We start from the raw sequence: 56,991 nt of genomic DNA, 5'->3' as shown, positions 1-56,991 counted from the left end.
CCAAATCCCGGGAACGACGTGCCAAGTCCGATGTTCAGTTCGTAATAGTCGGCGGGTACCTTCGCCGTGGCAATGTAGTAGCGGATGACGGCGGCCCGGACTTCATGCTGGTCTGCTTGATCCCACTTCGCCACAGCTGCGGGGATCTGGGTTAGCCCTTGGTCTGCGGCCCATGATTCGGTGGCCCGGCCGGGCTCGTAGTCGCAACCGTCGATGTCCTTTAGCTGGGCCAGCAGCGCGTCTACCTTGGCGTCGTGGGCTTCAGCGGCCTTACGGGCTGCAGCGGCCTGCTTGTCCTCTTCGCGGGCCTCGGCTTCGAGGGCTTCCCGCTGTGCGGTGTGCAGCTTGCGGCGGGCCTCTTCTGCTGCTTGGTCGTAGGCGCGGGCCTTGCGTTCCTGTGACTGGACTTGCAGGGTGATGCGTTCGGCGGCGGACTCGTCGGCCAGGATCGCTGCGCCGGCTTCGGAGTCGATGCGTGACGCTTCGGCGCGTGCTGCTGCCGCCTTGGCTTCCCAGTCGGTTACAACTGCTGCCGCCTTGGTGACTGCGGTCTGTGCTGATTCAATGCTCTTGCTGAATAGTGCCATGTTGATTGCTCCTCTGCTTCTACTTCTTGCCGCGGGTGTAAACGCGGGTCAGGATGTCGGCTTGGCGTGCAACGGATTCGAGCCGTTCTGATTCGTAGTGGTACTTCTTGGCTGCCGCTTCGTAGGCTTCATCTGCCATGGCCCTGGCTTCGGCCTCAGCGACGTAAAAGCCGGTATCCGGGTTGGCCTTCAGAATGGCCGTGCGCAGTCCTTCTATGGCGGTTTCTTCGGTCTGCTTGGCTGCCCAAAGCGCGATGCTCTCGGTGCCATCCTTGCGCAGCGGCAGTGCACCTTCTACAACGCGGGGCGCCGGCTCCCGGCCAAAGACACGGGCGATGGCGTTACGCTCTGCCATTTCCACGGCGTCGGGTTCACCACTGACTGCCTTCTTGATGGCTTCGTTGGCCGCCTTCTCGGTCTTGCTGGGCCTGCCCTCCAGGGCGGCGATGATGTCTTCGTTAGTTGTCACTTCTGCGTGTCCTTCCAGATGACCGGCACTGCCAGCCGCTTGAAAAAGTGGTTTGTGATGGCTAGGGCCATGCCCTCGGCCCTTGCGTTCAGCTTGCGGAACGTGCGCTTGGGTATCCACCATGGGCGGGGGTGGCCTTGCGTGAAGCTGTCGAGCATCAGCCGCGTGTAGCTCTTCATGTCAAAGCGGACTAGCAGCAGTTCACAGTTCAGGCAGACGTAGTAGGTCCGGCCGTTGTCGCCGATAATCGCTGTGTCGCTGGCTGTGCCGTCGTCCGGGCACATTGCGCATGGATCGCCGATGGCTTCGGATACCAGGCCGCCTGTCACGAGTGGGCCTAGCAGCGGGTGCATCCGCTCCCGTATTGCTTCCAGCTTGTTCAACTCGTGCCCTTCGATTCTGTTTGTGTGGCGCCGGCCCCTGATTTCCACTTCAGAGGCCGGCGCCGTTACCCGGCTGGGGTTTTCTTCAGGAGGAGAACACCCTTCCAAGACCTAGTTTCACAGTGCGCCCGGTTCTCGTCCTTCCGCGTTTCCGCGGTGCGGTATCAGGCTGCCTGTTTGGCTAACAGGTAGTCCTCCACACTTTCCCGTGACACGAGCCAGCAGCCGCGGTACTGCTTCGAGCCTTCAAGGTCGCCGGCTGTGAGCAGCTGCCTTACCCGCCTGTCACTGCAGCGCAACAGTTCGGCGGCGTCAGCAACTGACAGGCTGCTCTCAGACGGTCCAGAATCGGGCATGACGGGTTCCTGCTGCTCGGGCCTGTTTGCGGCGTTCCCTGTCTTCTCCCGCTGGTCGTGGTCCCATGCTGCGGCGGCGGCGCGGATGGCGTCATAGGTGGCCAGCGCTTCCGCCCTGGCTTCAGCCGTCAGAGTGCCCATCATTGCCTCTGCTTTGGCATTCTGCAGGATTCTGGAGATAACCCATGCCCCGCGGCCCGGCGTGATGAAATAGCCGGGCGTCGGCCTCGTGCGGTAGCTCATGCCATCACCGGCCCCTGTGAGAGCTTCATGAATTCGTCTCGGGCAATCTGGTCCTTGATCGCGTGCTGCTCCGGGGTGAGGTTCAGGCGGGCGTAGATACTCCGGATGACTCCAGCAACAAGCATTGCCTGTCCTTCAGCTATCTGTATCTGCCGCTCGGCAATACCGGCCTTGAGTGCCCGCGTGGAATAGTCGGCCAGCTGGTCCTCAGCTTCCCTCAGGAGCGTCCACCACACAGAGGGGCTGGCCTTCTCCGTGTGGAGGTCTACCGGCCCCTCGGGTCCAGTGCCTGCCCTGTGCTCGGTGCGGCCCCATGCCAGGTCATCCGCTGGCAAGTCCCGGACCTGAGCCCTCAGCCATTGCACTTCCCCGTACTTCCACGAGATGAGCCGTAGCAGCGCCTGCGCGGGGTCTATGTCCTCAGGTTCTCCCAGTGCCGACAGTTCCCGCCGTGCTGCCTCCAGTTCCCGGTTACGCTCTGCCGCCGCTATCACCTGTCCGGCGCCGCCGCCATGGATCTTGCAGACGGTCCCGCCGATGATCGCCGCCCGCTTGCATCGCTCCCCTGACTGCTTCGCTTTGCTGGTGCATCGCCTTGAGTCGTCCATGAGGTCATCGCCTGCCGCTCTGGTCCATGAGTTCCCCGCGCTTGCCGTCGAGTATCTGAATGGTTGCGAGTCCTCGGGAGACTAGGCGGCGTGCCATGGTTTCGGGTGTGTCGGGCTTGCTTGCGGCTTCTAGCGGTTCGATGTCGGGGCGGTGCCGGCTCTTGGGGTTGTTGGTCCATTTACGCGGCATGGTTGGACTCCTGGCGTGCGGGGTGGTTGGGGCATTCTGCCTGGTGTGAGTATTCGGTGTAGCTCGTGGCGTGGCCGCTGGTGCGGACGGGTACGCATAGCTCGCATTTGCTGGGGGCGGTGTAGGTCATCGGTTGTCCTTCTGTGTGCTGGGAGAGTGTCACTTGATCCATCCCCTTGCTCGTTTTTGTTCGTCGGTCATCCGTTCCCCAAAGTGCCAATAGCCGCGGTCGTCTTGCCAGAATGGCTTGGTGCCGTCTGTGGCTACTTCGGCGGCGGGGTTCAGGCAGCGGCGGGTGTTCTCGCTGTGCGATCCGACGCGGTGCGATTCAAAGGCTGCGAGGCCGCTGAAGGTTTCACAGCATTCGCCGCAGTGGCCGTGTTGTGTGCCGCCTGGGAACGTTTTCCCGCATTTGGGGTGGTGCGGGTTCATCGTTTGACCGTCCCTAGCTGTTTGGTGTCGAGTTTTGCGGGCCTTGCAGCGTCGGAATGGGTGGAAGTGCCACTGATGGTTTTTTCGTGCTTCTGTGCCCGTTTTTTCCAGTGGGCGTGCTGTGATGCGTGGTAGCGGAGGTCTTCGCGTAGGCGGGCTATCACTTCGTCTGTGCTGAGGGGAACTGATACGGGCTTGGATCCTGCCCCGTAGCTGTGCTTGTTCATGAGCAGGGTTCCAGTCCTTCTGGTTCGTATTCGGCTCTGAGGGTGGATAGCTGGGCTTCTGCGAGTAGTGCCCTGCCTTGCCAGTGGCGGGCGGTTGCCTGTTCCGCGGTGGCTTTGGCCCGGTAGTGTTCGGCCATCAATTCGAGTTCGGTTCTGCTGAACTTGGTGTCTGCGATGGTTTGGCCGGGGTTCCATGTTTTGGGTTCGGTGCTCATGGCTGGTGCTCCAGGGTGCGGTTTTGGGCGATGGGGCAGTGGTCCTGGTGCCAGCGCAGTATTTCCGTGTCGTCGGGGGCTGGCATGTACTGGGAGTCACAGCGCCGGCATGGTGGCAGCGCGTTCTTGAATATGTGCGTTGGCTTGTTCACTCGGTGGGCTCCGGTTCTTCGAGAATGCTGCTGGTGTCGATGGCGAGGGCTTGCATTGCCCGTTTTGTGCCTGTGGCCACGGGTGCTTGACGGTTGCGCTCTTCCGCTTCAAACTGTCGGGCGAGCTCTAGCCCCACCATGGCCCGTTTGGTTCCTGTGGCCATGGGTACGCCTTCGATCGCTGCGTACTTCTGAATGAGTGCGGCGCCGGCTTCAAGCTTTCGTTCCGCTGCCGTTGGGTAGCGGGTGGCTGCCCGTGCTGCGAGCTGGCGGCCTTGCTCTATGCGTCGGTCCGATGACGTCGTGAATTGATGCTTTGGCATGTTGTGCTCGAATCCGGCCATGGCGTGATAGCCGGCGAGCATCCGCTCGGTGGCCTTGTTCGGTATCGGCCCTGTGAGCCAGTGCGGCCCGTCCATGAAGATGATTGCGGGGGTCCGCTTCTCCTGGTCGTTGGCCACGGCGATGGCTGCCGCGCATAACTCAGGGAACTCGTGGTCGTCCCTGTGCTTGTACAGCAGTGTCATCAGAGACTTGATTTCCCATGCAGGCCGGATTTCGTGCAGCAGGTGGGCTAGCAGCACGGCTTGAGACTCTGTGACGCTCATGATGCCTCCCGCATGTTCTTCTCGTATTCCGCTTGCAGTTCAACAAGTCGGATGGCCTGCCGTGCCCGGTTCTCTTCGAGGGTCAGTTCTTCGGGATCATCAATAGGAATTTCTTCATCAAGCAAAGGCGCTTCGTCTGGATCCGCGGCAGGTGAGTCAACAGACTTGCTTGCTTGTGTTCCTATTTGTTGTTCCTCTAGTTGTTCCTTGTGTTGTTCCTGAGTGTTGTTCCTTGGGGTACACCTAGCTGTCTCAGGTTCAGGACCGTAGCTGTCCCACGTTGGGACCGTAGGTGTCTCAGGTGGTGGGACACTGACTGTCTCAGGTGGTGGGACAGTAGGTGTCTCACGTCTAGGCGCTCTTTCGACCTTGGACCAACTGATTTCCTTACCCTTACCTGCGGGCTTGAACGTGTGGTCAGGATCCAGGGTTACCGCGTACTCGGCGCGCACTCCGGGGCGGGCCTGTCCGCTCGAAACTAGAGCGCCGGCCTTGCATAGTGCGCTCAGGACTCGAACGGCGGTACGCCTTGCAGTCTCGGGCTTGTCTTCCGTTGTCTGCCCTACAGCCTTGGCCAGTGATTCCCAGCCGCCCCAGTACACGGGCGGCGTGTCTCCATCCATGCTGACGTTGGCCATATACGCGAGGCCACGGGCGTTGCGGTGGTCCAGGTGGTTCCAGTGCTCAAATACCTTGGCGACGTTGCTAGCTCCCATTCAGCCGCCCTCTGCTTCCATCTCCCGCCATAGCGCGTGGAGCTCATCGTTGTAGATCACGCCGTCATCGTCGGCCAGCTTGAGCACGTACAGGGCTGCCATCTTCACGCCGTCGTCTAGCGTGTTGTCCGCCATTATGTTGCGGGCGATTGCACGTTTCCGCCTGTACCTCGAGCGGTGATTGTTACTCGGCTTGGCCATGCTCCATCACCTCGGCTCCTGCTGCGACGGGCACGAGCTGGCACAGAATGATGGTTGCCAGATTCCCTGCCGCGGTGGCCCTGTCTACGGCCCGCTGAGCGCCTGGCAGGTTCCAATAAGCGTGGCGGCGGGTGCGGCCCTCCGGTGTCGTCACTACGGCTACAAACGTGCCGCTGACAGCTATTACCGCTTCCGCGTGCCTGTCCGATGCATGAGCTATACTCAAAGAGTTGATTTGCTCTGGGATTACCGCCTTGGCCTTATGGTCTGGGCGGTTTTCTTTTGTCTGGATCACGCTGCCTCACCGCTCCTGAGTAGCCCGGCTACGCGGTGAACCTGTGCCGGCGTGAGGGGTGGCCATCCGTCTACGATCTTCCGGACGTGCTCGGCCAGCGTCGTATCTGTCTTGGGAGTGCTCGCGTTACTATTCAACTGAACCTCCGGCTAGCTCTGTGCTGGTTGGTTGTTCGCTCGGACGGGTAGCGGAGAAGTTTGGCGACTGGATCCGCTGCCCGTCTTTATTTGTGTCTGGTCTGTGTCTCATGCAGCCTGCCCTGCTTCTACTGGCGCGGCCTGGATGAGTCCCGCCAGGTAATCGCGCTGGGCCCTGGTGAGCGGCGGAGAGTCGTTGACTAGCCGGCCGATCTGCTCGGCCATCTTCGCCGCCGCATAGTCCCGCTTCAGCTCTCCCAGCTCTTCCGGTGTCACTCCACTGTCGCGGCGGTGAGCTCTCGCAAGCCGCGCTCGGAATTGGCGGATATCGCTTGTCCGTTCAGCCATCGTTGCCACAATCCTTTCGTTCTGTCTTTCCGGGGGTTATCTCTAACGACAGACACAAACGTATCGGCGTCGGCTCGCATTTAGAACGGGTGGATAACGTTGTCCACAGGCTCATCGCGGGAACACACAGGCTACGGAAAGTAATGCACAGGCCCTTTGTTGTGGTCTTTGTCACACAATGGCCTGCAATAGGCGCGGCTACGTCGTTTTTAGCCCGTTTAGGGGCGTTTTACGCGGCTTCAGGGTGCACCGAGGGGGCCACTTATCATCAATTTCTCTATCCACAGGCCAGAGGTATGAAAACGGTGCAGAACGGGCAATGGGGACGACTGCTGGATGGCGTGAAGAGGTCCTGAGCCTGTCTCAAATACGGTGGTTCAGTGAGGCAGCGCGACAGCTCTACCGTTCCGCTTGATGGCGTGGGCGGTTCTGTCTCATAAACGGTCGCATTATCGGAACTGCCAAACGGCGGGATTATGCGACTAGGGGCGCTTGCGCGGCTCTACCTTCACCTGGTCAGGGGCGAACTTCACGCCGGTCCCGCTCGGCAGGATCGTAACCGTTGCCAGCTCGCGGATGATTTCGCGTTTCCTGTTCACGCTGGCGGCCTGCCATGCCTCAGCGGCGCCGGCTCCGGTCATGCCGTCAAGAACGCTGCTCGGCTGTAGCTTGGCTACGTTCGCCTCGGCAGTGGCCAGCTGTGCCCCTAGCCGCTCATTGATGCGTGCGAACTGGCGGCCCGTCATGGCGCCGTCTGCGAACTCATCCGCCGCCGTGTCCATCCGGGCTAGCACCGCGTCACGCGCTCCCGTGGCGGCCCTCAGTGCGTCGGGAGTCTCTGACACATGTTCCATTACGTCGCTACGGGAAAGGATCTCTACGATGACGGCCTCTACCATGGCGTCTACCGGCTCCATCATCCGGGTCACCTTCGTGCAGCCTGGGCAGACATAGGCGGGCTTGCGTGCGGCCCTGCCGTCCCTTGCCTTCTGAATGTTCGGCCGCATGCGTGTCGGCTCGCTGCATCGGCCACAGAGGGCGATACCTGATAGCAGGTACTTGGGTTCGATCCCGCGGGAGTGGCGGCGGCCGGGTGCGGTGAGCACGGCTAGCGCCTGGTCGTAGGTGTCTTGGCTGATGATGGGATCCCAGTCGCCCTTACCGATGATCTGCCCTTGGTAGGTGCGGTGTCCGGCGTAGCGCGGCTTGCGAAGCATGTTCCCTACAACGTTGCCCTGAAACGGGTTCCCGCGACTTGTCCTGAATCCGCGTTCGTTCAGGTGCTTGGCAAGGTAGCGGAGGGTGTCGCCGGCAATGGCCATGGCGTAGAGCTCCCGGATTGCTTGGGCCTCTGCGGGTTCGAGTACGTCACGGGTTCCGGCGTCTCTGCCCTGCTCATCGGTGACACGTTCACGCCGGTAACCGAATGGCACCATGCCATGGGATTTCCCGCCTTGCGCGTTCTCCTGAAACTTGCGCTTGAGGCGGCGTGAAAGCTGCTCTACCTCATGGCGGGCCACTGAGCCCTTGATACGCGCTGTGAGGCGGCCCTGTGGTGTTGCTAGGTCCACTTCCCCGCCGATGGATGCTAGGGCCAGGTGGTGACAGTCTGCCAGGTCAATGAACCGTTCGAGCTCGGCCGGCGTGCGGGTGAGTCGGTCAACATCCCAGACTATTACCGCGTCAACCGCGCCCGTCTCGATAGCGTGCAGCAGCCGCTCATAGGCTGGCCTCTTCTTTACCCGCGTGGCCGACACGTCGTTATCGGTGAATACCTCACCTAGAGCCCATCCGCGGCGTGCTGCCTCTGCCGTACAGTCGTCTATCTGGCGGGCAACACCTAACGCTGTCCCTACGTCATCGCGGGATATGCGGGCATAGATACCACAGGACTGCACTGTTTGAGCCATCTGCCCAGTCTATCCCGTGCAACCCTTATCGAGACTTGACGGGAGAATTGATCCAGATTTCCTCAACCGTGGGATCATCCAGCAACGGCTGCAGTGCGCCGAACCCCGCGACTGCATCGAAGACATACTTCCTGGCAAAGTCGAGGTGCCCCAGCGGCGGCAGCGTCCCCAACAGGGACCGCTCGTCATAATCATTGACCGCGGCCTCCACCAGTTGGCGCACTTCCCCGCCCTGGTGTGCCGGGTCGATGCCCCTGCGGCGGATGAGCTCGCGCACCTCATCTTCGACAATGCGGATAGCGTCCATCCGTATCCCCCTGGCGCACAGCGCCGTCCTGACGCCGGAACTTTTTGAGACTGGATCCGCCGTCGGTGTACGTTTTCTCTCCCGAGAGTAGGTGAAACGTTTGCAGCAAGCTAGGTCTGTGACGCGGCTTGTGGATAAACAACTAGTCTTAGTGCCAGTATGAATAGCATTCTGAAGGTCCTCGGGCCGCTGTTGAAAACGCTGCCCGAGGGCAGCCGCCGATTCCTGTCCGGCTACGCCGTTGCTTCCGCAGCCCTGGCGCTGCTGGACATCGTGGCCCTGGGGCTGGTGGCCGCACTGCTCCCGGGACTGGTCAGCGGGCAGCCGATGGTGTGGCCGGTTCTGGGCGACATCACGGAAAAAGGCCTGGTCCTGCCGCTGCTGGTCTTCATCTGCCTGCTGATTGTCCTCAAGGGCATTCTCGCGGTGCTGCTGCTGCGTTTCGCCACCAAGCGGTTCGCCCGCCACGAAGTCGCCATCGGAGACCGCCTCTTCGCGGCCTACCTTGCCTCGCCCTGGGAGAAACGCCTGGGCCGCAACTCCGCTGAAATCGTCCGCTCCGTTGATGTGGGCGTGGGCATCACGGTCTCGGGCGTGCTGATGCCGGCCATGACGCTCTTCGGCGAGTTGGGCACGATGGTGGCTGTCGTCGTCGTACTTTTTATTGCCCAGCCGCTGATCGCTATTGTCACCATGTTGTATCTGGGACTGGTGGCGCTGCTGCTGGCCAAGGTGATTTCGCCCCGGGCGGTGGCGATCGGACGCCAGAACCGCGAGTGGTCCAACCGGACGGCCAAAACCCTCTACGAGGCACTGGGCGCGCTGAAAGAAATCACCCTCGCGGACCGCGGACCGGAGGTGCAGGAGCAGGTCCACGGCACCCGGACCAAGTCGGCCATGGCCCGGGCCGGCGCCATCCAGATTTCGCAGATTCCCCGCTATGTTTTGGAGACCGCCCTGGTGGTCGGCTTCGCCCTGGTCGGCGGTGTTGGCCTGCTTGTCGGCGGTCCCGCCGGAGCCGTGAGCGCCATCGGGCTGTTCGCCATCGCCGGATTCCGGTTGATCCCTTCGCTGACCCGGATGCAGGCCGTGCAGTCCTCGGTCAACACCAGCGCATCCTTTGCCCGCCAGGTCATCGAGGACATCCGCGAGGGTGACGAGGAAATGGCGCGCCAGAGCAAGGAACGGCCGCAGCACGACCTCGCCGATGCACCGGCGGATATTGTGCTCAACGATGTCTCCTTCAGCTATCCGGGTGCCCAGGCTCCTGCGCTGGACCGGATCAGCATCCGGATTCCCGCCGGCAGCCATGTGGCCTTTGTGGGGTCTTCCGGTGCCGGAAAATCAACCATGGTGGATATTCTGCTCGGGCTGCTGGAGCCAACCGCGGGCCACATCGAAGTGGGCGGCGAGCGGCTCGAATTCGTGCTGACTTCCTGGCGCAAGCGGATCGGTTATGTGCCCCAGGAAGTCTCCCTCTTCGACGCCTCCGTTGCCCAGAACGTGGCTCTGGCCTGGGACGAATCCAAGGTTGACCGGGAACGGGTCGAAACCGCGCTGCGCCGGGCGCAGTTGCTGGACACCTTGCTGGCCCGCGACGGCGGCATCGATGCGGTAGTCGGCGAGCGCGGCATGGCCCTTTCCGGCGGCCAGCGGCAGCGGCTGGGCATCGCCAGGGCACTCTACGACAACCCGCAGGTACTCGTCATGGATGAGGCCACTTCTGCGCTGGATACGGCCACAGAGGCCGCGGTGACCAAGGCGATCAACGAACTCCACGGCAACGTCACGGTCATCACCGTGGCCCATCGCTTGGCCACCATCCGGCACGCCGACATCGTTTTCTTCATGCGCGACGGCGAGGTGGCCGCCTACGGGGCCTTTGACGACGTCGTTGCCCGGGTCCCGGATTTCGCCGAGCAGGCGGCGCTGGCCGGCCTCACACCGCAGGAACTGGCGGCCGACGAACGTTTGGAGACCTAACGGCCGGCCATAACTTCGCGGTATACCCCGGCGAGTTGCCGCACGGCTTGGTGGGGTGAGTGGTTCGTGGTGATCCAGCCCCGGCCGTCCAACGCGGTGGAGACGGCCGGCGGATCTGCGAGCGCGGTCAGCACGTGGGCGATGAGGCCATCGACGGTATCGGCCTGCAGCACGGGTGACGGTCCGGGGTAATAGCCGGCGCCGAGTTGCATCACCACGGGGACGCCGATGGCCACGGCCTGCAGCTCGCTCATGGCCAGGATTCCGGCGCTCTGGCCGACCACAGCGTGCGCCCCGGCCAGCCAGCGCAGGTAGTCCGGTTTGGCCATTTTCGGTGCCAGCTGTACGCCCAAAGCAGCAGCTCTGCCTGCCTCGGTGCCCCAGTCCAGTCCCATGACTTCCGTTCCGGGTACGACGGCGGCGAGCAGTGTGCGCGCGAGTTCCAGTTGCGCCTGGCCTCCTTTCGAGCCGTCCCAGCGGGATGCGAAAACCACGCGCGGCCGGCCGGCCGGGACCCAATCCGGAAGTTCCTCCATGTCCACCGGGTTCGGCAGGTACCGTGCGCCGGGATGCGCCGCCTGGGCGTGCTCGGCCAGATCGGGAGTGGAGTACAGGACCGCCGCGGCATGGTCCGCGCCCCACTGGATCGCCGGCCTGCGGGCCGCCTCGTAATACTGTGTCCGGATGTCGGTGCCATGGAAGTGCAACACAAAGGGCTTGTACGGGCGGGACCGCACCACTCCTACGCGGGAGCCGGAGTGGACGTGGAGCAGATCGGCCTTCAGAATCCCCGCCGCCCGGCCAGTCTGCCAGGAAAGACCGGCCAGCAATCGCCGGGCTCTTCCTGCGGCGCTAGCTGGGGTGTCCGTATCCGCAGGCGGCGTGCGGTTGAACTGCCGCCAGGGATACCCGTCCATCCTGCCGTACTTGACCAAGGTGCGGCCGACATCGGCGGCATCGTAGAGATGCAGGACCTTCGGGCCTGCTTCCGGATCTGCTCCGGACCCGGTTGCGCGGGGAGCTGTCCTTGAACCCGGCACGTATCAGGCCTCCGCCGGTTCCAGGAGGGCCGCGATCGCCCTTTCCCAGGCCCTGTTCTGGTGCTCGGAGGACAGCTCGTCGGCGGCCTTGTCCGCGTTGGCCTTCCACTGATCGATCTGTTCACGGGTCAGCGACTGCAGCACCGCCCGCAGGCCTTCCGCGGTGAAATCCTCGGTCACCGCGCCGAGGCCGTGCCGTTCGAGCAGCGTCTGCATGGCCGGCGACGGACCGATAATGAGAGCCGTCCGGGCTTGGACGGCCTCGAAAAACTTGTTCGGCAAGGCCTGGGCCAGATTGAAATTGGTCGGCGGAATGACAGAGATGGACACGTCGTACTCGCTGATGGTCTTGACGAGTTCGGTGTAAGGCACCGGATCGCGGAACCGGACGTTTGGCCGCGGCTCTGCCTGGCTGCGCAGCTGGTCCACGTACTCCGGTTCGTTGGGCATGACGATCAGGTCGAGTTCCAGATCCTCAGGCACTCCGTCCATGGCCGCGATGATGTCTTCGATCCGGCGGTAGCGCTGGCCGGCCGAACTGTAGATGAGACGGATCTTCTCCCCGGTCGGACGCGGTTCCAGCTCGGCATAGGGCGCCGCGTTGGTGACCACGCCGACGTCGACGCCGAAGTCCTTCTGGTACTGCTCGGCGATACCTTCCGAGACCGTGGTCACGGAGCTGACCGCGGGCAGGTAGGTCCGGCACAGCCAACGGACATAGGGGGCCACCAGGACCCGCCACGCCGGCTTGTTGAAGTGCTCCTTGGGGGCAAATTCGTGCAGGTCCGCGTGCACGCCGCGCATGGGTTCCAGGCTCAGTGCCAGCGGCACTGTGTTCGCATCGTTGGCCAGGACGGCGTCGAAGTGCTGTCCGCGTAGCATCCGCGAGGCCTCCGCCACCGCTGCGATGTTCCAGTACACCTGGCGGTACCGCCGTGCGGCCAGCCGTTTCGGATCACGCGGCCAGCTGGGCAGGACACGGTCCAGTTCGAAGTGTCCGGCTACCCCGTCCGGTGCCGGGCCGAACCCGCAGGTGAGTACCTGGTACTTGTCCCGGAACAGGTTAATCTGCTTCAGCACGCGCGGATCGCTGCGCAGGGGCGAGAGGGACAGGATCAGCAGTCTGCTTGCAGAGCGGTTCATGCAGCATCCTTTCGGCGTTGCGGGCTGGACTCGCGGCGCCGGGCAGCCGGCGGCAGGGCGGAAAGCACGGTGTCGGTGCCGGCGGCCAGCAGCGAGTTCAGGTTGCTCCGCAGGGGTGCCTCAACGCGGAAATTATCCTGCCAACGCAGCGTCAGGCTGCGCCGGAGCGCATTGGCCGCCTCCCGCCGTCGTAATGATTCCTTGACGGCTTCGGCGCTGCCGGCGTCGCGCAGTTCCAGCAGCAGCCGTTCATCGGGCGCACTGAGCACCTTCGGCGCGGCCGGAGCCAATCCGGTCACCAGTTCAATGACGTGGTTTAGCTCCCGGCGGTCCGCTGCCGGCCAGCTGAAGTCCGATCCCCGCCGCACTGCGGCGCTGATGACATGGCCGCGCAGGATTTTGACCGCGACGGCGGCGCGCTTTCGCTCGGGCAGCGCGGCGAACCACGTTCCCGCTACGAGTGAACGCACATCGCGGAACTGCTCTGCCAAGGGCAGCACGGCCGAAGTCACCCGTTCCGCCACGTCGTTCCCGACCTCGTACGCCGGCCCCTGCGCCGGGTAGGCGATCCGTTCGCCCGAGAACCACAGCTTGAGCCCGAATTCCAGGTCCTCGCCGGTCCGCAGTCCGGGAGTCAGGGCCAGTCCGTGTTTGGCAAGCAGGTCCCGGCGGAACAGCCCCAGCGGAGCGGTCCGGTAGGCCAGACGGTCCCGCACGGGAGCCACCAGCATCCCGCGGAGTACGCGTGCCCGCGGGGTCAGGATCCGCCGTCCGCCTCGGAGCCGCAGCGGCGCCATAACGACGGCGGCACCGGCACCTTCCGCGGTGGCCAGCCAGGCGTCCACCGCTCCGACTTCCAACGTGTCGTCGGAGCCCATGATCCCCACGAATCGGGCTACTGCGTGTTCGAGCCCGTAGTTGAACGGTCCGGCCGGCGAACGGATTCCGTCCGCCAGGGCCAGGACCCGGACCTGCTCGGCGGGCAGCCCGGCAAGCGCGTCGTGGAGGGGCGCGGGATCGATATTGTGGCACACAACAGTGGCCAGGACACGGCCAGGGGTTGCCGCGGCCAAGACGGACTCCACCGCGCGGCGGAGCGGGCGGTCGGAACTGTGGACCGCAATGATCAGCTCGGCCGCCGGCGCCTGCCGGTCAGTCATGCCCGCGGCCTTCCCCGGCTGCGGCGTCCGGACGCGGCGCCTCGTCGAGGGCAATCCGACGGGCCAGCTTGGTGATCCGGGCTTCCAACTGGCGCGTTCGGTGGTAGGAGCTGGCCATGAAGATCAGGAAACACACAATCAGCCCGTACAGCACCAGGTCTGTCCCGCGGCCGATGCCGAGGAGATTGGCCACGCGCGTGAGCAAGCCCGGGAAGAACACGGACAAAGCCGCAACACCGGCGAAAAGCACCAGCAGAATGCGCCGTACGGCCTGATGCCGGGCATTGCCTGCGCCGCGCATCAAGGCCAGTGCGCCGATGATGACGGCCAGGACCAGGACAATTTGGACAACTATGATCATTGGTTCACCTGAAGAAGAGATCCGCGAGGATGTTGACGCCGTTCAGCAGCGACTGCCCTTTGGCCTTGGAGTATTCCGTATAGACGATCTTGACCGGATGCTCCACCAACACGGGTTTCAACTCGGCCAGCTGGTGGATCAGTTCGGAAGCGTGCGCCATCCGGTTCTGCGTCAGCTGGATCTTCGCCGCGATCGGGGCCGAGATCGCCCGGAGGCCGTTGTGTGCGTCCGTAAGCCGCAGCCCGGTGGAGAAACGGGACTGCATTGCGGCCGTGCGCAACACCAGCCGCTTAAGCCGGGAGACGTCGGCAGTTCCTTCGAGAAAGCGCGACCCGAGCACCACTTCCGCCTCGCCCGAACGGATCCGCGCCAGCATGGCGGCGGCATCTTCGACCCGGTGCTGGCCGTCGGCGTCGAAGGTGACAATGGCGTCCAGCTGCGGGTCCTGGAGGGCGAATTCGATCCCCGTTTGCAAGGCCGCTCCCTGCCCCAGATTAACGGGGTGTTCAACCACGACGGCGCCTGCGGAGCGTGCGATGGCCGCGGAACCGTCCGAACTGCCGTCATCGACACAGACCACGTACGGAAATTCTTCGAGCAGTCCGGAAACCACCGAACCGACAACGGTAGCCTCGTTATACATCGGCACGACTACCCAGCAACGACTCACCTGCCTAGTATTCCACAACAGGCATAGGACGGCGCGCAGCCTCAGCAGCCGCTCAACCGAGCTCGCGCACCTGCCGATAATGGGCGTCCAACTCTTTGCTGCTGCCGGCGAGGCTGCGATGTTCGACGACGAAATTCCGGGCAGCGCGCCGCATGGCCAGATACTCTCCGCTGCCGAGCTGAAGCAGTTGCAGCAGCCGGCTCTGGAGCTGGGAGAAGTCCGCTTCGCTGGCGAGCAGGCCGGTGGTGCCGTCGTCGAGCATTTCCGGAATCCCGCCGCTGCGGTACGCGAGCACCGGCGTTCCGCAGGCTTGTGCTTCCAACAGCACCAGGCCAGCCGCCTCCCGCGCTCCGCCGGCCTCCTGGCTGGGCGCCACCAGAATGTGCGCCTGCTGCATCCAGCCGCGGATGGCTTCCCGGTCCAGCCGGCCGAGAAAATCAATGTGCGGGTGGCTGGCGGCCTGCTCCTCGACGGCGTCCCGCAAGGGTCCGTCTCCGATCACAACCAGCCGGTGATGGGCCTTCCGCCAGACGGCGAGCGAGGCATCGATAAGATCCCTAGTGCCCTTCTGGGTGTTCAAGGTCCCCACGAAGAGCACCACGGGGGTGCCCTCGCTGTCATGACTGCCCGGGACAAAGTAGTCCGTGTCGACGCCCTGGTAGTGCACCTCGATCTTGTCCGCGTCCAGTCCGAGCGCCGTGGCACGGCCCGCCAGATAGTTGCTGACGGCCAGAATCCGCTTGCTTTGGGAAGCGGCTGCCAGCACATTGCGGTGGTGCCACTTGGCCATGAATGTATCGGCCGGGTTCCCGAGCGAGACCACATCGGAACCGTGCAGGGTAGTCACCAGCGGAGTGCCTTGGCGGGATGCCTGCACCGCTGGCTGGGACCAAGTACCGAAGTGCTGGTGGATCAGATCCGGTTTGAAGCGCCGAATGGCCAGGGTCATGGCGGGCATGAACGCGGGCATGACCAATTCACGACGGCGGAAACCCAGCAGCTGGCCGGGTACAAAATCGGTCACGGGCACGGTAACGGATCTGTCGGTGATCTCGGCGACCAGGGTAAAGAGGTGGAAATCGTGGCTGGCCTTGAGCTGTTCGGCGTGGGCCGTGGCGAAGTACGTCGGCGGTATGCGCAAGGTGCTCTTGGTAATCGCGATCTTCACGTGGCTTCCTGACCCGGCTGTTGGCTGGAGCGGCGGCCGTGGCCGCGTCTGTCACAGCCATAGTAGCCCGGCAACACGGACCGGCTGCAGACCCGGCGGCAGGTAGGCTGGTCACGGTCCGGATACGGTCCGGGCAGGCACCGGGCCCACGTGTGCCGCTTCCCAGCACTGAGGTAAGGAATGACGGTGCCCCAACAGATACTTTGTATCTCCTTCTCCGACATCGAGGCCGATTCACGCGTCTTGCGCCAAGTGGCCTTGCTCGCGGAGGCCGGCGAGGTCACCACGCTCTCCTACGGCAACTGCCCGCCAGGCTCCACCACGCACTTGGAAATCGATTCCGCCCTGCCCTCTCTCCCGCAGACCCTGTCCGGCGTTCTGCGGCTGGGACTCCGCCGACACGCATCGGTGGAACTGGCGGCCCCCGCAGTCAAACAGGCGCTCGCCCTGGTCCGCGGCCGGACCTTCGACCTGATCGTGGCCAACGAGGCCCGTGCCCTGCCGCTGGCCCACGCGATCGCCGGCGGCACCCCGGTATGGGGCGACATGCACGAGTGGGCCCCGGAAGAGCGCGCTCATGTGCTGCCGTGGCGGTTGCTGGTCAAGCCCTACATGTGGGCAATCTGCGCCAAATACCTGCCACGTACGACGGCGGTGACGGCCGTTAACGCTTCGATCGCGGCCTTGTATGCGGAACAGTTCGGCATTGATACCGAGGTGGTCCGCAACGCCGGCCCGTACCGGGATTTGGAGCCATCGGTGCCGGTCGCCGGCAAAATCCGCTTGGTCCACAGCGGCGCAGCAATTCCGGGCCGGAACCTGGAGGGCACCATCGAAGCCTTCCGGGCCCTGGACGATCGCTTCAGCTTGGATCTGTATCTGGTCAAGGCGCGCGACGGCGGACGGTACTGGCAGCAGCTCAAGGAGCTGGCGGCAGGAGACCACCGCATCACCTTCCACGACGCTGTCGCACCCGACGAACTGCCGGCCACGCTGAATAAGTACGACGTCGGCGTCTTCAGCCTCCCGCCGCGCACCACCAACCACAGGCTCATGCTCCCGAACAAGTTCTTCGACTTCGTCCAGGCCCGCCTGGCCCTAGTGTTCAGCCCCTCCCCCGAAACCGCCCGGCTGATGCACCAGTATGATCTGGGTGCCGTGACCGAGGACTTCAGCACCGAATCCCTGTCCCGCACCCTGGCCGCGCTCACCGCCGAGGAAGTGGAACGCTACAAGGCGAATGTGCACCGGGCCGCGCAAGCCCTCAGTTCTGCGGAGGACGAGGCGGTCACCCGCGGTCTGCTGACCCGCCTACTGGGCTAACGATTCTTCTTCCCGGGCAAGCCCGTTCAATGCCGGTCCCGTCCGGCTGCGGAGGCAACAGCATCAGCCGCGCGGGTCCCCACGCTGCGCAGTGAGTAATTCTGCTCAACCCAGCTCGACAACCGGCGGCGTTCGTCCGGGTCCGCGGGCTGCTCCAACACTTCGCTCATGGCAGCTGCCACGGCTCCTGAGTCCCAGTCGACGCTGTGTCCCAGCGAATTCTCCGCGACGATCGCGCGCAGCGGGCCCACGCCGGAGTAGATGACCGGTGCCCCGCAGGCCAGGCTGGCAAAGGCCTTGGTGGCGAACGCGAAGTCATAGCCCCGTGCCGGCCGGACGGAAGCCAGCCCGGCTGCTGCCCGGCTCATCGCTGCAGCTATCTCCTCGCCGCCGGCCACGCCCATGAAGCGGATGCGGTTCCCGGCCGGAGCTGCCCTGCGTTTGAGCTCTTCAAGCTCCACGCCCTGCCCGTACATCAGCAACCGGGCTGCCGGATGGCTATCCAGAATCTTCAGGAAGCCGTCCACGAAAACGCCGGCGCCCTGGATCTCTGACATGGTGCCCGCGTAAACGAATGTTGCCGGACCGGCCGTCACTTCCTGCCGCTCCGTGGTCTGCAGTGCAAAGGTATCGGTATCGATTCCCGTGCCGACTTCGGTCACGGCGGCACGGCCGTCCGTCAGTTCCCGAACGGCATCGCTGACACCGGACGAGACGCTCAGCACTCCCGCTGCCCCGGAAAGCACCCATCTCTCCACGGCGCGCAGCACTTTGACCACAACCGGGTTCACACCGATCCCTGCAGCCGCATTCGAGCTGACGTCTGCGGCGAAATAAATGTACGGCCGGCGCAGCAGCAGCGAGGCCACGCGGACCACCACGCCAGTGGTGGGAGGCGGCTCCACCAGCACAGCGTCAAAGTTTCGTGCTGCCAGCAGGCGGAAAAACAGCGGGATATCAAAACTGGCGTACTGCACATAGCCGCGGACGGCACCGGTTTTGTCGCGCAGCACTGGCCAGCGTTTCAGCTTGGCGGTCCGTGCTGCCGGCGTGCCGGCCATACTTCGGGACGCAGCGGCACCGCGGGCAGAGCCACCGGAGTTCTTCGGAGCCCGGGTGGTCAGCACGGTGACGTCGTGCCCGGCTTCGACCAGTGCCCGGACGGTAGCAGCAAGCCGGTACGCTGCGGCGCCCGCTTCCGGGGCATAGATCCGGGTAGCGACCAGGATACGCACGCCCGGTCAGTCCTGCAGCCGGATGGTCCTGGCCTCGCGGCTGGAGTCCACCATGGCTTCGGCAACGCGCAGGGTATTCAGGCCCTCGCGCATGGTGACGATCTGCGCGGCCGGCGTTTCCGGGGCCGTCGAAGATTCCCCGCGGGCCGCCAGCACTGCGTCGCGGAAGGCTTCGTGTTCCACCTTCAGGGGCTCGCGTTTCGGGATGGCCAGGCGGGTGACATTGCCTTCGGAGACGCCGCGGAAGTTGGCCACGGAGTCCCACTGAGTGCTGATGGTGCCGTTTTCGTAGAAGGTCAGGTCAGCGGTGAGCGTATCGGCGAGGAAGGATCCGCGTTCGCCGGTGACAACCGTGACGCGTTCCTTCATGGGCGAGAGCCAGTTGACCAGATGGCTGGTGATGATGCCGTTGGCCAGCTGCCCGGTGGCAGCAACCATGTCTTCGTGCTCGCGTCCGGACCGGGTGGTCGCGCGGGCGCTGACTGACTGGTATTCGCTTTGTGCCAGCCAGGCCGTCAGGTCGATATCGTGTGTGCCCAGGTCCTTGATCACTCCGACGTCGGCGATCCGCGCCGGAAACGGTCCCTGCCGGCGGGTGGCGATCTGGTAGACGGTGCCTAGGTCGCCTTTTTCCAGCCGCGCACGCAGCGACTGCAGGGCGGGGTTGTAGCGTTCGATATGTCCGACGGCGCCGACCAGGCCTTTGGCCTCGAAGGCCTCGGCCAAGCGCAGACCGCCGTCGACGGTGGAGGCGATCGGCTTCTCGATCAGGGTGTGGATGCCCGCCTCGGCCAAGGCCAGGCCGACCTCCTCATGCAGCCCGGTGGGTACCGCGCAGACCACCATGTCCAGCCCGTGGGCGATGAGTTCTTCCACGGTGTTCCGGAGCGGCACGTCCGCGGCCACCCCATGCGGGTCCCCGTAGGCATCCGCCACGGCGACTAGTTCGACCCCGTCGGTTTCGCCCAGCACGCGGGCATGGTGGCGGCCCATCATGCCCAGCCCGATCAGGCCGGCCCGTAGTTTGGCCATCGCTTACGCACCTGCCTTGGCCAGCGCGTTGACCGCGGTGACGATGCGGTCCAGATCCTCGGCGTCCAGTGACGGGTGGACCGGCAGCGAGAGCACTTCGCGCGAGGCCTGCTCGGTGTGCGGCAGGTCCGCGTCCCGGTTGAAGGACGGCAGCCGGTGGTTGGGGATGGGGTAATAGACGCCGGAACCGATGTTGTATTCCTCCCTCAGCGCGGCCGCGAAACGGTCCCGCTCCCCCGCCGGCACCCGGACCGTGTACTGGTGGTAGACGTGCTCGGCGCCCTCGGCCACCGCCGGCGTGCCCACTCCGTCGAGGTTGCCGGTTAGGAACGCGGCGTTAGCCTGGCGGCGTTCGGTCCAGCCAACTACCTTCCTCAGCTGCACCCGCCCGATAGCGGCATGCAGATTGGTCATCCGGGCGTTGAAGCCGACGAGTTCGTTCTCGTACTGGCGTTCCATGCCCTGGTTCCGCAGCAGCCGCAGCCGCCGCGCGACGTCGTCGTCAGCGGTGGAGACCATCCCTCCTTCGCCTGAAGTCATGTTCTTCGTCGGGTACAGGCTGAACATGGCAAACGTGCCGAAGGTGCCAACCTTCTTCCCGTTCAGGGCGGCGCCGTGGGCCTGGGCTGCGTCCTCGAACAACGCAAGCCCGCGGGAGCTGGCGAGCGCGCCGAGGTCATCCATGTTGGCCGGATGCCCGTACAGGTGGACGGGCATGATGGCCTTGGTCCGCTCGGTCAGGACCGCTTCGGCAGCCGCCGCGGACAGGCAGTAATGGTCAGGTTCGATATCGGCGAAAACCGGAGTTGCCCCGGCGAGCGCCACTGAGTTTGCCGTGGCCGCGAAGGTGAAGGACGGCACAATGACTTCGTCGCCCGGACCGATGCCAGCCGCCAGCAGGCCCAAATGCAGCCCCGAGGTACCGGAATTCACCGCGACTGCAGCGCGGCCGTCCAGCAAGACCGAGGAAAACTCCTCTTCGAAAGAAGCCACTTCGGCGCCCTGGGCCAGCATGCCGGAGACCAGCACCGCGTCGACGGCCGCCCGTTCATCCTCGCCGACGATCGGCTTGGCTGCCGGAATAAAGTCCTTGCTCAATTAGCTCTCCTCGTTTGCCGGGGCCCTGCGGTCGCCGACGGATCCGGTTTCCCGCAGCGTTCCGCCCTCTTCGATGTAGGTTGCCCCGGTCTCGGGACAGACCCACGAAAGCGGGTCGCCGCCGTCGTTCTGCCGCAGCGGGTGACCTGCCCGGCCCACCCAGCCAATCCGCTTGGCCGGAACGCCGGCCATCAACGCGAACGCCGGGACATCCTTGGTCACTACGGCACCGGCCGCGACGGTGGCCCATTGCCCGATGGTCACCGGGGCAACACACACTGCACGGGCACCGATCGAGGCACCGTCTTCAATAGTCACGCCCACCGGAGTCCAGTCATCGGCACTCTTCAGGGAACCATCCGGGCCCACCGAGCGGGGGTAGGTGTCATTGGTCAGCACCACGGCCGGGCCGATGAAGACCCCGCGGCCCAGCCGCGCCGGTTCGTAGACCAGGGCGTAGTTCTGGATCTTGGTGTTGTCCCCGATCGTTACGCCGGTGCCGATATAGGCGCCCCTGCCCACAATGCAGTCCGTCCCCAGCACCGCGTCCTCGCGGACCTGGGCCAGATGCCATACCTTGGTTCCGTCGCCCAGCCGTGCACGGTCCGAGACGTCCGCCGTCTCAGCGATGAAGCTCACAGGTGATTCCTTTCCCTGGCGGTGCCGGCCGCCGTCGTTATCTTGAACGTCCGCAACCGCTCAGGCCTTGCCGATGACACGGTAGGTCACGCCCGGCCACTGCTCGGCGGAACTGATGCGCCGGCCGTCGATGAAAACCTTGACGCCGGGCAGGTCCGCCGGTCCGAGATCCCGGTATTCGGCATGGTTGGCCTGCACCACGGCAGCGTCGGCCGGCTCGCCCAATTGGTAGGGGGCAAATCCCAGCTGCGCCAGTTCCTCGTCGCTGTAGAGCGGATCGTGGACCAGCGCCTTGCCGCCGCGGGCCGTAATCGCTTCCACGGCACCGAACACACCGGAGAACGCCGTTTCTTTCACCCCGCCCCGGTAGGCAGCACCAAGTACGACGACGCGCGCGCCGGCCAGGTCGCCGAAGGCACCTTCCAGGAGCCCGATGGTGTAATCAGGCATCCCGGCATTTGCCTCGCGGGCTGCGCGGACCACGGTGGCCTCCGGATCATTCCACAGATACAGCCGCGGATATACCGGAATGCAGTGCCCGCCCACGGCAATGCCGGGCTGGTGGATGTGGCTGTAGGGCTGCGAGTTCGACGCCTCAATTACCTGGTAGATGTCGATCCCGGCTGTGGCAGCGTAACGCGCAAACTGGTTGGCCAGCCCGATGTTGACATCACGGTACGTCGTCTCGGCCAACTTCGCCAGCTCGGATGCCTCGGCGGAGCCCAGGTCCCAGACGCCGTTGGGCCGGGGCAGATCGGGACGCTCGTCGAAGTCCAGCACAGCTTCGTAGAAATCTGTGGCCTTGGCGGCACCGGCTTCGGACAGGGCACCGATCAGCTTGGGGTACTTGCGCAGATCCTCAAACACCCGCCCCGTCAACACCCGCTCCGGGGAAAAGACCAGATGGAAGTCCGTACCCTCGCTCAGCCCCGATCCTTCCTCCAGCATCGGCTTCCACCGGGTGCGGGTGGTACCGACCGGCAGCGTCGTTTCGTAGGAAACCAGCGTGCCGGGCCGCAAATGCCGCGCCAGCTCCGCCGTCGCCATATCCATCCAGCCGAAGTCAGGGCGCGCCTGGTCGTCAACGAACAAGGGAACCACCAGGACGACGGCGTCCGCCTCCGGTACCGCGTCGGCATAGCTGGTAGTGGCCCGCAAACGGCCTGAAGGAATCAGCTCGGCAAGCTTTTCCTGCAGGTGCGCTTCGCCCGGAAACGGCTCCTGTCCGGCATTGATCTTCGCCACCACGTCGGCATTGACGTCAACGCCGAGAACCTCGTGCCCCTTGGATGCGAACTGGACAGCCAGCGGCAGACCGATCTTTCCCAAAGCTATGACAGCAATCTTCACCAGAGGGGAACCTTTTCTCATCTCTCGAATCTCCCGCCATACGGCGGCCCATGTCCAAGCGTATCGCTACTTGGCCGGACGCTTCGGATTGAACGTTCGTTATCCACAGGCGATGCAACAGGCAAGCACAAGCCTGGCCCCGCGGCCTATGGTGCTGGTGATCGACACGTCAGCCGTCAAGGAAAGCCGATGCCCCTGCACCTCACGCTTGCCACAGCAGAAGGCCTGCCCGAATCCGCTGCCCGCTGGATTGCCGACCATCGCGAAATCGTCGTCGAAAGCAGCGGAACCTCCTCAGGGAGCGTCCTGGCGACGTGGCTGCAGGACCAGCTTGGGAGTAGTCAGCTGGTGCTGAGCATTGGCGGCGAGCCGTTGGAAGGCCTGACGACCCACAGCTTCCCGCTGGTGAACGGTGCCGTTGTGGTCTGCAGCGGCACGGCTACGTTCCGGCCCCGGCATCGGTCGTCCGTTTCGGGCCCCCGCGATGCAGGCGTCGCCTCAGGTGCCGCAGCTGGCCTTACTTTGGCAGTGACGGGAGGACCGGACTCAGGCCGGATATTCGAACTCCCGCGAGGAAACCATTCAATTGGCCGGGACGGCTGCGCCGTCGGCATAGATGACCCGGCACTGTCGAGAAAGCATGCAGTGCTCAGCATCACCGAGCGTGAGATCCGTATTTCGGATCTTGGGTCCGCCAACGGCATCGAGGTGGATGGAAACGCGAGGAAGTCCTCCATGCTGACCTCCGGGATGAGTATCGCGGCGGGCAACAGCAGGCTCTCGTTGTGGGTGGGCAGCGAACCACCCGAAGCGCTTACCCCTGACGAGGACCTTGCAGTACCGGTGCCGGTTAATGCACGGGCGCCGGAGGGCCGAGGAAAAATGACCCTGTTGCTGGCGGGGCTCCCGCTGGTAGCGGGCGTTGCCCTGGCTGTACTGACCGGAATGTGGTTCTTCCTCGCGTTCAGTGGCCTGTCCCTGCTGACGGCTGCCATTCCTTATGCGGCGGGAAAATCGCAGCGCAAACGCTTCAAGGCGGCCGTGGACCGGGCCGTTGCACACGACGCCGTGCGGCGCTTTCTGAGCGCACCGGATCCGGCGAGATTGTTGTACAGCCTGCTCCTAGGCGAGCCTTTTCCCGTCACTCCGGCGAGGCCGGAGCATCTGTGGCTTCGCCTCGGGACAGCAGAAGACGCGCCGAAGATCGAATTTCCTGCTGGAGCGGACAACCGGGAGCTGCCGGCCTTGCCTGGGTTACCGGTGGCATTGGATCTGCTGGCGGAGCGCAGCATCGTCTTCAGGGGCAGCAACGGCGCGCTGCACCGGATGCTCAATTCCTGCTTACTGCAGCTGGGTGCCCGGGCTCTACGTTCGCGGTTTCGGGTGATCTGCTTCGGCGATCCACAGTCACTGCCTGCAGCGGCACGGTTCCTCCCGAGCACAGCGCTCTGCAGCCGTCCCGGTGCGCTTGCCGAGCTACTGGGGTCCGCTCCGGATGAAGCGGTCGTACTGATCGTCGGCCGGCCGGATGAAGCCGAGTCCGTCCTGGAGGGACTTGAAAACCCGCCTGCAGTGCTCTGGTTCGCAGGCGGAGCCGATGTCGGCCTACGGATCGAACTGTCTTTCCAGCAGGGCTTGCTGCACGAGAGCGCGGACCGGCGTGGTTTCGTGCCGGACCTCGTTTCAGACCAGACACTTGAGCGGTTCGCTCGCTTGTCTGCGGCCGCCGTACCAAGCGGCACCGACGCCGTGCTGGCCGGGGTTCCGGACATGTGTGCGTTGGAGTCCCTTCTACCGCGGACTTCCGCGGGCCCGCGATGGGCCGCCAACGCATCGGTACACGGGCTGCGTGCCGTACTGGGCATCGGCGAGTGCGGCCCGCTCGAACTTGACCTGACCGTTGACGGTCCTCATCTGCTCGTCGCCGGCACCACCGGATCAGGTAAATCCGAATTGCTTCGGTCGCTTGTCCTCGGTCTGGCGCACGGGCACCCGCCGCAGAAGGTGCACTTCCTCCTGGTGGATTTCAAAGGCGGGGCAGGGCTCGGGCTGCTCTCGGACTTACCGCACAGCATCGGCCTCCTGACAGATCTTTCGGCGGAGAACGTCAACCGCGCCCTCATCTGGCTGCGGGCCGAGGTACAGCGGCGTGAAACGGAATTAGCTGGCTTGGGGGCGACGGACATCAGCGAATGCCGGCCCGGCGTACTGCCGCGACTCGTCGTCGTCATTGATGAATTCCGGATGCTCGCCGACGAGGTGCCGCGGGCAGTTCCGGAACTCATGCGAATCGCAGCGTTGGGAAGATCGCTCGGCGTCCACCTTGTGATGGCAACACAGCGGCCGCAAGGAGCCATCACTTCCGATATCCGCGCCAATGTCACGACGGCGATCGCCTTGCGCGTGCAGACAGTGCTGGAGTCGTCCGATGTGATCGACTCACCCGCCGCGGCCGCCATCGATGTCGGTTCACCGGGACGAGCCTTCCTAAGGACCGGATCAGGAGCACCGTACGAATTCCAGTCAGCCTCAGCGACAGTCCGCAGCATCGGGACGGACTTTTTGGCGATGAGCCTTGAGGACTGGCTTGAGCGGGGAAACGATCTGCCTACTGAAGACGGTGAAGGTAACGTTGCCTGCCGGCAGACGTGGTCCCCTGCCCTTGACCCTGCCAAGGCTCTCGTCGAGGAACTGCGCGGTGCCGCTGCCGCGGCGCAGCTGCCCGGACCCCTCCGCGAGTTGACGCCCCCGTTGCCGGATGTCATCGTTCCGGAGGATCTCGTATCAGGGAATGCTGGCACTGGCGCCGTGGTTCTGGGACTGCTGGATATCCCGGAGGAACAGTGTCAGCGCGTCCTCCGGTGGCACCCTGAGAAGGACGGACATCTAGCTATTGTCGGTGTGGACGGCAGCGGAGCCTTGGAGCTGGTCTGTGCCCTGTCCGCGTCGCTACTCGCCGGAGATCCGGAACGCCATTGCTATGTACTTGACGGGGATGGCTCGCTGGTTGCATTGGCAGGAGCCGGACGGACGGGTGCATACACCGGCCCCCAAGACGTCGAACGTGCCGCACGCCTCCTGCGCAAGCTCGCCGATGTGGTCGCTGACCGTCTTGGCCGTCTGTCGGCTGCTGCACCCATCGGGTCTGGACCTGTCCCAATTCCCCTGGTGGTCCTTGTCACCGGGTGGGGCCGTTGGGCCTCTGCCTTTCGGAACAGCCGCCTCGCCTGGGCAGAGGAGTGTGTACAGGACATTGCCAGGGACGGCGCCAGGACGTCTGTCATCCTGGTGATGTCCGGGGAACGGGAACTCGTGACCGGCAGGTATTTCGGGCTGCTGGGCAACAAGCTCTTCCTTCCGGCCGGCAGCAGCCCGGAGGACCTTATGTCCTGGCCGAAACTCCCGCCGATGGAATTCGTTGCCGGCCGCGCCATGGTCCGAGGACGGATCGGCGCTAAATCCCCGGCCGTTGCCCAGTTGCTGAGCGCCGGTGTCCGCCTTCCTCCATTGCCGCCTCGAAGCCGCCCGTTCAAGGTGGAGCCGCTGCCTGCGTGCATCGGCCTCTCTTGCCTGCCGGAAGCTATCCTGCCCGATGACAAGCATCTCGTCATCGGCGTCGAAGGCGATGAACTGGAAGCATCGTTCGTGAAGATAGTCCCCGGAGAGGCATTGCTGGTCCTCGGTCGGGCCGGGAGCGGCAAAACCAACTTACTCCAGGTTCTGAATCGCCAGTCCGCCGGACAGTTCCGGTGCCATTGGCCGCCGGTCGGAATTGAGCCGGAGCGGTTCTGGGAAGAGCTGGATATCGGGGGACCCGGTGCCTTGATGCTCGTCGATAACGCCCACAGGTTGGGTCCGACGGCACAGCGGCGCCTCACTGAATTGGTCGCGGCAGGCGCTGCCGCGGTTGTGACCGCTGTTCCGGGCCCAACGTTGCTGCAGCAGGTCCCGCTGGCCTCCGCGGCGCGGGTCACCGGAACAGGCATGGTGCTTTCGCCGCAATCTCCAAGCGACGGTGATTTTTTCGGGATCCGGCTTGACCAATCGCAGTCCCCGCCAGGGCGGGCCTGGTCAATCCAGAGTGGCCGGAACGTGACGCTGCAAATAGCCTTCGCACATTGAGGCAAGTCCCGGTTACAGAGCCGTCGGCGCGGCCCCTTTGGTCAGGAATTCCGTCACCGGACGGGTAAATATCAGCAGCATCACCACGGCGGCCGGCAACAGCAGCGCCAGCCCGGGACCGACCAGTCCTCCGGAGAGAGTCGGCACCGCGATGACAATGATAAACAGCTGCCACACCAGGGCTGCGGCTCTCGTCCATCGGTAGCCACGAAAAAGAAAATGGCCTACGGCCAGAAGCCACCCGGCAAGGAGCACCAACAGCACTAGTTGGAACACGGCTCCGCCGAAGGAGGTCGGCGTTTGCGTCAGCAAGCCGTAGACGAACCACCCCGCGACCGCCAAAAGTGCCAGTGCCTCCAGGACGACAACTCCGGCGATGACGATGATCGCAATCGGACGCTTAGTAGGTGCTGAAGAGGCCGGAGGTATTGACACATAGGCACCCTACCTTAGATAGTCGGTACTCAGCCGGTTGCCATACATCAGAGCAAAAGCGGCATAGTATCAAGCCTGTGATGAATGACTCACGTTTCTGAACGATTAAGTCAGCAGAACCCCTTGTTTACACGGATTTAACGTGAAACTCTTGATCTGAAGCGAACGGGGGCCATCAGAGCCCCCTTTACTATGAGTCCGTTCGTGAACGTTTTCACAAGAGAATTCCATCGGACCCCATTTAAAAGGAGTATGTGATCAGCATGGATTGGCGTAGCCGCGCGGCGTGCCTCGACAAGGACCCGGAGCTGTTTTTCCCCGTGGGAAACACCGGTCCGGCACTGCTCCAGATCGAGGAAGCAAAGAGCGTTTGCCGGCGCTGCCCCGTGATCGACACTTGCCTCCAGTGGGCGCTTGAGTCCGGTCAGGATGCCGGCGTCTGGGGCGGCATGAGCGAAGACGAGCGCCGTGCTCTCAAACGCCGGGCTGCACGGGCCCGCCGCGCTTCCTGAATCGCAGTGCCTAGGCAAGAGGCCGTCACCCAAAAGGTGGCGGCCTCTCCTTTGCCTGGACTCAACGAGGGATCGTAGGGTCGAGGATCAGTTCGATGTTGACGCACGTTCCACCGCCCTCCCTCGGGCTCCACTCAATGGTTCCGCCCAGCTCACTGGTGACCAGTGTCCGCACAATCTGCAGACCGAGACCGTCGCTCTTGGCCTCTTCGGGCAACCCGACGCCATCATCGGCAATGGTGACTTTGAGGAGTTCCGTCTCCGCCTCGCTGGGCTCCCGCTCAGCCGTCAGCCAGACCGTACCCGTCCGGCCGTCCAAGCCGTGCTCGACGGCGTTTGTCACCAATTCGTTGATGACCAGCGCGAGCGGCGTTGCAAATTCACTCGGCAGTTCACCAAAATCGCCGCTGCGTTCGGTGCTGACCGTCTGCGTAGGAGAGGCCACTTCGGCCGAAAGCCGGAACTGCCGCCCGATCAACTCATCGAAATCCACATTCTGCGCTAACCCCTGCGACAACGTCTCATGCACCAGGGCGATAGTAGAAACACGGCGCATGGCCTGCTCCAGCCCCTGCTTTCCTTCCTCACTGACCATCCGCCGTGATTGCATCCTGAGCAGTGCAGCCACGGTCTGCAAGTTGTTCTTGACGCGGTGGTGGATTTCCCGGATCGTCGCATCCTTGGAAACCAGCTCCATTTCCCTTCGCCGCAGCTCCGAGACATCCCGACAAAGCACCAGCGAGCCGAAGCGCTCCTGCTCATTGCGTAGAGGAATGGCCCGAAGGGTCAGGGTTACGCCGCGTGATTCAATTTCAGTCCGCCACGGCATCCGTCCCGTGACGACCAGCGGAAGGGTTTCGTCGACCATCCGGCGGTCTTTGAGCAGCCCCGTCGTGATCTCAGCCAGCGATCGGCCTTCCAACGATTCTACGTCGCCAAGCCTTCGGAAGGCTGAGACGCCGTTCGGGCTGGCATACTCAACGATTCCCTCGGCGTCCATGCGAATGAGTCCATCGCCGACACGGGGAGCACCTCGGCGTGAGCCCGTGGGCGAAGCAAAATCCGGCCATAGGCCGAGTGTGCACATGTGCAGCAGATCATAAGCGCACTGCCGATAGGTCAGTTCCAACCTGGACGGCATCCGGGAACTCGACAAATCCATATGGGAAGTGACAATGGCCAATGTCCTGCCATTTCGCACCATAGGTACGGCTTCGACGCGCATGGCCATCTCGGTGGTCCAGTTGGTCTCGCCAGAACGCTCAATGACCTGCGATTCACGGGCAGCGTCAACCAGAGGCTTCAGATCCGCCCGGATACGCTCACCCACGAAGTCGCTGTGGAAGACGGTGTGCGTCGTTGAAGGCCGGACGTGCGCCAACGCCACATACCCGCCGTCGGGGGTTGGAAACCACAACGCCAGATCGGCGAACGCCAGATCTGCGATTAGCTGCCAATCCCCCACCAACAGGTGGAGCCACTCCGCGTCCCCCGGCCCAAAATCTGCGTAATCCTTTATCGGGTCCGTAAAGATGGCCAAATTAGCTCCGTACGGTCGAACGCATCAGTCGCAGGGCAACTGATAGGGAGGCCATGTCATCATGCTCCAACTGGTTGATCTCCTCGAACATGTTCTTTGCTCGTTCAATGCTCTCGGAATTGGCTGTTACCCACTTCTGCATCCGGTCATCGGCATCAAGATCCGCTTCTGTGCTGTTCATGACTGCGAGCGTCATGTCCGTGATGGTCGAATACAGGTCGTCACGCATCGCGGCACGGGCCAGTGCCTGCCACCGGTCTTCGCGCGGCAGTTTGGTAATGCGGTTTAGCAGGGCGTCGATGTCGAACCTGTCGTACACGGCGAAGTAGATCTGGGCAACTGTATCGACGGGTTCCTCAACGCGGACTGCTATGCGCGCTACATCCAGCAATCCAAAGCTTTCGAATTGCTCGGCCCACTGATGGGCAATCGTCTCAGGAAGTCCCCACTGCTCGCCCTGCTGCCGCCACTCCTGCACCCGCTTCAGGTCATTGCCGCGCAGGTACTTGACCAGCCTGGTCCGAAGCGGATCAATCAGCGGCTTGAAGGCCGCAATGCCTTCGCCGACCGGAGTACCGCTGTCGGCTTGGTTGACGTACCAGCGCACTGCCCGGTCGAGCAGCCTGCGTATGTCCAGATGGATGGTCGACCAGACTTCGGTCGGGAAGTTGGCTGGCAGCTGGTTGAGCTGAGCTACCTGCTCGTCCAGTTCGTAGATTTCGCGAAGCGTGACGAACGCTTTAGCGACCGCAGCTTCGTCAACCGATGTCTCTTCCATCACCCGGAAGGCAAAAGTGATGCCGCCCATGTTGATCATGTCGTTGGCGACTACCGTGGCGATGATTTCACGGCGCAACGGATGCAGGGCCAGGTCCGCCCCGAACCGCTCGACCAGCGGGACCGGGAAGTAGCCGCGAAGAACTTTGTCGAAGTACGGATCGTCGGCAAGGTTGCTAAGAGTCAACGCGCGGGTCAGCTCGATTTTGGCGTAGGCGGCGAGGACCGCCAACTCAGGCGATGTCAGACCCTTGCCCTTGTCAATGCGCTCGTGAAGTTCGCTGGTGGTCGGCAGTGCCTCGAGCTCACGGTTGAGGTCGGCTGCCTTTTCCAGCCAGTCCATCAGCCGTTCATAACTCGGGCTCCACTCGACGACACGTTGACGGTCGTTGAGCAGCAGGACATTCTGGTCGATGTTGTCCTCAAGGACGAGCCGGCCGACCTCGTCGGTCATGGACTGGAGAAGTTGCGTGCGCTCTGCTGCCGGCAGTTTGCCTGCTGCCACCAGTTGGTCGACGAAGACCTTGATATTGACCTCATGGTCCGAGCAGTCCACACCGGCAGAATTGTCGATGGCATCCGTATTAAGGATGACTCCGTTGAGCGCAGCCTCGATACGGCCTCGCTGGGTCATACCAAGATTGCCGCCCTCGCCGACGACCCTGGCGCGCAGGTCTTGTCCGTTGACCCGGATGTTGTCGTTGGCCTTGTCTCCGACCTCCGCGTTGGACTCCGTGGACGCCTTGACATAAGTACCGATGCCGCCGTTGTACAGCAAATCTACGGGGGATTGCAAAATAGCGCGCAGCAGTTCCGGCGGGCTGATCGCGGTCACGCTCTCATCCAGTCCTAGAGCCTGACGGACTTCCCGAGAAAGCTCAATCGACTTGATGGACCGGGAATACACGCCTCCTCCCGCGCTGATCAGGGACGTATTGTAGTCGGCCCAGGACGACCGGGGCAGTTCGAACAGTCGCTTACGCTCCGTGTACGACGATGCTGGGTCCGGATTGGGATCCAGGAAAATGTGACGGTGGTCGAAGGCTGCCACGAGGCGAATGTGTTTCGAGAGCAACATGCCGTTGCCGAAGACGTCGCCGCTCATGTCGCCTACGCCGGCAACCGTGAAGTTCTCCTGCTGGGTGTCGATGCCCAGCTCGCTGAAGTGGCGCTTAACAGATTCCCATGCCCCGCGAGCGGTAATGCCCATGGCCTTGTGGTCGTAACCAACGGAACCACCGGAGGCGAATGCGTCCCCCAGCCAGTGCCCGTACTCCGCCGATATTTCGTTGGCGATGTCAGAAAAGCTCGCCGTGCCTTTATCTGCCGCAACGACCAAATACGTGTCATCCCCGTCTAGACGGACAACGCTTTCGGGTGGGACAACCTGCTGGCCGGCAGGCGTCCGGACAAGATTGTCGGTGATATCGAGCAGACCGCGGATGAATGTCCGGTAGCTCGACTGGCCTTCGGCCATCCAGGCAGCTCGGTCATTCGCCGGGTCAGGCAGCTGCTTGGCATAGAAGCCGCCCTTGGCACCGGTCGGCACGATGACGGCGTTCTTGACCGTTTGCGCTTTGACCAATCCGAGGATTTCCGTGCGGAAGTCTTCCCTGCGATCGGACCACCGAAGCCCACCCCGTGCGACTTCGCCGAAGCGCAGGTGCACACCTTCGACCTGCGGCGAGTAGACCCAGATCTCGAATTTGGGCCGAGGGAACGGTGCTCCTTCGATGGCCTCCGGGCGCAGTTTGAAGCTCAAGTAGGGCTTGTTCTGGAAGTAGTTGGTCCGCGAAGTGGCCTCAATGACGTTGGCCAGCGTCCGAAGCACGCGATCCGCGTCCAGAGTCGGAACGGCCTGGAGCCCGTCGGCAAGACTTGCGCGCGCTTGATCAAGGGCAGCTGCCCGGGAAGCCTCGTCCAGGTCGGGATCGAACCGAACCTTGAACAACGTGATCAACGCGTGGGCTACCGCCGGGTTTGCAAGCAAGGTATCGGCGGTAAAACTATACGACCCTGCATAGCCCAACTGCCGCACATACCGGGCGTAGCTGCGCAGCATCGAGACCTCTCGCCAAGGCACCCGTTCCTGCACGACCAGCCGGTCGAACCGGTCGGATTCGCTCCGCCCTGTGACAACGGCGCCAAAGGCGTCCTGCACGAGCCCACCGGTGGCGAGCGGGTCCACTTCAGGCGGATACTTCAGACCCAAATCGTAAAGAAAGAAATCCTCGCCGTCGGCAGTGATGATTTCGAACGGTCGTTCATCCAGAACCTCCAAACCGAGGTTTTGAAAGACTGGCAGGATCTGGCTCAGCGACTGCGGTTCCGGCAAATAGAGTTTGAGTCGGGCGTCCTCGACCTTCGTCTGCACATCCGCAGGAATGTACACGTGCATGATCGGGCTGACAGCGGCCTTTTCGCTATAGCTCTCGAAGCGTTCGATGTCCTCAAGGGCATCTTCGACCTCATAATCGACCCGGTAGCTGGCAGGGAACGCTTCGGCCCACTTCGCCGAAAGCTTCTCGGCGTCCTCACCGTCAAACTTCGTCCGTACAATCTGATCAATACCCTCGGACCACGACCGTGCCGCAGCCGCCAGGCGCCTCTCAAGGTCTGCGACATCGATCTGGGGCACTTCGGAACCATGCTTGAGCCGGATGCGGAAGAACAACCGTGCCAAAGAGGACTCGGTCATCCGAGCTTCATAGTCAATGGCCTTCGCTTCGAAGGTCTTGCGCAACTCGTCCTGCATCCGCAGTCGTACCGCCGTGGTGTAACGGTCACGGGGCAGGTAGACCAGTGCTGAAACGAACCTGCCGTACACGTCCTGACGGAGAAAGAGTCGCGTCCTCCGGCGTTCCTGGAGCCGCAGGATACCCATCGCGATGTCCGCCAGTTCCTGGGTGCCCATCTGGAATATCTCATCCCGGGGGTACGACTCAAGAATGGAAAGCAGGTCCTTGCCCGAATGCGAGTCGGGCGCAAAACCGGAATGCCTGAGGACTGCGTCGACCTTTTCACGCACGATGGGAACGCTGCGTACTGAACGGTTGTAAGCGCTGCTGGCGAAGAGGCCGATAAACCTGCGCTCGCCGTTGACGTTGCCCTGAGCATCAAAGCTCTTGACTCCGATGTAGTCCAGGTACGCCGCCCGGTGCACTGTGGAACGTGAATTCGCCTTGGTTATGACCAATGCGCGCTTCTCGCGGGCGCGAGCGCGCCCCTCCTCGGTCAGATGCTGGACATGCCGATCCTCCGGCAGCTCACGCATAATGCCGAGCCCAGTGCCCTCGCGTAGCAACAGCACGTCCTCCCCTGCCTGATTGGCAAGGTCATATTCCCGGTATCCCAGGAAAGTGAAGTTTCCGTTGTCCAGCCACTCCAGGAGTTCCTTGGCCTCGTCAAGGTCCGGTATCTCCTCGGCGCCGGCAACAGATTCCAACGATGCGGCAATCTGCCTGACGCGACTGCGCATGGAAGACCAATCCTCCACAGCGACGCGAACGTCACCAAGCACCTTACGGATTCCATCAATGACCTGCTGTGCCTTCTCGTCGCCGGAGATACGTACAGTCTCAACTGAAATCCAAGACTCGATATGCGAGGCTTTGTCCCCCGTGGCGACGAACTCTGCGAGATTCGGTAGCGCGGCGGTGTCGCCACTGGAGGCACCCAAGTGAGCCGGTACACGTTTAAGCTCTACGAGTTCGTGGCTGGTCCGGTCGCGGATGGCAATAAAAGTGGGATGCATGAGCATCCGGATAGCCAGATCCTGGCGCACGATCTCCGCAGTTACGGAATCGACCAGGAACGGCATGTCGTCGGTCGCTATCATAATGACACTGGAATTGCGTTCATTGCGAATGCCGATGACTGCTTGCCCGCTGGGCCGCCTCAGGGCGAGCTCTCGATGCGCCATGGCCCGGGTTTCCAAAGTGTCGCCGCTATAGCTTGCAGCATCCTCGGCAGCCAGGTGCTCGTAATAGTTCCCGAGGAAGTCCCCGGGATGCTTGCCTGAAGTGGAAAGATCCGTAGCACTGGATCCTGACGACATGAAAAACGCCTCCGATAGGTGGTCCAAGGCCGCCCCATTGCGGCCACACCTGCAAGCCTAACGCCAGCCGACCAAAACTACACTTTGAGGCGCCTGCGTTTGCGCGAACCGTTGCGGCGGACAGGAACGTCGCGACCAGCGAGCAGCGCAATAGCGTGGCGCAGGGGTGAATCCGGGGCGCTTTCTAGAAGTACGGAGCCGCTGAGCAATGCTGCGTCCGCGACCTCGAAGTCGGCCGGCAGGAATGACTGCACCTCTTTGACGGGTCCGAATCGCTCCCAGGAATGCCGAAGCTGGTCGATGGGCGCCGATCCAATCGATGATGCCCTCACCTTGTTCAGGACGACACGGGGCGCAGCGCTGGGAACGGCCTGTTCAATCTCTGCAAGCGCCCGGACCAGTCGGGGGACTCCTACGGCGTCGGCGGCACCGACGGCAAAGACGGTATCGGCGAGTTCCAGGCAACGAAGGGTCGCGCCGTTCCGCCGCGGAGCCATCGTGTCGAAGCTGAGTTCTTCGTCAGCCTCAAGGCAGAAACCGCAATCGATAATGGTGTAGTCCGCGAGGGATCTCGCCAGTGCCACTACCGTGGCGACGGCTCCGGGCCGCAGTTCAGGCCACCGCTCGGCCCTCGTGATGCCTGTCAGTACCTGAAGGAGCGCCCCCTGTACCGCTACTTTGACGCTTACCCGTGCCAGGGCCGGTCCATCCAAGATGCCCTGATCTGCCAGCCTGCAGGCCTGGGCCAGTGCGGCGGACTCGTCCATCAGGCCGAGATATGCCGCTACGCTCGCAGAATAGGTGTCGGCATCGATCAGTAGCGTCGTCTTGCCCGATGCTGCATATTCTGCCGCCAGATTCACCGCGACCGTCGTTCGGCCGGGCGCGCCGGCGGGTCCCCAGACGGCGATCACCTGACCGTCGGCCGATAGTTCGGCGGGTTGGTCGTCCGGGATCCCGACCGGCAACAACGCATGCGCCGGGTCGGCATAACTTCCCGCCAGCTGGGTGCCCGTTTCGGGAAGGTTCGCTACGGCTTCGGCGATAAGGTCGGCCAGCTGCAAAGGCTCTATCAGGACCGTTCCTTGGGCAATCCCCAGTGCATCGAACCGGCGGCGCTCCCCTTCATCGTCTGTGAGCACGACGACGGCAACTTGTGAGCTGTGAAGCCGCTCCAGAACGCTGATGCCAAGCTCCGACGTGTCGCCGGCAACGATTGCGGCACGGGCGAGCCCCGTCTGGCAGGCTGCAATCAGTTCAGCGAGGGCACTGCATCTGCGCACGACAGTAACAGGACCGTGCAGTCGTTCCAACCCGCCAACGAAGTCAGTAAATGTATCGCCGTAGGTGATCACGGGGATACTCATGAACCACTGCCCGGGTTCAGGACCACGTTGATCCGTGCACCGTTGGACAGGGCATTAAGCAAGCCCGGCATTTTTTCATCGGTGACCAGTACATGCAGCTGTTCTATCTGCGGCGTCCCCAGAGCAGGTCCTGCCTCCGTAAGCTGGGAAATTTCGGCACTTTCCAAGAGCCGCTCGGGCGGACTGAAGCCGTTTCTACCGTCGGGCAAGGCGACCCAAACGTCTACCCTGGCCCCAGCGGCAGCGCCTTCGGGAAGCGCACTGTCGATGGTCAACGCAACCGGTTTCCGGTCCAAAGCGTCGGCTGTGCCCAGGCTCGCCCCCGGGATCAGCTCTCCCTTGCGTATGAAGGCTGTCGCGACCGCATTCTCAGGAAGGCCGGTTTCCGCACTGAGATAAGCGTGCTCGACGTCGCCTAGTCTGACGTTCACAATGGTGAGATCGTCCGAAGTTATTTGCTGGCCGACACTGATATCCTCCCTTGCCGCGAACGTTTCAATCGTCTTGTCCGCATTGCCCAGCAACGCGGTCACTGAGGCAACTGAAACCAGCACCAGCAGGATACCGATGAGCAACCGCGGGTCCTTCCACGATGGCTTCTTCAATCGTGCTGCGGGAACAGCAAGGTCAGTAACAGCGCTCAAGGTACTCCCCCTGTTGGAATAGCAAATGCACCGAAGACAAATCCTCTGATCTGCTGAGACATTCGGGCTCCGACCATTCTTATGGAGACGGCTTGAAAAACAAACCTCCAGATTGCTAATGCCACCTATTGTGGATAAAAATCTGTCATTCTGCGCCAGTCCACAGCATCTTGGGGCAGATCGCGGCAAACAGCATCAAACGATGCCATAATGTACTTGACCCCTGCACAACAACTGCCGTAGAGGAGGACCTGATGCCTCGGTTTCTGACTTTGACCGATGTCGCCGAAATACTTCAGATATCGTCTTCCCAGGCCTACGCACTAGTGCGCAGCGGTGAGCTGCCTGCCATCCAGATTGGCGGCCGTGGCCAGTGGCGTGTGGAACAGCTGATGCTGGACCAGTACATCGACAATAAGTACGCAGAGACTCGTCGTCTGGTAGAAGAAGCCAGATCAGGAAAGAACGACTAGGAATTCCTGCCTTTGTGCTGAACGGGAGTGGAACCAGCGCTCCGAATTAGGCTGGGCCGATTCAATCTCCTGCGCGGCTTGAGGCCAGGGCCCCAATCGCAGTAAATGGGACGGCATAAACAGTCCGCACGTTACCGGCTCGCCGCGCCTCGCCTGAAGGAACAGCCGCAAGCTCCAAAAAATCACTGCCAACGCGGTCGATCATGCCATTGACGGTCCTGCCCGTCGAGCCCGACGCCAGATGCAGTACGACGTCGGCTCGGTCCCGTGCCAGCGCGCGCAGCGCCGAGCCCATACCGAGCCGCTTCGCCGCGGATGACTTCTCAACTGACGCGCTACGGGTTAGCCCTTCCAATAACTGGATTGCCGCCAGCGGCACGAGAATGCTCCTGCCTCGTTCGTTAAGGACCAGCCAGCTGGAGCCAACGTGCGCCAAGGCCCCGGTGAACTGCAGCCCGCCGGATACTGTCAGCCGGATCCCCGAACCGAGTTGCCCCCGCAACCGGTCCCCCAGCGATGTCTCGGCTTGGTTCAGCCGCGCAATCTCGTTGGCCTCGGATTCAAGCCCCCGCTGGCCGGCGGCATGCAGTTGCGCTTCCATGTCGGCAAACAACGAGTCCCATCGCACTGCTCCAGCCTAGAAGCAGCATCAAAGCGGGTCAAACTGCGTCAAAGGGGTTTACAGTCCCGTGCTCTGATGCCATCATCATGAGTCATAACCAGTTCAATCGCATCAAATGACATCAAACAACGTCAAATAGAATAATCTCAACGTGGAGCGTGACATGAAGAAGATGGGAACGGACACAGTCGTCACCGTGATGATTCCACTCTGCGGCACCGCACTGTTGTGGTCAGGAGGGCGCATTAGCTTCGACGACGAGGGAACATGGCGTCCCTTGCTCTTGCACACTTATTCGGAATTACTAGCTTCCAGCTCGGCGCTGATTGGCTTGGTGATTGTCGCCTGGTGGCTGGTTGGCATCGTCTGCGCTGTCGTTGGTGCCGTCCTTGAGCGTGCCGGTCATGCCAGGCTTGCGGCTGTTTCCTATTCCTGCAGCCCCGCATTCATGAAGCGGCTCGCTACCGCCGTTATCGGACTCAACCTCCTGGCCGCACCGGTGGCTGCCAATGCTGCGGCTCCGGTAACGGGCACGGACACCGTATCCCAGTCGGCGGCACTCCAGAACAGTGCAGTTTCCCCTTACTTCCGGATGGCCCCGGCCTCGGCCTCAGCGGGTGAATCCCAATCGGTCAGCCCTTTGTGGAAGCCGACTGCACCTCCGGTGTCGCCGGGTCTCATTGCCAGGCCGATCAGCCAGACGAACGAGGAAAGCCAGGCCGTGACTGTGGAACACGGAGACACGCTGTGGGATATCGCCGCCAAGGATCTGGGCAAGTTTGCCACCGACACCGAGATAGCGGCCCATTGGCCTAGATGGTATTCCGCCAACAAGGATGTCATCGGGCCGGATCCTGCCGTACTTCTGCCCGGACAAGTCCTTCTAGCCCCCGCCAACCGTTGAACTCGCAATCGCACCGTCAGATGAGGAAAGGCCATGCCATGAACAACGTCACCCCTTTGCGGCAGGATAAACCGGAACACGCGGACCGGGAGCTAACCGAGGTGCAGGCGCTTGCGCCTGCCAGCGGAGCACCTCGGCCGCTCACGGTCCGGCCTGTGAGGTCGCCGGACCCGGAGGATTACTTCGCACCCGTAATCCGGCTCCAGCCACGCAGTCCTTCGAAGCCTGCTGACCAGGCAACGGATCGGGCGCCGGGCGGGCCGGTGGCAGAGCAAACCCACGGGACGGACGCTCAGGAACTGCGGCAGGTAACTGCTACCGCGAGATCCGTGGCTCAGGCCGCGATGGAAGCGATCGGTGGCACCCGTCCCGTCCAGCAGCTGGCTCGCTGGCTTGATCCTGTCTGCTACGAAAAGGTCGCCCGGCGCGCAGGTCTGGTCAGGGAACGGCAGGACCGCCGCGCTGCCGCTGGACAAACCGTCCTACGGCTCCACCGCAGTGCCACCATCCGTTCCTCCCGTGTGTGCCAGGTCTCGGACAGTGCATATGAAGCATCGCTGGTGATCGCCGAAGCATCCAGAGTCCGCGCCGTGGCGCTTCGCCTTGAATTCAGGCGCGGACTCTGGAAAGTCGCCGCGTTGGAAATCGGGTAACGACAGGTCAGGAGCGGTTTACTTCCGTCGACGTTTGGCGTCCTTTGCTGGCTTTCCGCCTTCGGAAGCTTGAGTCTGGCTCCCCTGCTTGCCCGAGTTCTGCCGCTCGACCCGGGTCACTGCTTCGCCGGTAACAGTGGGAGCTGTGAACTGCAGAGACGCCGGCCGCTGAGGTGCCTCCAGACCTGCTGCGGTTATCTCCGGTGCCCGCACTGCGCTGCGGCCATCCGTTACACCGGGAAGACCTGTCGGAGCAGGTTCTTTGACCTTGACTTCAAGGTTGAACAGATACCCAATGCTCTCTTCGCGGATGGCTTCCATCATCGCCTGGAACATGATGAAACCTTCACGCTGGTATTCCACCAGAGGATCGCGCTGTGCCATCGCCCGGAGGCCGATACCTTCCTTGAGATAGTCCATCTCATAGAGGTGTTCCTGCCACTTCCTGCCGATCACGGACAGCACGACCCGGCGCTCCAGCTCGCGCATGGTTGCGGCTCCAAGAGCCTCTTCACGCTGGGCGTATGCGACCTTGGCATCCGAAACGATTTCTTCGCGGAGGAAGTCTGCCGTGATTTTGGACTTGCCGCCGGCTTCCTCGACCACTTCGTCGATGGTCAACTGGATCGGGTACAGCTGCTTGAGGTTCGTCCAAAGCTGCTCGTAGTCCCAGTCATCGCCGTGACCTTCCTGGGTCGCCTCATCCACCATGGCCGTGATGACGTCTTCGAGGAAGAACGCAACCTTCTCATGCAGGTCATCGCCTTCGAGAATGCGACGCCTGTCGCCGTAGATTGCCTCGCGCTGGCGGTTCAACACGTCGTCGTACTTCAACACGTTTTTGCGTTGCTCAGCGTTACGTCCCTCGACCTGGCCCTGGGCATTTTCGATTGCCTTGGAGACCATCTTGGATTCCAGCGCAACATCGTCAGGCATACGGGACGAATTCATGATGCGTTCGGCTGCACCGGAGTTGAACAGGCGCATCAGGTCATCCGTCAGCGAGAGGTAGAAGCGCGACTCGCCGGGATCGCCCTGGCGTCCGGAACGTCCCCGCAACTGGTTATCGATCCGGCGCGACTCGTGGCGCTCGGTACCGAGCACGTAGAGTCCGCCTAGCTCCTTGACCTCGTCATGTTCCGCTTTCACAGCCTTCTGCGCGGCCTCGAACGCCGCAGGCCAGGCCGCTTCGTACTCTTCGGGGTTTTCCGCAGGGTCAAGTCCGCGCTTCTCCATTTCGGCCACCGCGTTGAATTCCGCGTTGCCGCCAAGCATGATGTCCGTACCGCGGCCGGCCATGTTCGTTGCTACCGTGACCGCACCCTTGCGCCCGGCCTGGGCGACGATGGCGGCTTCACGCGCATGGTTCTTGGCGTTCAGCACCTCATGGCGTACCCCCTGTTTCGCCAGTTGTTTGGACAGGTACTCGCTCTTTTCAACGCTCGTGGTGCCGACGAGGACCGGCTGTCCCTTTTCATGGCGCTCGGCAATGTCCTTGACGACTGCGTCGAACTTGGCCAGTTCGTTCTTGTAGATCAGATCCGCTTGATCAGCACGAGCCATCGGCTTGTTCGTAGGAATGGGAACGACGCCGAGCTTGTAAGTGCTCATGAATTCGGCGGCCTCGGTTTCGGCCGTACCCGTCATGCCCGACAGCTTGTCGTAGAGCCGGAAGTAATTCTGCAGCGTGACCGTGGCCATCGTCTGGTTCTCGGCCTTGATCTCCACACCCTCTTTGGCCTCGATGGCCTGGTGCATACCTTCGTTATAGCGGCGACCGGCGAGAATTCGGCCCGTGTGTTCGTCGACAATGAGGACTTCGCCGTTCAGGATGACGTAGTCCTTGTCGCGCTTGAACAGTTCCTTGGCCTTGATGGCGTTGTTGAGGAATCCTATCAGCGGAGTATTGGCCGACTCGTAGAGGTTGTCGATGCCGAGGTAGTCCTCGACCTTTTCGATCCCGGATTCCAGCACGCCGACGGTACGCTTCTTTTCATCGACCTCGTAGTCGTCCTCAACGTTCAGCCGCTTCACCACGCGGGCGAACTCTGTGTACCAGCGGTTTACGTCCCCCGAGGCCTGCCCGGAGATGATCAGCGGGGTACGGGCCTCGTCGATCAGGATCGAGTCCACTTCGTCAACGATGGCGAAATGGTGCCCTCGCTGGACCAGTTCGTCCTTGCTCCAGGCCATGTTGTCGCGGAGGTAGTCGAAGCCGAACTCGTTGTTGGTTCCATAGGTGATGTCGCCGTTGTACTGTTCACGGCGGACTGACGGGTTCTGGTTGGACAGGATGCAGCCGCTGGTCAGCCCGAGGAAGCGATAGACACGGCCCATCAGGTCGGACTGGTATTCGGCCAGGTAGTCGTTGACCGTGATCACATGCACGCCATTGCCGGTCAAGGCATTCAAATAGGCAGGAGCGGTCGCGACCAAGGTCTTGCCTTCACCGGTTTTCATCTCGGCGATATTGCCCAGATGAAGCGCAGCGCCGCCCATGAGCTGGACATCGAAGTGGCGCAGGCCCAATGTGCGGCTGGACGCTTCCCTAACGGCGGCAAACGCTTCGGGCAAGAGATCATCGAGATGCTCGCCGTCCTGGTAACGCTGTTTCAGAGTGTCAGTCTCGCCGCGAAGCTCAGCATCCGAGAGGGCTTTGAAGTCCTCTTCGAGAATGTTGATCGCGTCAGCATAGTTGCGAAGCCTCTTCAGCGTCTTCTTGTCGCCGGTTCTTAGGACTCGCTCGAGAATCGATGGCACTACATTGCTCCCAGTCGTTTGCACAGAATTCTGGCTTCATCAGTCTACGGGAGAGACGTATCAACCTCTGCTTTGGTTCCCGCAGGGCGGACAAGTGAACTTCGGCGCTGCCCCGAGAGCAGATTCCTAACCGGCCCAGCCAAATCCCCGCGGTCCTCGACCCGGACGCTCTCCAGACCAAGCCATCGCGACATCAGCTCCAATTCGGCAGCAAGTTCGACGGCGGTATCAGCAGGTGCATCCGCCTCGCTGAACGCACCCTTGACTAACAGCAGGCCGGCTGAGCGGTCTGCCTTGAGGTCCACTCTGGCGCACAAGGTCTCCCGCAGCAGGAACGGCAGGACGTAGTACCCGTATCGCCGCTGCGCGGCAGGGGTATATATTTCGATCCGGTAGTGGAAGTGGAAAAGGCGTTCCAGCCGGCGCCGTTCGAAGACCAGCGAATCGAAAGGCCCGAGCAAAGCGCGGCCTCTCGCCGTACGAGGACGGAGGGCCTCGGCGTGCAGATAGTGCGGTCCCTGCCATCCGTCGACAGATACTTCTTCCATTTTGCCTTCGGCCAGGAGCTGCTGCAGGGCCGCCGCAGCCGGCTGAGCTGGAATCCGGAAGTAATCGGCGAAGCATTTGAGCGTACCGATGCCATGAGCTCTTGCGGCGGCATCTATCAAACGAACCATCGCGTCGCGTTTGTCTGGTCGTGTAGAGGGATCGATGCCCTTGGGCATCACTTTCCCGGTCAAAGCGTAGAGCCGCTCGAACTGGGCGTTTCGGCCAGCAGCGCTGATGTCACCGCGCTCGAACAGGTCTTCAAGCACGCGTTTGGCCGCGTTCCAGTTCCACCCCCACTGGGTTGTGGAACGGATTTCGGCATGACCAATCCGTTCGGCAACGGCTCGGGCGGTCAAGGGACGCGACGAGGCGAGAGCCTGCATGATCCGCTCCGACAGGTCATCCCGTGTTTCCGGGTCCATGGCGGAGGCGCCAACCCACTTTCGTTTCTGCCACACGCGCAGGTCGTTGAAATGGTCCGGCCGGATGTAGCTGGCTTCGTGCGCCCAGTACTCAACCATGCGTCTCGGAGCCTTACCCGCAAAGCGATGCAGGATTTCGACGTCGTAATTACCCAACCGGGAGAACAAGGGCAGGTAATGGGCCCGGGTCAGCACGTTCACTGAGTCGATCTGCATCAGTTGCAGCTGGTCAAAAATGCGGCCCACCGTTCTTGCCGAAACAAGACCGGTGGGCCGCTCCTTGTGGAGGGACTGTGCAGCGAGCGCAATGCGCCGGGCCTGGCGGAGACTTAGGGTTGCAGCCATCCACCTATCCTAGGCATCGGATTGCGCCGGGCCGCAGGTTCTAGGCGTTTGCGCCTTCTGCTGCCCTGTACGCCAGAAGCTCTTCCTTCGCGGTGGATTCCTCTTTGCAATCGGCGTCCAGCGAAATCACGCCGTAGGTCCAGCCACGGCGCCGGTAGACCACACTCGGCGAGTTGGTCGCGGAATCAATGAACAAGTAGAAATCGTGCCCGACGAGTTCCATGTTGTCGACGGCGTCGTCGAGAGTCATCGGCGGGGCCGGAAAGACCTTCCGGCGGATGAGGACCGGCGAATCACCGGCAGGAATATCATTCTCTATTTCATAGGCGTTGGATTCGTCCGTCTGCGCCGATGGAGTGGAGCCATTCAAGTTTGCCTCCGACGTCTCGATATGCAGCGGCTTGGTAGTGCTAGCAGGTTCAAGCGACGCGGTCGCTTCGTGGACTGCCTTGGGGTTGTGGCGTCCGTGATGGACCTTGCGACGGTCACGGGCCCTGCGAAGGCGTTCCATGAGCTTGCCGTAGGCCAGATCGAAGGCGGCGAATTTGTCGGCTGCAGAGGCTTCCGCACGAACTACGGGGCCTCGGCCGAGCACTGTGAGTTCGACGGTCATGGAGCTGTCCGCCTGACGAGCGTTGAGTTCCTTCGTGATTTTGGCATCCAAGCGCTGGACCTTGTCGCCCAGCTGCTCTATTTTGGAGATCTTCTCTTCGGCGTATTCCCGGAACCGGTCGGAGACCGAGAGGTTGCGGCCGTTGATATTGAATTCCATGGTGCCCTCCATAACTGCTTTAGATGACACAACAGCGACTGAAGAAAGTTTCTCCTCCCAGTCGCTGAAGACGGGTTCTCGTCCTTTTTGCGGAGCCCATACTTCACGTTAAGGCAACGTCATCCTTTATTCACCCCCTCCCCCTCGGAATTTTCCCGAAAGGCCCCAGATTGTTGTCTTCTGCCTTGTAATGGCGCGGATCCGCGCCCATTACGCCTGCGGCTGATTCCGGTTCGTGTCGCGATATTTCAGGCCGTTCCAGAGGGCGCGGTTGTCGCGGCTACAACCACGCCTGCATCGACCGCTGCCCCTGCCTCCCGCAGGACCCTCGTCAACTCGGCCAGGGTCGCTCCGGTTGTGAGCACGTCGTCGACCAGAATGCAGTGACGGTTCTGCAGGGACGCGGTGTACCGCTGCTTGATCCGCATGGACGAGGAGACGTTGCTGCGCCGGCCGGATTTGCCCAGCGACTTCTGCGAAGCTGCCGGCACGATGCCTTTCGCCAATCCGGCCATACCGGACCGGACGCACGCCGCGCGCAGCACGGAGAATTCAGGCGGCAGGAGTTTCTGCCGTTCCAGCCGGCGCAGCAGCAGGTCCAACGGGTCGTAGCCGCGCCGTCTGCGCGAACTGGAGCGGGAGGGCACCGGAACCAGAAAAACTCCTGGACGGCCGCCGTCAATGTGCGCCGCGGCGTGGACAGCGGCTGCGAGCGCAGGGGCCAGCACATGCAAAAGGTCCGTCCGGCCTTGGTTTTTGTAGGCCAGGATCGCTTGGGACAGCTCGTGCCGGTAGCGGCCTGCAGCCATGACCGGCAGAACCTCGGACAGGTCCGTCCCGACGAAGGGCAACGATTCGGCTCCGTCCTCGGCACGGTAGGGCCGCACGGTCGCCCTGCGCAACCTGCTTCGGCAGGGCGGACACAGCGTGTAATCCTCGGCCCCGCAACTGACGCAGTCGGTTGGCAGCACAAGGTGGCCGAACTCCGCGGCCCACCGCAGCACCCGCTGCACTGCGGAGTGGAAGTACACAGCATCAAACAGGGCGGTGGGGAACCACATGCTTCCAGCCTCCCGCACCCTTGACAGCCCGGCAACGCCCGGGCGCCGCTTGTGGACAACGAGCCACTCCCTGCCGAAGGGACAGCCCTAGTGGACTGCCTGGCGGCTTATCCCGGGAACGACGGGTCGATCACCAGCGGCGGTGGCTGCGGCGCCCAGCTGTTGCCGACCCGGATATACAGCGCTTCCTCCGTCTGGGCATAAACGTCCTGGTCTCCGTTGCCGGCACTGATGTCCAGCATTCCGGTCAGCGGCGCCATCTGCTGCGAGCCGCCGTCGAGCCTTAATATTTCGGTTTCCACCGGCTCGTCCGCCGATGACTGCATGACGATCACCGTTGATTCGTTGGCCCACACTCCTGAATCCGCGGGGACCGAGGCATCCAGCTCGATCGGCGTGCTGATGCTGCGCGGCTGTCCATTCTGGTCCCGGACCACGCCGGCAACGTAGACCTTGGACTCGTCCCCTTCACGGGCGATGACCAGGGCACGTGCTCCTTCCCGCGAGATCCGCAGTTCCTCGATGGTCCGCTCGGAGAACCATTGGGCGGTGACGTCGACCCGCGTCCGCTCCTCATCAGGGGCGATGGCATACACCGCTCCGCTTTGGTCGCCGGCGGCAGTCCAGGTCCAGCCGAACGGATCTACGCTGGGGGCGGTCAACTGTGTTCCGGCCACCGCCTGATGCGCAGTCCTGTCCGCACCAATAACGTACATCCGGTTGTGCTCCGCGTTCAGGAACCCGAAGTGTTCCTGGTCCAAGGACATGGCCGGATCACGGGGGTTGAGTTCGGCGACGGCGGGCAGGTTCTGCGGCTCGACGGGACGGGAACCTTCGTAGAACGTCAGCTCGTTGTCCAGCACGCCGATCTGCAAGCTGCCGACGGCGGGATTGGTCACGGCGGCTTGGAAGGCAGGATCCGGGGACGGCCCAAGATCGACTTCGCGCTGGTCCACGGTCATGTGCACGGTGCTGACCGTGTTCAGTCCGCCCAGCGTCAGCTCCAGCTGCTGCTGCATCTGCTGCCGGCGCAGGAAGGTGGTGCCGGTCAGGACCTCGGCGGACAGGTCCACTGTGGCCGCTCCGCTTTCCACCGGCACCGAGCGCCTGACCAGCGTGGATCCCTCGGGGAAAGCGCTGATCACCGCGCCGCTGAGGTACGGGGCCGGCCCTTCCAGCAGCGAGGAGACAATCGCCGCCGATACCCCCTGGCGGCTGGCGTACCAGCGCACATCGGGTACCGCGTAGGTATAGGTAGCGTCATAGAAGTAGAGGTTGTAAGCGGAGAACAGCGTCTGGAAGTCGACGTTGGAGACCATCGTCCCGTCCGGGATCTTGGAGATCCGCCATTGCCCGTCCACCTCGGTCAGCACCACCGGCACCGACTCCGTGGCGCCCTCCGCCGCGGGCTCACGGATCCCGTGTTCGTCGATGACCGAGGCCACTTCGAGCTGCACGACAAATTCGGTGTCTGTGGGAGAGCCGACGACGTTCGCCGCATTCCGGTAGACAACTGTGCGCTCCACCGGTTGCCATTCGCCTGCCAGCGACGGTGCCAGGAATTCGCGCGCCGTGCGGTAGTCGTCCTGGGCGGCGGTTCCCGCGAGCAGGAAGCCCTCAACGATGGCCTTCGGATTCGCGCCCTTGACGGGTCCCGGCGGAGTGAACGTGTACTCGGCTGCCTGGGTCTGGGGCTCTTCGCCCTGACTGGTTCCCACCGGCCCCGACATCGGAATGGAGGAACAGGCGCTGAGCATGACCAAAGCGGCAAGAAGTACGACGACGGCGCGCAGCAGTGCACCCGGCCCGCCTTTGCGCTTACCCAACGTCCGTTGCATGGTGTTCCCCCTCCATCGTGACCTGCACATCCTGCCGTTCCGGTGCGGAGATTTCCGCGGGCCCACCATGGGCCTCTGCGGGCGGCAGCGGCAGCGGCGACCGCGTCAGCACTGTGTCCCGCCGCCGCGGCAATGTCAGCCGAAAGCAGGATCCTTTCCCGGGTTGGCCCCAGGCCTGCAGCCAGCCGCCATGCAGCCTGGCATCCTCGGTCGCGATGGACAGCCCGAGCCCGCTGCCGCCGGTGGTCCGTGCCCTGGCCGGATCGGCCCGCCAGAACCTGTCGAAAACCCGGGAGGCTTCCAGCGGGGTCATCCCGATGCCGTGGTCGCGCACCTCAACGGCAACGGCATCCTCGGAGGAAGCCACAATCACTTCCACCGGCTGCCCCTCGCCGTGCTCCAGGGCGTTGACAATCAAGTTGCGCAGGATCCGGTCAATGCGGCGCGGATCCATCTCGACGACGCAGCTGGTTTCGGCAGAGACCAGCTCAAGGTCCGAACCGGAGTTCTCCGCCAATGGCTGGGCACCTTCCATGGCGTGGCGGACGACGTCGAAAATTTCGGTTGGCTCTGCTTCCAGCACCGCCACGCCGGCATCGAAACGGGAGATCTCCAGCAGGTCCGCCAGGAGCGCCTGGAACCGCTCCACCTGGTGGTAGAGCAGTTCGGCAGAGCGGGAATTGATCGCGTCGAAGTCGGAGCGGGCGTCATAGAGGACCTCGGCTGCCATCCGCACCGTGGTCAGCGGGGTGCGCAGTTCGTGGGAGACATCGGAAACGAACCGCTGCTGCATCTCCGACAGCGTGGCGAGCTGGGTGATCTGTTCCTGCAGGCTGGCCGCCATCCGGTTAAATGACTCGCCAAGCCGCGCCAGTTCGTCCTCGCCACGGACCTCCACCCGTTCCTGCAGTTGACCCGCCGCCAGCTTCTCGGCCGCGACGGCGGTCTGGCTCACGGGATGCACCACAGCGCGCGTCAGCAGCCAGACGATCCCACCGGTGAGGATCAGCAGCAGGCCTCCGCCGATCCAGAGGATGCCGTGGATGAAGTCCAGAGTCTGCTGGACTGCGGACAGGTCGTAGATCAGATAGAGCGCGTAGGTGTTGCCCGGCGGCAACGACACCTGTGTGCCGAACGCGATTGCCGGAACATCGTGGTCTCCCCGGGGCAGTGCCATGGGCTGGCGGTACTGGCCGGTCCCGCTGGCGACTGCCTGGCTGAGCCCTTCGGGAATGATGCTCGCGGTAATGCTGGTGTTTGACCGGCTGGCAACGTAGAGGTTCTGCGCGTCCTTCATGGGGGTCAGCAGGTAGTAGCGTGGCGTGCCGCCGCCGGTGCCCTCGAGCAGCTTCAGGGTGTCCGCCACCATGCTGGTGACAGTGGCCCGGTCGCTGGCTGCGGAGCTTTCGAAAATACCCTTCACCCGGTTCAGTTCCTGCCGGGACTCCGCTTCCGCCTGTTGCAGCCGGTCCTGGTAAAGGCCCGAGGCAATCTGGCTGGAGAGGAAGGCGCCCACGCCAAGAAACGCAAAGGCGGTCAGCAGGACTGTTGCCGTCACCGTACGGAACTGCAGCGAGCGCCGCCACCTGGCCGCTATCTTGTCGCGGCCAGCCAGAACGGCGCGCCAATACGGGGCGGCTGCCGCCTTCAGCCCCGATAACCACCGCGTGAGCGCGGGATTCAACTAACCTTGGCCAGCCTTGTATCCCACGCCGCGGACGGTCAGGACCACCTCGGGCGCTTCCGGATCCCGCTCGATCTTGGAACGCAACCGCTGGACATGGACGTTGACCAACCGGGTGTCTGCGGCATGGCGGTAGCCCCAGACCTGTTCCAGGAGAAGTTCGCGGGTAAATACCTGCCAGGGTTTACGCGCCAGCGCAACCAACAGGTCGAATTCCAGCGGCGTCAGCGAAATCTTCTCGTCGCCGCGGTGCACCACATGGCCTGCCACATCAATAACGACGTCGGCAATCCGCAAGGTTTCCGGCGCACGTTGGTCTCCGGGCCGCAGGCGGGCACGCACGCGGGCGACGAGTTCGGCAGGCTTGAAGGGTTTGGGCACATAATCGTCGGCACCGGATTCCAGTCCGCGGACGACGTCCGAGGTGTCGGATTTTGCCGTCAGCATGACAATAGGCACGTCGGACTCGCCGCGGATCAGCCGGCAGACTTCAATGCCGTCCATACCGGGCAGCATGAGGTCCAGGAGCACAAGGTCCGGCTTGGAGCTGCGGAAAACCTCCACCGCCTGGCTTCCGTCCGCGCAGAACACCGGATCGAATCCGTCATTGCGCAGGACAATGCCGATCATTTCGGACAAAGCCTCATCATCGTCTACGACAAGTATGCGTGCCTTCATATCTCCATATTCCCCTATTGGCCCTTGCAATGTCGCGTCGGGCACAGTGCGGTGCAGCGCTACATTCCGTCCCGGCGGCCCTTCGGCCGAGTGCTGAGTGAAGTTGGGAGACGGAAACTATAGGCTGTTGTGAGGCTAGCACTTCGTTCGGCCGGTAAGCCTGCCGGCCGACACGCCACGACGGCGGCACCTCGGCTCTCGCCGTGCGTTCCGGGTGCTCAACAAGCGACAAGGGGAACTCCATGGCTCAGGGATCAGACGGCGCCGCGCAGCAGCCGGAGCAGCCGGCCCCGGGGCCGTCCCAGCAGCCGGGCCCTTGGGGACAGAGCCAGCCCGGCCGGCCCCAGTGGGGCCAACAGCCCCAGTGGGGTCAGCAGAGTCCTTACGGCCAGGGCGCTCCGCCGCCTTACGGGCAGCCCGCCGGCTGGCAGACTCCGCCGAATCCGTACGGCGGCTACAACGGTTATGTGGCTCCGCCGAAACCAGGGGTCATTCCGCTGCGCCCCCTCGGTGTGGGCGAGATCCTGGACGGTGCCTTCCAGGCGGCCCGCAAGAACGCGGCTGCTGTCTTCGGCACGGCCGTCCTGTTCCAGATCGGCATCAGTATCCTGGCCTGGCTCGCCGGCAGCCTGATCATTTCCCTGCTGGGCGGGCTCCAGGTCATGACCAATGAAGAGCTGTCAGACGAATCGGCAATCGCGCTGGTGCTGTCCCTGGCGACCTCCTCGTTGGTCCTGGGGCTGCTCTCCAGCGTAGGGATCCTGCTGCTGCAAGGCCTGCTGGCCATTCCGACCGCCCGCGCTACAGTCAACCAGAAAACGAGCTTCGGCCTGATGTGGTCACTGGCGCGAGGCCGGATCTGGGCTCTCATCGGCATGGGCCTGTTGTACCTGGTCCTGACCGTAGTGGCGCTGGTTGCCGTCATTGCAGGCTCGTTTTTCCTCGCCGACCAGCTCGGAGTGACCTCGGTATGGATCATCGTCGGGATCATTCTGGCGCTGACCTTCCTGAGTATCTGGATCGGCGTCAAGCTGATGCTGGCTCCCGCCGTCGTCGTTATGGAGCGCAAGGGCATCTTCGGCGCTTTCGTCCGGTCCTGGCAGCTGACTAACCGCAGCTGGTGGCGGACCTTCGGCATCGTGCTGCTGTGCACCATCATTGTCGGCGTCATCACCTCGATCATCAGCATGCCGATCTCCTTCCTGATCGGCTTGGCCGGCCCGGCCATGGGAGACCCGTCCGACCCGGAAGCCATGCTGACCGCGATGGGCCCCCTGACGCTGGTGTCCATGCTGGTTTCCTCCCTATTCTCCGCGATCGGCTACGCCTTCCAGGCAGCGGTCATCGCCTTGGTCTACACGGACCTGCGCATCCGTCGCGAGGGGTTCGACGTTGTCCTGCTGCGTGAACATGAGCAGGCCGCGGGACGCGAAACCCGGACCATCCCCGGCCTCGGCTCCGGCCCCGGAAACGCCACAAGCTTTGATGCCTCCGGACCCTTCGGCCCCTCGGGGCCCGCCGGCCCGTCCGGCCACCCTGGAACGTCCGGGTATCCCGGCAGTCCCGGAGCGCCGTGATCGCCGGCTATTTATCGGTTCCGCCGGTTTTCGCACTGCTTCCGGCTCCGGCCGCCGTCCCTCCGGTGACTCCGGGAGAGGACGAAGCGCGCGAACTGCTTATCCATGAGCTGGCCAAGGAGCCGTACCAGGAGGCCAGGCCGGGCCTGCTTGAGAGGATACTGACCGCCGTCTCCGATTGGTTTACCGATCTCATCGAGTCTCTGGAGGGTGTGAACCCGAACCTGGGGACGGCGCTGATCGTCCTGGCGGCAGTCCTGGTCATCGGCGCCGCCATCTGGCTGGTCCGGCCGCGGCTGAATGCCCGCAAACGCGGCGCCGCCGAGGTTTTCGACGGCGCTGTCCAGCTCTCTGCTGCCGAACACCGCCAGCGGGCAGCAGCTGCCGCGGCCAGCCAGGAGTGGAACATGGCCGTCGCCGAGGAATTCCGTGCGCTGGTCCGGGCGATGGAGGAACGTGTCATCCTGCGGCCCCAGCCCGGCCAGACGGCAGACGAAGCCGCTGCCAGCATCGCGCCTGCTTTTCCCGGGCACGCTACGGAAGTACGCCGCAGCGCAGCGCTGTTCGACGGCGTCCGCTACGGAAACGTCCCGGCAGCGGAGCAGGACTACAACGCGGTGCTCGATCTGTTCACTGCCCTTGCAGGTACCAGTCCCGTGTTCGGCCCTCGCGCAGCGTCGGATCTGGCGGTGCCGCGATGAGCCAGGCAACGGCCGCGCGCGCATCGGCAGACAATGGGGAAGCCAGCGGCGAAGAGCAAACAGCGTGGTCGGTGGCGAGGCAACGGCTGCGCCGGTGGAGTTTCTGGCTGCTGCTGGGCGTGCTGCTCATCGCCGCTGTCCTCGTCCAGCTGCTGCGCTCACCTCCCGCCGACCGCGAGGACCTCTCCCCCGCCAACCCTGCCCCGAATGGCGCCATGGCGGTGGCCGAAGTACTGCGGCAGCAAGGCGTTGAGGTGATCGCCACGGATTCCCTGGACGAGACGCTGGGGGCTTTGGCGGACGGCAGCACCCTGCTTTTCCACGACGCCAACAGCTATCTGGAACCGGAGCAGCTGGCCCGGCTGTCCGACCACGGAGGCCGCACGGTCCTGGTCCGGCCCGGATTCCAGCAACTGCAGGAACTGGCGCCGGAGGTCACTGCGGCCGGACGGGTTCCGGAGGAGGGCGGCCCGTTGACCGCGGAATGCATGACCAACGACGACGGCGCGGGCAGTCCGGCGCCGGACGAACAGGATTCCGATACGCAGCCTGCCGGGAGCATCACTCGCGGCGGCCTGGGCTACCGCGGACCCGTCATGTGCTTCACGTTCGACACCGGGGCCGAGCCGGCGGCTTCCTATGTCACTTCGGCGGACGGCGGAACGGTGGTGCTAGGCGCCGGCCATATCCTGAGCAATGAGGAAATTGTCAACCGGGGAAATGCCGCCCTGGCACTGAACACCCTGGGCAGTGCCGACCGGCTCGTCTGGTACCGGCCTTCGCTGTCGGACCTCGCCGTACCGGAAGAGCCGCAAAGCCCGCTGGCGCTGTTGCCGGCTTGGGTCACCCCCGTCACGCTGTGGCTGCTGGCCGTGGGTGTGCTGACCATGCTGTGGCAGGGACGGCGCCTGGGGAAGCTGATCCAGGAGCCGCTGCCCGTCGTCGTACCCGCCGCGGAAACCGCCGCCGGCAGAGCCCGGCTGTACCAGGACTCCAAGTCCATCCGGCGCGCAGCCGCGAACCTGCGTGCGGCAACCCTGACCCGGCTGGCTGCGAAGCTGCGCCTGGGCGCCGGAAGTAGTGCGGCCGCCGTCGTCGATGCCGTGGCGCGGCGCAGCAACCGGCCAGCCGTCGAGCTGGACCGGTTGCTGCGGACCTATCTCCCCGAAAGCGAATCCCAGCTGGTGGACTGGGCACAGAACCTGCACTCCCTAGAGAAAGAGATCCTGGACCAATGAGCGACTATCCGCAGCAGGCAGCCGATTCCATGGCGGGCACCGCGGCGCGGCGATCCACCTCGGCAGATGGACCTACGGCGCCACACTCTCCGACTGGTCCGGGCACCTCCGACGACCGCCTCCGCCAGGCGCTGCTGGATGTGCGCAGCGAGGTAGCCAAGGCGGTGGTCGGCCAGGACGCCACGGTTACCGGACTGCTTATAGCCCTGCTTTCCCACGGCCACGTCCTGCTGGAGGGCGTTCCGGGTGTGGCGAAGACACTGTTGATCCGCACCTTGTCCGCCGCGCTGAGCCTGGATACCAAGCGCATCCAGTTCACCCCGGATTTGATGCCCGGCGACGTGACCGGCTCGCTGATCTACGACGCGCACACGGCCGAATTCACCTTCCGCCACGGTCCGGTCTTCACCAACATCCTGCTGGCCGACGAGATCAACCGGACGCCGCCGAAGACCCAGGCTTCCCTCCTGGAGGCGATGGAAGAGCGCCAGGTGTCGGTGGACGGCGTGGCCCGGAAGCTGCCCGAACCGTTCATTGTCGCCGCCACACAGAACCCCATCGAGTACGAAGGCACGTACCCGCTGCCCGAGGCACAGCTGGACCGGTTCCTGCTGAAAATGACCATGAACCTGCCGGACCGTGACGCCGAGATCGAAATCATCCGCCGCCACAGCATGGGATTCGACCCCCGCGATCTGCAGGCCGCAGGCGTACGGCCCGTTGCCTCCGTCGAGGACCTGGCCCAGGCCCGTGCCGCCGTCGCACGCGTCAGCATCTCCGCGGAAGTGCTCGGCTACATCGTCGATATCACCCGCGCCACCCGTTCCGCCCCGAGCTTTCAGCTGGGAGTTTCGCCGCGTGGTGCTACCGCCTTGCTCAATACGGCTAAAGCCTGGGCCTGGCTCTCCGGCCGCAGCTACGTCACACCGGACGATGTGAAGGCCCTGACATTGCCGGCCCTGCGGCACCGCGTCGGGCTGCGCCCCGAAGCGCAGATGGACGGGGTGCAGGTCGATGATGTGCTGCACAGCATCCTGGCCACCGTTCCGGTTCCCCGCTGACGTGATGGGGCTCCAATGGCGCTGACCGGACGGTTCATTCTGCTGGCACTGGCCGGCATTTTCCCGCTGATCCTGTTCCCCACGGGACAGACGGCCCTGTGGTGGTGCCTGTTTCTGGCCGTGCTGCTGGCAGCCGATCTGGGTTTGGCCGGCTCGCCGCGGAAGATCGGTCTGGAACGCCGGATACCCTCGAGCGTCCGCCTGACAGAAGAATGCACCGCGGAACTGCTGCTGACCAACCATGGGACCCGCCAGCTGAAAGCGGTCCTCCGGGACGGCTGGCAGCCTTCCGCCGGTGCCGTAAACCCGGTGCAGCGGATTACCATTCCGGCGGGCGAGCGGAGGTTGCTTGCGGTCCGGCTCCGTCCCGAACGGCGCGGCGATCTGCTGGCGCACCATGTAGCCGTCCGGTCGCTGGGGCCGCTGGGAGTGGCCGCCCGGCAGCTCTCCGTGCCGGCCCCCGCCCGGCTGCGGGTGCTCCCGCCCTTCCACGCCAAACGGCACCTGCCCTCGAAACTGCGCAAGCTGCGTGAGCTCGACGGCAAGGCCGCGGTCCAGATCCGGGGTGCCGGGACCGAGTTCGATTCCCTGCGCGACTACGTCCGAGGCGACGACGTCCGTTCGATCGACTGGCGCGCCACCGCCAGGCGGCAGGCCGTCGTCGTACGCACTTGGCGTCCGGAACGCGACCGCCGCGTGGTGATCGTGCTGGACACCTCCCGCACCGCGGCGGCCAGGATCGACAACGAACCCAGGCTGGATACCGGCATCGAAGCGTCACTGCTGCTGGCGGCACTGGCCGAGCGGGGCGGGGACCGCGTGGATTTCCTCGCGTTCGACCGCAGGGCCCGCGCGACGGTCAGGTCGGCGTCCAAGGGAAACCTGCTCAACCAGTTGGTCAACGCGATGGCCACCGTGGAGCCGGAGCTCATCGAAGCGGACTGGTCCCAGATACCCGCGCAGGTCCACAACATTTCCTCCCACCGATCGCTGGTGGTGCTGCTGACGTCCCTGGATTCGGGCTCTGCGGAGGAGTCTCTGCTGCCGATGCTGGCCCAGCTGACCGCCAAGCACGTGGTGGTGGTTGCCTCTGTCCGGGATCCGCTGCTGGATGCGCTGCGGGCTGAGCGCGGCACCGCCACCGATGTCTTCCGGGCAGCCGCCGCGGAACGGGCGCTCCTGGACCGGGCCGCCATCACCCAGCAGATCAAGCAGCTCGGGGCCGAAGTGGTGGACGCCGATCCGCACCAGTTGCCGCCGCAGCTGGCCGATACGTACATCCGGCTCAAAGCCGCCGGCCGGCTTTAGGGGATCCGGATGGCATCGGTCTACCAGCTGGCCATGGGCAAGGACTTCGTACTGCTGCAACCCGAACTGCAGGAGTATTTCAGCCTGGCGGCGGGATCCGGCCCGACCGCTGCCGGCGGTCCCGCCATTGGTCTCGGCACCGGGATTTTCGACGTCGCCGGCGGTCCGCGCCCTGTGCTCCGTCCGCTCCTGCGGCTCGCCGGCCGGGACCATGCGCTCTTCCCGGAATACCAGCGGGACGTGCCTTTCAGCATTGAAAACCGCGCCCATCTGGACGCAGCCGGCAGGCCAGCCCTGACCGCCGTCCGGACCATCGATTTCGACGGCGGCACTCGCACCATGCAGGACACGACGGTGTGGCAGGACGCGGCCGGGCTGACGGACGTGCTGGGCCGCAGCGGCACAGTGCGGACCGACCTGGCGTGCTCGGTAGGAGCAGACGGACGGATGCGGCTGGTCTCCCGCCGGACCAGTTTTGGCGCCGGCAGGATCCGGCTGGGCCTGCCGGGGCTACTGGAAGCCGCCGCCTTCACCGAGCAATGGTGGGACCGCCCCGAAGGCCGCTTCCGGATCCGCACCAAGGTACTGCAACGCCAAATGGGCACCGTGCTTGAATACCAAGGATCGTTCTCCTACCGGCTGGTGCCCTCCCAGGGCTGACCGCCCGGTCCGCGAGGCTTGTTAGGCCGAATGCCGGGCAGTCGGCCGGCCGAAGCTATCCTTCGGCGACAATCTGGTTCAGTGCCTCCGCGCTTTGGCTCAACCGCGTCAGGATCCGGCGGGCCGCCTCAGGCGACTGGCCGGCCAGTCCGGCTGAAGGCGTGAGCCGGAGCTGGGGCAGCCTCGACAGGGGAAGCCCGAGCTGCCGCCAGGGACGCAGGACGGAATCCACGATGGCGGTGACGCGCGGAGGCTCTTGGACGGGACGGCCGGACTGCACCGCCCCCAGCCAAATGCCCTTGTCCGCTTCGGCCGCTGCTGCCAGCGCCTCCCACTGGACGGTGGTCAAACCCTCAAGCGCAACGGCGACGCCGTCCATGCCGCCGTCCAGGACCAGATCGAACGGAGCATCCGCCCCGGGCAGCGCTACGACTACTTGCCGGGCACCGGCCGCGTGCAGCGACTCCACCAGCTGGCGCCACTGCGTACTCACCTCATGTTCGGGAACAGCCCGCAGGGTGCGGTAGCCGCTGGCAGTCGGAATGGCTCCGGCCAGGACCTGCGCGATCTCCGGCTCTTCCACCTGGACGATGATGTCCGCCCCGGGCACCGCCCTGCGGACCCGCTGCAGATGTTCGACGACGCCGGCCGCCAGGGACTCGGCAATGTCACGGCGCGCACCGCTGTCCAGCAAGGCCCGTTCGCCGTTGTGCAGATAGAGATTGGCTGCCATGGAGAGCGGTCCGCGGCACTGCAGTTTCAACTGTGAACCCGGATCCTCTTCCGCGCCGGCAACGTCTGCAAGCACGTTGACATCGGTACTCAGCGCAGACGCCGCCCGGCGGTGGTCCAGCCCCGGACGGTCAACCAGACGCCAGCCGTGGGGCTGGAGGTCTACGGCCAGTTCCAGCAGCATGGCTGCGGTACGGCCCACCGGGTCGGAGCCGACACCCCTGTCCGGCAGTTCCACCAGATGCGGCAGGTTCGGCTCCCCCAGTTCGCCGCGGATGGTCCGTGCCGCCTCCGTCGGGTCAGTGCCCGGCCAACTGCCCAGCCCGGTTGCGCTGACGGACAGTGCAGTTTGCTCCGGTGCAGCCGGAGGTGCTTCTCGTGGGCTGGTCATACTCCGGCTGACTCGTCCTGTTCGGCATCGCGGTTGGTGTCACCGTTGTGTTCGTTGGAAATGGCCTGGTGATGCCTGATGACCTCGGAAATGATGAAGTTCAGAAATTTCTCCGCAAAGGCCGGGTCCAGATGTGCTTCCTCTGCCAGGCGCCGCAGCCTGGTGATCTGGGCTGCCTCCCGGTCCGGATCCGCCGCCGGCAGCTTGTAGCGCGCTTTGAGATATCCCACCCGCTGCGTGGCCTTGAACCGCTCAGCAAGGAGGTACACGAGCGTCGCATCGATGTTGTCGATACTCCCCCGCACTGACAAGAGCTCCGCCATGATCTCAGGGGCAACCTCTCCGGACAAGGAGCTGGCCGACGGATCGAAATCTTCAGCAAGGCGTGGTTCAGTCATGCGTCCAGTCTAGGGTTTCGCCGTCGGGCTTTGCGTCCTCTGGACTCTGTATGAAGCCGCCGGGCGGAACAGGCCGGCAAGCCCCAGGGCGATGATCAGCAGCAGCGGCAGGATCCAGCCTGAC

The 56,991-nt window shown here is 63.6% G+C and carries 54 protein-coding genes and 1 pseudogene (2 of these 55 cut by a window edge); 13 read left to right on the top strand and 42 right to left on the bottom strand.

The window, feature by feature from the left end:
• The 15 genes and pseudogenes from HGO92_RS09605 to HGO92_RS09535 all read right to left on the bottom strand — a co-directional run.
• Positions 1–587: the 5' portion of a hypothetical protein gene (locus tag HGO92_RS09605; protein ID WP_169994155.1), read on the bottom strand. The gene continues 82 nt to the left of window position 1, outside the view; the window shows 587 of its 669 coding nt (coding positions 1–587); the start codon lies at positions 585–587; its stop codon lies beyond the left edge, outside the window.
• A 19-nt stretch (positions 588–606) separates the two neighbouring features.
• The gene (locus tag HGO92_RS09600; protein ID WP_169994152.1) at positions 607–1,056 is read right to left on the bottom strand and encodes a hypothetical protein; all 450 of its coding nucleotides are present in this window, start codon (positions 1,054–1,056) and stop codon (positions 607–609) included.
• Positions 1,053–1,385 carry a hypothetical protein gene (locus HGO92_RS09595; protein ID WP_169994149.1) on the bottom strand — a complete coding sequence of 111 codons (333 nt, stop codon included), beginning with the start codon at positions 1,383–1,385 and terminating at the stop codon, positions 1,053–1,055. The genes HGO92_RS09600 and HGO92_RS09595 overlap by 4 nt, the downstream gene beginning before the upstream one ends.
• Before the next feature lie 218 nt (positions 1,386–1,603).
• Positions 1,604–2,038: a helix-turn-helix domain-containing protein gene (locus HGO92_RS09590; RefSeq protein WP_169994147.1), complete on the bottom strand. Its 435-nt coding sequence runs from the start codon at positions 2,036–2,038 to the stop codon at positions 1,604–1,606.
• A complete protein-coding gene (locus tag HGO92_RS09585) occupies positions 2,035–2,646 on the bottom strand; it encodes a hypothetical protein (RefSeq protein WP_169994144.1) in 612 nt (203 codons plus the stop codon). The genes HGO92_RS09590 and HGO92_RS09585 overlap by 4 nt, the downstream gene beginning before the upstream one ends.
• 4 nt (positions 2,647–2,650) lie before the next feature.
• Positions 2,651–2,836 carry a hypothetical protein gene (locus HGO92_RS09580; protein WP_169994141.1) on the bottom strand — a complete coding sequence of 62 codons (186 nt, stop codon included), beginning with the start codon at positions 2,834–2,836 and terminating at the stop codon, positions 2,651–2,653.
• Complete coding sequence (locus HGO92_RS09575) at positions 2,826–2,966, bottom strand: hypothetical protein (RefSeq protein WP_169994138.1); 141 nt, start codon at positions 2,964–2,966, stop codon at positions 2,826–2,828. The genes HGO92_RS09580 and HGO92_RS09575 overlap by 11 nt, the downstream gene beginning before the upstream one ends.
• A gap of 29 nt (positions 2,967–2,995) precedes the next feature.
• On the bottom strand, positions 2,996–3,268 hold the full coding sequence (locus HGO92_RS09570; protein WP_169994135.1) for an FDXHR family putative zinc-binding protein: 273 nt from the start codon (positions 3,266–3,268) through the stop codon (positions 2,996–2,998).
• 223 nt (positions 3,269–3,491) lie between these two features.
• Positions 3,492–3,710: a hypothetical protein gene (locus HGO92_RS09565; RefSeq protein ID WP_169994132.1), complete on the bottom strand. Its 219-nt coding sequence runs from the start codon at positions 3,708–3,710 to the stop codon at positions 3,492–3,494.
• 148 nt (positions 3,711–3,858) lie between these two features.
• Positions 3,859–4,470 (bottom strand): hypothetical protein, encoded by a 612-nt coding sequence (locus tag HGO92_RS09560; RefSeq protein ID WP_169994129.1) that lies wholly within the window; start codon positions 4,468–4,470, stop codon positions 3,859–3,861.
• Positions 4,467–5,186, bottom strand: a complete 720-nt coding sequence (locus HGO92_RS09555; RefSeq protein ID WP_169994126.1) for a hypothetical protein — start codon at positions 5,184–5,186, stop codon at positions 4,467–4,469. Before HGO92_RS09555 ends, HGO92_RS09560 begins: the two co-directional genes overlap by 4 nt.
• Entirely contained in the window at positions 5,187–5,387 is a 201-nt protein-coding gene (locus HGO92_RS09550; protein WP_169994123.1) for a hypothetical protein, read from the bottom strand. It abuts the gene before it with no gap.
• A gap of 540 nt (positions 5,388–5,927) precedes the next feature.
• Positions 5,928–6,167 carry a hypothetical protein gene (locus tag HGO92_RS09545; RefSeq protein WP_169994121.1) on the bottom strand — a complete coding sequence of 80 codons (240 nt, stop codon included), beginning with the start codon at positions 6,165–6,167 and terminating at the stop codon, positions 5,928–5,930.
• 482 nt (positions 6,168–6,649) lie between these two features.
• Complete coding sequence (locus HGO92_RS09540) at positions 6,650–8,077, bottom strand: recombinase family protein (RefSeq protein ID WP_169994118.1); 1,428 nt, start codon at positions 8,075–8,077, stop codon at positions 6,650–6,652.
• 40 nt (positions 8,078–8,117) lie between these two features.
• Positions 8,118–8,384: pseudogene (locus HGO92_RS09535) on the bottom strand (CpaF family protein); the annotation flags it as partial.
• A gap of 159 nt (positions 8,385–8,543) precedes the next feature.
• On the opposite strand from HGO92_RS09535, the gene HGO92_RS09530 reads away from it, so the two are divergent.
• Complete coding sequence (locus tag HGO92_RS09530) at positions 8,544–10,367, top strand: ABC transporter ATP-binding protein (protein ID WP_169994115.1); 1,824 nt, start codon at positions 8,544–8,546, stop codon at positions 10,365–10,367.
• On the opposite strand, the gene HGO92_RS09525 is transcribed toward HGO92_RS09530, so the two are convergent.
• From HGO92_RS09525 to HGO92_RS09500, 6 genes are read right to left on the bottom strand one after another with little or no spacing between them, the layout of a single operon-like run.
• Positions 10,364–11,407, bottom strand: coding sequence for a glycosyltransferase family protein (locus HGO92_RS09525; RefSeq protein ID WP_169994111.1), 1,044 nt, complete (start codon positions 11,405–11,407; stop codon positions 10,364–10,366). The genes HGO92_RS09530 and HGO92_RS09525 overlap by 4 nt on opposite strands.
• A gap of 3 nt (positions 11,408–11,410) precedes the next feature.
• Entirely contained in the window at positions 11,411–12,550 is a 1,140-nt protein-coding gene (locus HGO92_RS09520; RefSeq protein WP_240974525.1) for a glycosyltransferase, read from the bottom strand.
• Positions 12,547–13,710 (bottom strand): glycosyltransferase, encoded by a 1,164-nt coding sequence (locus HGO92_RS09515; protein ID WP_169994109.1) that lies wholly within the window; start codon positions 13,708–13,710, stop codon positions 12,547–12,549. The genes HGO92_RS09520 and HGO92_RS09515 overlap by 4 nt, the downstream gene beginning before the upstream one ends.
• A complete protein-coding gene (locus tag HGO92_RS09510; RefSeq protein ID WP_169994106.1) occupies positions 13,703–14,071 on the bottom strand; it encodes a DUF2304 domain-containing protein in 369 nt (122 codons plus the stop codon). Before HGO92_RS09510 ends, HGO92_RS09515 begins: the two co-directional genes overlap by 8 nt.
• Positions 14,072–14,075: 4 nt before the next feature.
• Positions 14,076–14,741: a glycosyltransferase family 2 protein gene (locus tag HGO92_RS09505; RefSeq protein ID WP_346768903.1), complete on the bottom strand. Its 666-nt coding sequence runs from the start codon at positions 14,739–14,741 to the stop codon at positions 14,076–14,078.
• Between the two features lie 52 nt (positions 14,742–14,793).
• Positions 14,794–15,909: a glycosyltransferase gene (locus HGO92_RS09500; protein WP_169994103.1), complete on the bottom strand. Its 1,116-nt coding sequence runs from the start codon at positions 15,907–15,909 to the stop codon at positions 14,794–14,796.
• A gap of 180 nt (positions 15,910–16,089) precedes the next feature.
• Between HGO92_RS09500 and HGO92_RS09495 the strand changes: the two genes are divergently transcribed.
• Positions 16,090–17,232: a glycosyltransferase gene (locus tag HGO92_RS09495; RefSeq protein WP_169994101.1), complete on the top strand. Its 1,143-nt coding sequence runs from the start codon at positions 16,090–16,092 to the stop codon at positions 17,230–17,232.
• 26 nt (positions 17,233–17,258) lie between these two features.
• Here HGO92_RS09495 and HGO92_RS09490 read toward each other — a convergent pair whose 3' ends face one another.
• From HGO92_RS09490 to HGO92_RS09470, 5 genes are read right to left on the bottom strand one after another with little or no spacing between them, the layout of a single operon-like run.
• Positions 17,259–18,467 (bottom strand): glycosyltransferase, encoded by a 1,209-nt coding sequence (locus HGO92_RS09490; RefSeq protein ID WP_169994099.1) that lies wholly within the window; start codon positions 18,465–18,467, stop codon positions 17,259–17,261.
• A gap of 6 nt (positions 18,468–18,473) precedes the next feature.
• Positions 18,474–19,499 (bottom strand): Gfo/Idh/MocA family protein, encoded by a 1,026-nt coding sequence (locus HGO92_RS09485; protein ID WP_169994097.1) that lies wholly within the window; start codon positions 19,497–19,499, stop codon positions 18,474–18,476.
• Positions 19,500–19,502: 3 nt separating this feature from the next.
• The gene (locus tag HGO92_RS09480) at positions 19,503–20,597 is read right to left on the bottom strand and encodes a DegT/DnrJ/EryC1/StrS family aminotransferase (RefSeq protein ID WP_169994095.1); all 1,095 of its coding nucleotides are present in this window, start codon (positions 20,595–20,597) and stop codon (positions 19,503–19,505) included.
• Positions 20,598–21,236 carry a DapH/DapD/GlmU-related protein gene (locus HGO92_RS09475; protein ID WP_169994093.1) on the bottom strand — a complete coding sequence of 213 codons (639 nt, stop codon included), beginning with the start codon at positions 21,234–21,236 and terminating at the stop codon, positions 20,598–20,600.
• Between the two features lie 60 nt (positions 21,237–21,296).
• Positions 21,297–22,586 (bottom strand): nucleotide sugar dehydrogenase, encoded by a 1,290-nt coding sequence (locus tag HGO92_RS09470; protein WP_169994091.1) that lies wholly within the window; start codon positions 22,584–22,586, stop codon positions 21,297–21,299.
• A 189-nt stretch (positions 22,587–22,775) separates the two neighbouring features.
• On the opposite strand from HGO92_RS09470, the gene HGO92_RS09465 reads away from it, so the two are divergent.
• On the top strand, positions 22,776–26,708 hold the full coding sequence (locus HGO92_RS09465) for a type VII secretion EssC family protein (protein WP_169994089.1): 3,933 nt from the start codon (positions 22,776–22,778) through the stop codon (positions 26,706–26,708).
• A gap of 12 nt (positions 26,709–26,720) precedes the next feature.
• Here HGO92_RS09465 and HGO92_RS09460 read toward each other — a convergent pair whose 3' ends face one another.
• Positions 26,721–27,143, bottom strand: a complete 423-nt coding sequence (locus tag HGO92_RS09460; RefSeq protein ID WP_346768902.1) for a hypothetical protein — start codon at positions 27,141–27,143, stop codon at positions 26,721–26,723.
• A 263-nt stretch (positions 27,144–27,406) separates the two neighbouring features.
• On the opposite strand from HGO92_RS09460, the gene HGO92_RS09455 reads away from it, so the two are divergent.
• Positions 27,407–27,655, top strand: coding sequence for a WhiB family transcriptional regulator (locus tag HGO92_RS09455; RefSeq protein ID WP_026818945.1), 249 nt, complete (start codon positions 27,407–27,409; stop codon positions 27,653–27,655).
• Between the two features lie 61 nt (positions 27,656–27,716).
• Here the strand turns inward: HGO92_RS09455 and HGO92_RS09450 are convergent, their stop codons facing one another.
• From HGO92_RS09450 to HGO92_RS09435, 4 genes are all read right to left on the bottom strand, one after another.
• On the bottom strand, positions 27,717–29,195 hold the full coding sequence (locus HGO92_RS09450; RefSeq protein ID WP_169994087.1) for a sensor histidine kinase: 1,479 nt from the start codon (positions 29,193–29,195) through the stop codon (positions 27,717–27,719).
• 1 nt (position 29,196) lies between these two features.
• Positions 29,197–34,029 (bottom strand): NAD-glutamate dehydrogenase, encoded by a 4,833-nt coding sequence (locus HGO92_RS09445; protein ID WP_169994084.1) that lies wholly within the window; start codon positions 34,027–34,029, stop codon positions 29,197–29,199.
• 77 nt (positions 34,030–34,106) lie between these two features.
• Positions 34,107–35,396, bottom strand: coding sequence for a CpaE/TadZ family protein (locus HGO92_RS09440; protein WP_169994081.1), 1,290 nt, complete (start codon positions 35,394–35,396; stop codon positions 34,107–34,109).
• Positions 35,393–36,040, bottom strand: coding sequence for an SAF domain-containing protein (locus tag HGO92_RS09435; protein WP_240974524.1), 648 nt, complete (start codon positions 36,038–36,040; stop codon positions 35,393–35,395). Before HGO92_RS09435 ends, HGO92_RS09440 begins: the two co-directional genes overlap by 4 nt.
• 254 nt (positions 36,041–36,294) lie before the next feature.
• On the opposite strand from HGO92_RS09435, the gene HGO92_RS09430 reads away from it, so the two are divergent.
• Complete coding sequence (locus HGO92_RS09430; protein WP_169994078.1) at positions 36,295–36,513, top strand: helix-turn-helix domain-containing protein; 219 nt, start codon at positions 36,295–36,297, stop codon at positions 36,511–36,513.
• 61 nt (positions 36,514–36,574) lie between these two features.
• Here the strand turns inward: HGO92_RS09430 and HGO92_RS09425 are convergent, their stop codons facing one another.
• Positions 36,575–37,114, bottom strand: coding sequence for a hypothetical protein (locus HGO92_RS09425; RefSeq protein WP_205834326.1), 540 nt, complete (start codon positions 37,112–37,114; stop codon positions 36,575–36,577).
• Positions 37,115–37,298: 184 nt separating this feature from the next.
• On the opposite strand from HGO92_RS09425, the gene HGO92_RS09420 reads away from it, so the two are divergent.
• Both HGO92_RS09420 and HGO92_RS09415 read left to right on the top strand, forming a co-directional pair.
• Entirely contained in the window at positions 37,299–38,039 is a 741-nt protein-coding gene (locus HGO92_RS09420; RefSeq protein WP_169994073.1) for a LysM peptidoglycan-binding domain-containing protein, read from the top strand.
• Between the two features lie 38 nt (positions 38,040–38,077).
• The gene (locus tag HGO92_RS09415; protein WP_169994071.1) at positions 38,078–38,692 is read left to right on the top strand and encodes an Rv3235 family protein; all 615 of its coding nucleotides are present in this window, start codon (positions 38,078–38,080) and stop codon (positions 38,690–38,692) included.
• 18 nt (positions 38,693–38,710) lie between these two features.
• Here the strand turns inward: HGO92_RS09415 and secA are convergent, their stop codons facing one another.
• The 7 genes from secA to mtrA all read right to left on the bottom strand — a co-directional run bounded on the left by secA (position 38,711) and on the right by mtrA (position 48,801).
• Positions 38,711–41,452, bottom strand: coding sequence for a preprotein translocase subunit SecA (gene secA / locus HGO92_RS09410; RefSeq protein ID WP_169994068.1), 2,742 nt, complete (start codon positions 41,450–41,452; stop codon positions 38,711–38,713).
• 44 nt (positions 41,453–41,496) lie between these two features.
• Positions 41,497–42,768, bottom strand: a complete 1,272-nt coding sequence (locus tag HGO92_RS09405) for a winged helix-turn-helix domain-containing protein (RefSeq protein WP_169994066.1) — start codon at positions 42,766–42,768, stop codon at positions 41,497–41,499.
• Between the two features lie 40 nt (positions 42,769–42,808).
• Entirely contained in the window at positions 42,809–43,540 is a 732-nt protein-coding gene (gene hpf, locus HGO92_RS09400; RefSeq protein WP_169994064.1) for a ribosome hibernation-promoting factor, HPF/YfiA family, read from the bottom strand.
• A 248-nt stretch (positions 43,541–43,788) separates the two neighbouring features.
• Positions 43,789–44,601, bottom strand: coding sequence for a ComF family protein (locus HGO92_RS09395; protein ID WP_169994061.1), 813 nt, complete (start codon positions 44,599–44,601; stop codon positions 43,789–43,791).
• 107 nt (positions 44,602–44,708) lie between these two features.
• Entirely contained in the window at positions 44,709–46,439 is a 1,731-nt protein-coding gene (locus HGO92_RS09390; protein WP_169994058.1) for an LpqB family beta-propeller domain-containing protein, read from the bottom strand.
• Complete coding sequence (gene mtrB / locus HGO92_RS09385) at positions 46,420–47,997, bottom strand: MtrAB system histidine kinase MtrB (protein WP_440915770.1); 1,578 nt, start codon at positions 47,995–47,997, stop codon at positions 46,420–46,422. The genes HGO92_RS09390 and mtrB overlap by 20 nt, the downstream gene beginning before the upstream one ends.
• A 126-nt stretch (positions 47,998–48,123) precedes the next feature.
• Positions 48,124–48,801 (bottom strand): MtrAB system response regulator MtrA, encoded by a 678-nt coding sequence (gene mtrA / locus HGO92_RS09380; RefSeq protein ID WP_169994053.1) that lies wholly within the window; start codon positions 48,799–48,801, stop codon positions 48,124–48,126.
• A gap of 242 nt (positions 48,802–49,043) precedes the next feature.
• Here mtrA and HGO92_RS09375 point away from each other — a divergent pair, with 242 nt between their 5' ends.
• Genes HGO92_RS09375 through HGO92_RS09350 form a run of 6 tightly spaced genes read left to right on the top strand, consistent with a single transcriptional unit; the run spans position 49,044 to position 55,346 of the window.
• Entirely contained in the window at positions 49,044–50,378 is a 1,335-nt protein-coding gene (locus HGO92_RS09375; RefSeq protein WP_169994050.1) for a DUF7847 domain-containing protein, read from the top strand.
• Positions 50,375–51,079 carry a DUF4129 domain-containing protein gene (locus HGO92_RS24515; protein WP_169994047.1) on the top strand — a complete coding sequence of 235 codons (705 nt, stop codon included), beginning with the start codon at positions 50,375–50,377 and terminating at the stop codon, positions 51,077–51,079. Before HGO92_RS09375 ends, HGO92_RS24515 begins: the two co-directional genes overlap by 4 nt.
• The gene (locus HGO92_RS09365; RefSeq protein ID WP_169994043.1) at positions 51,076–52,317 is read left to right on the top strand and encodes a DUF4350 domain-containing protein; all 1,242 of its coding nucleotides are present in this window, start codon (positions 51,076–51,078) and stop codon (positions 52,315–52,317) included. The genes HGO92_RS24515 and HGO92_RS09365 overlap by 4 nt, the downstream gene beginning before the upstream one ends.
• The gene (locus tag HGO92_RS09360) at positions 52,314–53,378 is read left to right on the top strand and encodes an AAA family ATPase (protein ID WP_169994040.1); all 1,065 of its coding nucleotides are present in this window, start codon (positions 52,314–52,316) and stop codon (positions 53,376–53,378) included. The genes HGO92_RS09365 and HGO92_RS09360 overlap by 4 nt, the downstream gene beginning before the upstream one ends.
• A 15-nt stretch (positions 53,379–53,393) precedes the next feature.
• Positions 53,394–54,686, top strand: a complete 1,293-nt coding sequence (locus HGO92_RS09355) for a DUF58 domain-containing protein (RefSeq protein ID WP_169994037.1) — start codon at positions 53,394–53,396, stop codon at positions 54,684–54,686.
• 9 nt (positions 54,687–54,695) lie between these two features.
• Entirely contained in the window at positions 54,696–55,346 is a 651-nt protein-coding gene (locus tag HGO92_RS09350) for a DUF4166 domain-containing protein (protein ID WP_169994034.1), read from the top strand.
• Between the two features lie 55 nt (positions 55,347–55,401).
• On the opposite strand, the gene HGO92_RS09345 is transcribed toward HGO92_RS09350, so the two are convergent.
• The 3 genes in view from HGO92_RS09345 to HGO92_RS09335 are tightly spaced (at most 9 nt apart) and all read right to left on the bottom strand, a layout consistent with a single transcriptional unit that may run on beyond the window.
• Entirely contained in the window at positions 55,402–56,469 is a 1,068-nt protein-coding gene (locus HGO92_RS09345) for a uroporphyrinogen decarboxylase/cobalamine-independent methonine synthase family protein (RefSeq protein WP_169994031.1), read from the bottom strand.
• A complete protein-coding gene (locus HGO92_RS09340; RefSeq protein ID WP_169994028.1) occupies positions 56,466–56,867 on the bottom strand; it encodes a chorismate mutase in 402 nt (133 codons plus the stop codon). Before HGO92_RS09340 ends, HGO92_RS09345 begins: the two co-directional genes overlap by 4 nt.
• 9 nt (positions 56,868–56,876) lie before the next feature.
• Positions 56,877–56,991: the 3' end of a CPBP family intramembrane glutamic endopeptidase gene (locus HGO92_RS09335; RefSeq protein WP_169994025.1), read on the bottom strand. It continues 827 nt past the right edge of the window; 115 of the gene's 942 nt are visible here — the last part of the coding sequence; the start codon falls outside the window, past its right edge; the stop codon is at positions 56,877–56,879.

Source organism: Crystallibacter degradans (assembly GCF_012952295.1).
GTDB classification, from domain to species: Bacteria; Actinomycetota; Actinomycetes; order Actinomycetales; family Micrococcaceae; genus Crystallibacter; species Crystallibacter degradans.
This window is presented reverse-complemented; position numbering and strand designations above follow the sequence as displayed.

Coding starts and splice junctions, on each gene's coding strand:
- HGO92_RS09415 (WP_169994071.1), top strand. CDS start 38,078: ATGAACAACGTCACCCCTTTGCGGCAGGATAAACCGGAACACGCGGAC.
- HGO92_RS09375 (WP_169994050.1), top strand. CDS start 49,044: ATGGCTCAGGGATCAGACGGCGCCGCGCAGCAGCCGGAGCAGCCGGCC.
- HGO92_RS09555 (WP_169994126.1), bottom strand. CDS start 5,186: ATGGGAGCTAGCAACGTCGCCAAGGTATTTGAGCACTGGAACCACCTG.
- HGO92_RS09405 (WP_169994066.1), bottom strand. CDS start 42,768: ATGGCTGCAACCCTAAGTCTCCGCCAGGCCCGGCGCATTGCGCTCGCT.
- HGO92_RS09440 (WP_169994081.1), bottom strand. CDS start 35,396: ATGAGTATCCCCGTGATCACCTACGGCGATACATTTACTGACTTCGTT.
- HGO92_RS09530 (WP_169994115.1), top strand. CDS start 8,544: ATGAATAGCATTCTGAAGGTCCTCGGGCCGCTGTTGAAAACGCTGCCC.
- HGO92_RS09420 (WP_169994073.1), top strand. CDS start 37,299: ATGAAGAAGATGGGAACGGACACAGTCGTCACCGTGATGATTCCACTC.
- HGO92_RS09345 (WP_169994031.1), bottom strand. CDS start 56,469: ATGACCAGCCCACGAGAAGCACCTCCGGCTGCACCGGAGCAAACTGCA.
- HGO92_RS09445 (WP_169994084.1), bottom strand. CDS start 34,029: ATGTCGTCAGGATCCAGTGCTACGGATCTTTCCACTTCAGGCAAGCAT.
- HGO92_RS09510 (WP_169994106.1), bottom strand. CDS start 14,071: ATGATCATAGTTGTCCAAATTGTCCTGGTCCTGGCCGTCATCATCGGC.
- HGO92_RS09575 (WP_169994138.1), bottom strand. CDS start 2,966: ATGACCTACACCGCCCCCAGCAAATGCGAGCTATGCGTACCCGTCCGC.
- hpf (WP_169994064.1), bottom strand. CDS start 43,540: ATGGAATTCAATATCAACGGCCGCAACCTCTCGGTCTCCGACCGGTTC.
- HGO92_RS09365 (WP_169994043.1), top strand. CDS start 51,076: ATGAGCCAGGCAACGGCCGCGCGCGCATCGGCAGACAATGGGGAAGCC.
- HGO92_RS09455 (WP_026818945.1), top strand. CDS start 27,407: ATGGATTGGCGTAGCCGCGCGGCGTGCCTCGACAAGGACCCGGAGCTG.
- HGO92_RS09465 (WP_169994089.1), top strand. CDS start 22,776: ATGCCCCTGCACCTCACGCTTGCCACAGCAGAAGGCCTGCCCGAATCC.
- HGO92_RS09340 (WP_169994028.1), bottom strand. CDS start 56,867: ATGACTGAACCACGCCTTGCTGAAGATTTCGATCCGTCGGCCAGCTCC.
- HGO92_RS09395 (WP_169994061.1), bottom strand. CDS start 44,601: ATGTGGTTCCCCACCGCCCTGTTTGATGCTGTGTACTTCCACTCCGCA.
- HGO92_RS09580 (WP_169994141.1), bottom strand. CDS start 2,836: ATGCCGCGTAAATGGACCAACAACCCCAAGAGCCGGCACCGCCCCGAC.
- HGO92_RS09390 (WP_169994058.1), bottom strand. CDS start 46,439: ATGCAACGGACGTTGGGTAAGCGCAAAGGCGGGCCGGGTGCACTGCTG.
- mtrA (WP_169994053.1), bottom strand. CDS start 48,801: ATGAAGGCACGCATACTTGTCGTAGACGATGATGAGGCTTTGTCCGAA.
- HGO92_RS09360 (WP_169994040.1), top strand. CDS start 52,314: ATGAGCGACTATCCGCAGCAGGCAGCCGATTCCATGGCGGGCACCGCG.
- HGO92_RS09570 (WP_169994135.1), bottom strand. CDS start 3,268: ATGAACCCGCACCACCCCAAATGCGGGAAAACGTTCCCAGGCGGCACA.
- HGO92_RS09590 (WP_169994147.1), bottom strand. CDS start 2,038: ATGAGCTACCGCACGAGGCCGACGCCCGGCTATTTCATCACGCCGGGC.
- HGO92_RS09540 (WP_169994118.1), bottom strand. CDS start 8,077: ATGGCTCAAACAGTGCAGTCCTGTGGTATCTATGCCCGCATATCCCGC.
- HGO92_RS09560 (WP_169994129.1), bottom strand. CDS start 4,470: ATGAGCGTCACAGAGTCTCAAGCCGTGCTGCTAGCCCACCTGCTGCAC.
- HGO92_RS09430 (WP_169994078.1), top strand. CDS start 36,295: ATGCCTCGGTTTCTGACTTTGACCGATGTCGCCGAAATACTTCAGATA.
- HGO92_RS09550 (WP_169994123.1), bottom strand. CDS start 5,387: ATGGCCAAGCCGAGTAACAATCACCGCTCGAGGTACAGGCGGAAACGT.
- HGO92_RS09515 (WP_169994109.1), bottom strand. CDS start 13,710: ATGACTGACCGGCAGGCGCCGGCGGCCGAGCTGATCATTGCGGTCCAC.
- HGO92_RS09565 (WP_169994132.1), bottom strand. CDS start 3,710: ATGAGCACCGAACCCAAAACATGGAACCCCGGCCAAACCATCGCAGAC.
- HGO92_RS09350 (WP_169994034.1), top strand. CDS start 54,696: ATGGCATCGGTCTACCAGCTGGCCATGGGCAAGGACTTCGTACTGCTG.
- HGO92_RS09485 (WP_169994097.1), bottom strand. CDS start 19,499: ATGGCCAAACTACGGGCCGGCCTGATCGGGCTGGGCATGATGGGCCGC.
- HGO92_RS09545 (WP_169994121.1), bottom strand. CDS start 6,167: ATGGCTGAACGGACAAGCGATATCCGCCAATTCCGAGCGCGGCTTGCG.
- HGO92_RS09425 (WP_205834326.1), bottom strand. CDS start 37,114: ATGGAAGCGCAACTGCATGCCGCCGGCCAGCGGGGGCTTGAATCCGAG.
- HGO92_RS09585 (WP_169994144.1), bottom strand. CDS start 2,646: ATGGACGACTCAAGGCGATGCACCAGCAAAGCGAAGCAGTCAGGGGAG.
- HGO92_RS09355 (WP_169994037.1), top strand. CDS start 53,394: ATGGCGCTGACCGGACGGTTCATTCTGCTGGCACTGGCCGGCATTTTC.
- HGO92_RS09495 (WP_169994101.1), top strand. CDS start 16,090: ATGACGGTGCCCCAACAGATACTTTGTATCTCCTTCTCCGACATCGAG.
- HGO92_RS09520 (WP_240974525.1), bottom strand. CDS start 12,550: ATGAACCGCTCTGCAAGCAGACTGCTGATCCTGTCCCTCTCGCCCCTG.